Genomic DNA, 56,764 nt, shown 5'->3' on the forward strand with positions numbered 1-56,764 from the left:
GTCGTCGGACCAGGCGGGAAGGAGCCGGCTCATAAGCCACGCAGCCTACCGAGACGTCGCGGGCGCGGCCGACGGCACCGTCCCGGCGGCGTTCCGCGGCGGTGTCCCCGGTGGGGCCGCCGGTGCCGAGGCACCCTGGCCGCGCGTAGAGTGACCGCTTCCTGCCACGCCGGCCCGTCCCCAGGGCGTTCCCCGGCCCACGCGGAACCTGCCAGGATGGGGACGTGATACGTCCGCGACTCGCCGACGAGTGCCCGGCGCGCGGAAGGTCTTACACCTGAGGGGAGGAACTGACGGATGCATCTGCCCGAACGCCTGGGGGACCAGGTGCGGATCGGCGTCGCGCTGCAGATCCCGGAGCCCTACGCGACCGTGATCCAGTCCACGCGTGCCAAGCTCGGGGACCCGCTCGCCCGGGCGATCCCGCCGCACGTCACGCTGATCCCCCCGACGGTGGTCGAGCCCGAGCAGCTCACCGACGTCATGGAGCACGTGGGGGAGGTCGCCGCCACCCAGGCCCCGTTCGTGGTGACCCTGCGCGGCACGGGCACGTTCCGCCCCGTCAGCCCGGTCGTGTTCGTGGTGGTGGAGGAGGGGGTCGCGCAGTTCGAGTCGCTGCAGCGAGCGGTTCGCACCGGCGTGCTGGCCCAGGACCTTCGGTTCCCGTACCACCCGCACGTGACGATCGCCCACGAGGTCGACGACGCCACGCTCGACCTCGCCGAGAAGTCGCTCGCCGACTTCGAGGCGACCTACGCGGCCGGCAGCATGCGCCTGTACGAGCACGGCGACGACGGCGTGTGGCGGACGATCTCGAGAGTGCCGCTCACGGGTACCGCGGTCACCCACCGGGTCAGCTAGAGCGCCCGTACGAGCGAGGGCGACTGACCACCGCGCGGGGGCAGACCACTGCCCGGGCGGCTGACCACCCCCCCGGAGTGCGCGCGGAGCCGGCGCCGCTAAGGTGAGGTCGTATGGCAGTCGGCGCGGGCGGCCGCGTCAAGCGCGCGGTCGCGCGCGTGCGGGAGAGCAGGGCCGGGCGCACGCTCGCCCGGTACGGCATCGCCCGCGGCAGGTGGCTCGCCGGCGGCATCGCGTACTCCGCGCTCTTCTCGATCTTCGCCGCGCTCGCCATCTCCTTCACCCTCTTCACGGCGGCGCTCGGCCGCAACGAGGAGCTGCGGCAGACGGTGATCGGATCACTCAACGACGCCCTGCCCGGCATCATCGACGACGGGTCCGGCGGCCTGCTGAAGCCGGACGACCTGGTCGTCAAGGCCGCGCTGAACCCGGCCAGCATCCTCGCTGGGGTCGTGCTCCTGTGGACCGCGCTCAGCGTGATGGCCGCGATGAAGAGCTCGATCCGCGCCATGTTCGGCATCGTCGCACCCCCCGAGAATGCCGTCGCAGCCAAGGCCCGGGACCTCGCCGGCTTCCTCGCGCTGACCCTCGGGGTCCTCGTCACCGCCGTCCTCAGCCTCGTCGCAGGCACGCTCGGCACGGTCGTGCTCGACGCCCTGGGTGTGCGGGGGACCGTGGCCGGCTTCCTCCTGCGCGCCCTGGGGCTGGCCGTCGCGCTGCTGGTGGACTGGGCGGTTTTCCTCATGCTCTTCCGGGTGGCGGCCGGAGTCCGGCCGCTGCGCCGCGACCTGCTGGTGGGCACGCTGCTCGGTGCCGTCGCCGCCGGGGTGCTGCGCCTGCTCGGTACCACCGTGGTCGGCGCCGTGGACGATCCCTTGCTCGCCTCGTTCGCCGCGATCGTCACGCTGCTGCTGTGGGTCAACCTGCTGGCCCGGGTGACCCTGATCGTCGCGTCATGGACGGCGAACCCGCCCGCGCCGGCGAAGCCGGAGACGGCCGAGGAGGTCCACCTCGACGACCGGCCCAACTACGTCACCGAGTCCGCGCCGGCCACCCTGGAGTGGGACCACCAGCCGGTCACGGGCACCGTCCTCCCGGACGAGACGCTCCGGCCCGGCTACGAGCCGGAGCAGGAGCCGCGCTGGCCGGGCCTCACCGGCCGGTTCCACCGCTGGCGGGTGGCCCGGCTGGACCGTCGGGCGGCCGAGGCGCGCGAGCGCTACCGGCGCGGCGCCCAGCGTGCGGCCGGTCACGTGCGCTGACCCCGCCGCTCGCGTGCGTCCTAGGGTGGGCCCTATGCCCGACGACGCCGCTTCCGCCCCGATGCTGCACGCCATCGTTCCCGCCGGGGGCGCCGGCACCCGCCTGTGGCCGCTGTCCCGGCGGGCCGCGCCGAAGTTCCTGCTGGACCTCACCGGCAGCGGCCGCACGCTCCTGCAGGAGACGTTCGACCGGCTCCAGCCGCTTGCGGGCGGCGCGGTCACGGTGGTCACCGGGACCGCGCACGCCGAGGCGGTCCGCGCCCAGCTGCCAGACCTCGGCGCCGAGGACGTGCTCGCCGAACCTAGCCCCCGCGACTCGATGGCGGCCATCGGCCTCGCCGCCGCGGTGCTCGCCCGCCGGCACGGGGACGTCGTGGTCGGCTCCTTCGCCGCCGACCACGTGGTGCGCGACGGCGCCGCCTTCGAGAAGGCGGTGCGCGAGGCCGTGACGGTGGCCCACGCCGGCTACGTCGTCACCATCGGCATCGAGCCCGACCACCCGTCGTCGGCCTTCGGCTACATCCACGCCGGCGAGCCGATCGAGGAGCTGCCCGACGGTGCGGCCCCGACCGCGCGCGCCGTCCGCGGCTTCACGGAGAAGCCCGACGCCACCACTGCCGCGGCGTACCTGGCCACCGGGGAGTACCGGTGGAACGCCGGGATGTTCGTCGTGCGCGCCCGCGTCCTGCTCGACCACCTCGCCGTCGAGCGTCCCGCCATGCACGCCGGGCTCACCGAGATCGCCGACGCGTGGGACAGCCCCGCCCGCGACGAGGTGCTCCGCCGGGTGTGGCCGGAGCTGGAGAAGGTCGCGATCGACCACGCGATCGCAGAGCCGGTCGCCGCCCGCGGTGGAGTCGCCGTCGTCCCTGCCACGATGGGGTGGGACGACGTCGGCGACTTCGCGAGCCTCGCGGGGCTCGTCCCCGAGACCGGCCACGTGCGGGTGCTCGGCGACGCCGCCGATGTGCTGACGCTCGGCGCCGACGGCACCCTGGTGATCCCGGCCGGCGGCCGCACGGTGGCCGTGCTCGGCATCCGTGACGCCGTCGTCGTGGACACCCCCGACGCCCTGCTGGTGACCACCCGGGCGCACGCCCAGCAGGTCAAGCAGGTCGTGGAGAACCTGGGTGACCGGGACGACCTGCGCTGACCACGGCCACATAGGGGACGCCCCGGGTCCTGCCGTCCGGCACCTGTTGACATGTCGCGGAGGAGTTGACGTCTCGCGCGCATGGGTGGCGGGGACGCGGGTGCCCGGGCGTCGGTGCAGGTCTAGGGTCGGCCATGTGCCCACCACGACCATCCCGGCCACCACGGACTCGGCGATCGCCCGCCGCATCAACGCGGTGGTGGCCGCCCTCGAGCCCGAGCTGATCGAGGTCCGCCGGTACATCCACGCCCACCCTGAGCCGGCCCGCATGGAGCACGGCACCACGCGTTACCTCGCCGACCGGCTGCGGGCCGCCGGGCTCGCGCCGCGGCTCCTGGAGGGCACCGGGCTCGCCGTCAACATCGGCGCCGACCCCCGCGAACGGGGCCGCCGGCGGATCGGGCTGCGCGGCGACCTGGACGCGCTGCCGGTCCGAGAGACCACGGGGCTGCCCTTCGCCTCCACGCGCGAGGGCTTCGCCCACGCCTGCGGACACGACATCCACACCACCGCCCTCTACGGCGCCGCCCTGACCCTCAAGGCCCTCGACGACGCCGGCGAGCTGCCCGTGGGAGTGCGCTGCATCTTCCAGCCCGCCGAGGAGGTACAGCCCGGCGGCGCCGAGGCCGCGATCGACCAGGGAGTGCTCGACGGCGTCGAGCAGATCTACGCCCTGCACTGCGAGCCCAAGGTGGACGTGGGCAAGGTCGGCTCGCGCATCGGGGCGATCACCGCCGCGTCCGACACCCTCACGATCACGGTGACCTCCGACGGTGGGCACACCTCCCGGCCCCACCTGACCGGCGACGTCGTCTTCTCACTCGGCCAGCTCATCACCCAGCTGCCGGCCGTCCTCGGCCGGCGCCTGGACCCCCGCGCCGGCGTCAACCTCACCTGGGGTGCCGTCCACGCCGGGCGGGCCCCCAACGCGATCCCCGCCAGCGGGTCGGTCTCGGGGACGCTGCGGTGCCTGGACGGCCGGGCCTGGCAGCGCGCCGCGAAGGTCATCCAGGAGTCGGCCGTCCAGGTGGTCGCGCCCTACGGCGTCGACATCGAGCTGAACTACGTGCGCGGCATCCCGCCGGTGGTCAACGAGGAGCGGGCGGTGCGCACCTTCGACGCCGCCGCGAAGGACGTCATCGGCCCCGACGCGGTGGTGCTGACCGAGCAGTCCCTGGGCGGCGAGGACTTCGCCTGGTACCTCACCCGCATCCCCGGCGCGCTGGTGCGCCTGGGCACCCGCACGCCCGGCGGGCCCTCCTACGACCTGCACCGCGGCGACATCGTCTTCGACGAGCGCGCCATCGCCGTCGGCGCCCGGCTCCTCGCCCGGACGGCCGTGCTGGCCGGCGACGGCGCCGCCGAGCACGCGCGGGTCGGGTAGTGACCGCGCGGCGAAGCTCGCACGCGTCGGGTAGCAACGGCGCCGCCCCGCCGAGACGCGCACTGTCGGCCGAAACCCGCCATCGTGGCACCTCTAGGGAAACGTTTCGGTAACTCTTTTCCCGATGGTCTCAGCATGTGGCTAGATTGGGGCGCCCGGCCCATTAGGGTCGGTCCTGATATCCGCCGAACGGATCAGCCCAGTCGGCGCTCTCCCTGCAGAGCGACCCTCCGCCCGGGACGGTCCCCGGCCACACACATGCAGGAGACACGCGTGAAGAAGAGCATCTACGCGACGGCGCTCGTGGCGTCCGCCGCCCTGGCGCTCGCGGCCTGTGGCGCCGCGCCGGAGGAAGAGGAGACTCCCGCCGCTGGTGAGGAGACCACCGCCGAGGAGACCGAGGGCGGTGCCTCCGACTTCCTGGCCTGCGTCGTCTCCGACCAGGGCGGGTGGGACGACCAGTCCTTCAACCAGTCCGCCTACGAGGGCCTCCTCAAGGCGGTCGACGAGCTGGGTGTCCAGGAGGCCGACGCGGAGTCGCAGTCCGACGCCGACTACGGGCCCAACATCGACTCCATGGTCCAGCAGGGCTGCAACCTCACCATCGGCGTCGGCTTCCTCCTCGAGGACCCGATCCAGAGCGCCGCCGAGGCGAACCCCGACGTGAACTTCGGCCTCATCGACTCCACCTTCTCCGACGCGGACTTCAACCCGGTCGAGCTCGACAACGCCAAGCCGATCGTGTTCAACACCGCCGAGGCCGCCTACCTCGGTGGCTACGTCGCGGCCGGCATGACCAAGACCGGCACCGTCGCCACCTTCGGCGGCATGCAGATCCCCTCCGTGACGATCTTCATGGACGGCTTCGCCGACGGCGTCGCGAAGTACAACGAGGACAACGGCACCGACGTCACGCTCCTCGGCTGGGACAAGGAGGGCCAGAAGGGCTCCTTCTCCGGCGACTTCGACAACCGCGCGCAGGGCCAGACGCTGACGGAGCAGTTCATCGCCCAGGGCGCCGACATCATCATGCCGGTGGCCGGCCCCGTCGGCCTGGGTGCGGCGGCCGCGGCCGACGCCGCGGGCGACGTCTGGGTCATCGGCGTGGACTCCGACTGGTACGAGTCGACGGAGTTCGGCTCCATCGTCCTGACCTCTGTGATCAAGCAGATCGGCCAGGCCGTGTTCGACACCATCTCCGAGTCGGCCGACGGCAACTTCAGCGCCGACCCGTACATCGGCACCCTGGAGAACGAGGGCGTGGGTCTGGCCCCGTTCCACGACTTCGATGCCGAGGTCCCGCAGGAGCTCAAGGACGCGGTCACCGCGCTCCAGGAGCAGATCATCGCCGGCGAGATCACCGTCGAGTCGGTCAACGCGCCTCAGTGATGCGGACCCGCTGAGCGCAGCAGCTCCCTGACGGCCCGGCCCTCGTGGCCGGGCCGTCCGGCTCTCCGCTCGACTAGTGTCGTGCCGTCCGGCACAGCAGCCACTCGCGCACCAGGTGCGCCCGATCCAGGGAGCTCACGCAACGTGAAGCTGGAGCTGAAGGGGATCACCAAGGTCTTCGGGTCGCTCGTCGCCAACGACCACATCGACCTCGTGGTCGAGCCCGGCGAGATCCACGCTCTGCTCGGGGAGAACGGGGCCGGCAAGAGCACCTTGATGAATGTCCTCTACGGCCTGTACGACCCCGACGACGGTCAGATCCTCCTCGACGACAAGCCGGTGAACTTCACCGGCCCCGGTGACGCCGTCGCCGCGGGCATCGGCATGGTTCACCAGCACTTCATGCTCGTCCCCGTCTTCACGGTGGCCGAGTCGGTGGTGCTCGGCTACGAGCCCACCGGCGCCGCGGGCCTGATCAACCTGCGCGAGGCCCGCAAGCGGGTCAAGGACATCTCCGACCGGTTCGGCTTCCACGTGGACCCGGACGCCTACATCGAGGACCTGCCGGTCGGCGTGCAACAGCGGGTCGAGATCATCAAGGCGCTCTCCCGCGACGCCCGCGTGCTCATCCTGGACGAGCCCACCGCTGTGCTCACCCCGCAGGAGACCGACGACCTGATCGAGATCATGCGTCAGCTCAAGGCCAACGGCACCTCGATCGTGTTCATCACCCACAAGCTCCGCGAGGTCCGCGCGGTGGCCGACAAGATCACCGTGATCCGCCGCGGCAAGGTCGTCGGCGAGGCCAGCCCTACCTCCACCGAGACCGAGCTCGCGTCCATGATGGTCGGGCGCACGGTGAGCATGACCGTGGACAAGGCGCCCGCCGAGCCCGGCGAGGACGCCTTCCAGGTCACCGACCTGACCGTGCTCGACGCCGACGGCAAGACGATGGTGGACAACCTCAGCTTCTCCGTGCGCCGCGGCGAGATCCTTGCCGTCGCCGGCGTGCAGGGCAACGGTCAGACCGAGCTGACCGAGACCATCCTCGGGCTCACCGCTCCCGTCACCGGTTCCCTCACCCTCGACGGCACCGAGCTGGTCGGGCGCGGGGTGAAGGACCGGCTGCGCGCCGGACTTGGCTTCGTGCCCGAGGACCGCTCCACCGACGGGATCATCGCCAGCTTCTCCGTGGCGGAGAACCTCGTGCTCGACCTCTACGACACCGAGCCCTTCGCCTCCGGCATGGCCATGAGCCCCGCGGTGGTGCGGCGCAGCGCCGAGCAGCGGGTGTCCGAGTTCGACATCCGGCTCACGTCGGTCGAGGACCCGATCTCGACACTCTCGGGCGGCAACCAGCAGAAGGTGGTCATCGCGCGGGAGATGTCCCGCCCGCTGCGCCTCCTGGTGGCCTCGCAGCCCACCCGCGGACTGGACGTCGGCTCCATCGAGTTCATGCACAAGCGGATCGTGTCGGAGCGGGACAACGGCACCCCTGTACTGATCGTCTCGACGGAGCTCGACGAGGTGCTCGCGCTGGCCGACCGCATCGCCGTGATGTACCGCGGCCGGATGGTCGGCATCGTCGAGGCCGGAACCCACCGGGACGTCCTGGGTCTCATGATGGCGGGCGTACCGCTGGAGGAGGCCCAGGCCCAGGCGGCTGAGCACCGCACCATGATGGCCGCCGCGGACGTCGTGGCCGAGCAGGAGGGACGGCAGTGAGCGACCCCGTCAACGAGACCCCCCAGGTCGCCGCACAGCCGGGCGACCTGACCGCCCGCGGGGACGCCGTCGCGGGCCCTGGCGGCGTGCCGCGAGAGACGCCCCCCGCGGCAGAGACGAGGACGTCCCAGTTCTTCCGCGACCTGCTCTCCGGGAGCTGGCTGGTCTCGGTGCTGGCCATCTTGGTCGCCCTGGTGATCGGCGCGGTGCTCATCGCCCTGGCCGACGCCGGCGTGCAGGAGGCCTCCGCCTACGTCTTCGCCCGGCCCTCGGACTTCTTCGCCGCGTCCTGGGACGCCGTGAACAGCGCCTACGTGGCCCTGTTCCGCGGTGCCATCTTCGACTTCCAGGCCGAGACCTTCGCCCGCTCGATCCGCCCGTTCACTGAGACCCTGGTGTTCTCCGTGCCGCTGATCCTCGCCGGCCTCGGCGTCGCCGTGGGCTTCCGTGCGGGCCTGTTCAACATCGGTGGCCAGGGCCAGATCATCCTCGGCGGCATCTTCGGTGCCTTCATCGGCTTCACCTTCGACCTGCCGCCGGTGCTGCACGTGACTCTCGCCGCCATCGGCGCCGCGCTGGGCGGTGCCATCTGGGCGGGCATCGCCGGTGTGCTCAAGGCCCGCACTGGCGCCAACGAGGTGATCGTCACGATCATGCTCAACAACATCGCGGTGTACCTCGTCGCGTACCTGCTCACCACCCAGGCGTTCAAGCTGCCGGGGTCGCCGTTCCCGAAGTCGCCGAACATCCCCACGGACTCCGGCACCTTCCCGCTCCTGCTGGGCCCGAGCTTCCGGCTCCACGCCGGGTTCCTCGTGGCCATCGCGGTGACCGTGTTCGTGTGGTGGCTGCTCGAGCGCTCCACGCTCGGCTTCGAGCTGCGCGCCTCGGGCGCCAACCCCTCGGCCGCCCGCACCGCCGGCATCTCGGTGCCCCGGGTCACGGTCTTCACCATGCTGATCGCCGGCGCGCTGTGTGGTCTCGCCGGCGCGGCGCAGGTGCTGGGGACCGAGAAGGCCCTCACCGCCGGCGTCGCGGCCAGCTACGGCTTCGACGCCATCACCGTCGCCCTGCTCGGCCGGTCCCGCCCGTTCGGCACCTTCTTGTCGGGCCTGCTCTTCGGCGCGCTCAAGGCCGGCGGTTTCCTCATGCAGTCCACGACGAACACCCCGATCGACATCATCCTCGTGGTGCAGTCGATCATCGTGCTGCTCATCGCGGCCCCGCCGCTGGTGCGTGCCATCTTCCGACTCCCCACCCCCGGCGCCGCACCGCGTCGCCGGACCGCCACCCCGGCCGTCAAGGAGGCTGCGGCATGACCGCCACCACCACCGCCGCGCCCCGGGAGGAGACCAGCCCCACCGTGCTCGTGCCGGTGAGCTGGCGCTGGCCGGTCATCTACGGCGTCCTCACCGCCGTGACCCTCGTGCTGTTCACCCTGCTGCCCGAGCGGGGCCAGGAGACCACCTTCCAGCTCTCCCGCGCCACCGACCTCATCGCCATCCCCAACTTCGCCGTCCCCAGCGTCCTGACGAACTGGGTGCTCACCGCGATCATGGTGGCGCTGACCCTCTTCGTCACCCGGCTGGCCCTCGCCCGGCGGAAGGTGCCCGTCTGGGCGCCGGTCGTCTTCGGCACCGCGTTCGTCCTCTCCTTCCTCGTGTGGGTGGGAGCCGGCCGGGCCACGGTCATCCCGCTCACCACGCTGCTGCAGGGCGCGCTCGCCCTGTCCGTGCCGCTCGTCTTCGGTGCCCTGTGCGGCGTGCTGTGCGAGCGGTCCGGCATCGTCAACATCGCCATCGAGGGCCAGCTCCTCGGCGGCGCGTTCCTCGCCGCGGTGATCGGCTCGCTGACCTCCAGCGCGTACCTGGGAATGATCGCCGCACCCATCGCCGGCGCCCTCGTCGGCGTGCTGCTGTCCTTCTTCGCGGTGCGGTACTGGGTGGACCAGATCATCGTCGGCGTGGTCCTCAACGTCCTGGTCATCGGCCTGACGAGCTTCCTGTTCTCCACCGTCCTGACCGAGAACGCCGAGCAGTTCAACGCCCGGCAGCGCCTGCCGAACCTGCCGATCCCGCTGCTCTCGGAGATTCCCGTCATCGGGCCGGTGCTGTTCAACCAGAACCTGCTCGTCTACCTCATGTACGTCGCGGTGATCGTGCTGCAGATCTTCCTGTTCCGCAGCCGATGGGGCCTGCGGGTGCGGTCCGTGGGTGAGCACCCCAAGGCGGCCGACACCGTCGGCATCAAGGTCAACCGCACCCGCGTGCGCAACACGATCCTCGGCGGCGCGGTCGCCGGCCTGGGCGGGGCCTTCTTCACGGTCGGCTCCGGGCTGGCCTTCGGCAAGGAGATGTCGGCCGGGCAGGGCTACATCGCCCTCGCCGCGATGATCCTGGGCAAGTGGAACCCGACCGGCGCCCTGGCTGCCGCCCTGCTGTTCGGGTTCTCCAAGAACCTGGGCAACGTGCTCTCCACGATCGGCTCACCCGTGCCCAGTGAGTTCCTGCTCATGCTGCCCTACGTCGTGACGATCTTCGCCGTCGCCGGGTTCGTGGGTCGGGTGCGGGCCCCCGCAGCGGAGAACATCCCGTACATCAAGTGACCACGCTGCGCCGGCCCGCCGCGCGCGCACGAGCCGCACTGGAGGCCTCATGACGATCTCCGAAGGGACCTGGACCGCCTTGCGGGCCCTGGCGTACGAGGCGATGGAACGGGCGTACGTGCCCTACTCGGACTTCCCCGTGGGGGCCGCTGCGCTCGTCGACGACGGGCGCACCGTCTCGGGCTGCAACGTGGAGAACGCCGGGTACGGCGTCACCCTGTGCGCCGAGTGCGGGCTGATCTCGGACCTGATCCGCGGCGGCGGCGGCCGCCTCGTGGCCTTCACCTGCGTGGGCCGCCGCGGGCAGCTCCTCGTACCGTGCGGGCGGTGCCGCCAGCTGCTCTGGGAGCACGGCGGCCCCGACCTGCTCGTGGAGATGCCCGGCGGCGTCCGCCCGATGAGCGAAGTCCTGCCCGACGCGTTCGGGCCCGAGTACCTCACCCGGGAGGCCACCGCATGACCGAGTCCTTCGACGCCGTCGACGTCATCCGCACCAAACGCGACGGCGGGGTCCTCAACGCTGCCCAGATCGACTGGGTCATCGACGCCTACACCCGTGGCGTCGTCGCCGAGGAGCAGATGAGCGCCCTCGCCATGGCGATCTTCCTCAACGGGATGGAGCGCGCGGAGATCGTCCGGTGGACCCAGGCGATGATCCGCTCCGGCGAGCGCATGGACTTCTCGCGGCTCTCGCGACCCACCGCCGACAAGCACTCCACCGGCGGCGTGGGGGACAAGATCACGCTGCCCCTGGCCCCGCTCGTCGCCGTCTTCGACGTCGCCGTACCCCAGCTGTCGGGCCGCGGGCTCGGCCACACCGGCGGCACCCTGGACAAGCTCGAGTCCATCCCCGGCTGGCAGGCGTCGCTGAGCAACGCCCAGATCCTGACGCAGCTCGAGGACGTCGGCGCGGTCATCTGCGCGGCCGGCGCCGGGCTGGCACCAGCGGACAAGAAGCTGTACGCCCTGCGCGACACCACGGCCACCGTCGAGGCGATCCCGCTGATCGCCAGCTCCATCATGAGCAAGAAGATCGCCGAGGGCACCGACTCACTGGTGCTGGACGTCAAGGTCGGGTCCGGGGCGTTCATGAAGGACGCTGAGCGGGCCCGTGAGCTCGCGCGCACCATGGTCGAGCTCGGCACGGACGCCGGGGTGCGCACGGTCGCCCTGCTCACCGACATGTCCACCCCGCTGGGCCTGACGGCCGGCAACGCGCTCGAGGTGCGCGAGTCCGTCGAGGTGCTCGCCGGCGGCGGCCCCGCAGACGTCGTCGAGCTGACCGTGGCGCTGGCGCGGGAGATGCTCGACGCCGCGGGCCGCCCGGACGCCGACCCGGCGGCGGCGCTGCAGGACGGCCGGGCCATGGACGTGTGGCGCCGGATGATCGCCGCCCAGGGCGGCGACCCCGACGCGCCGCTCCCGGTCGCCCGGCACACCGAGCAGGTGCTCGCCGACGCCGACGGCGTGCTCACCGGCCTCGACGCCTACGCCGTCGGGGTGGCCGCGTGGCGGCTAGGGGCCGGGCGGGCCCGCAAGGAGGACCCGGTCCAGGCGGTCGCCGGCGTGGAGCTGCACGCCAAGCCCGGCGACCCGGTCCGCAAGGGCCAGCCGCTCCTGACGCTCCACACCGACACCTCGGAGCGGTTCGACCGGGCCCGGGAGGCCCTCGACGGCGGCGTGGTCATCTCCGCGGGGCGGCCGCCCGCGGGGCAGTCGGCCGGGCAGACGCCGGTCCGCCAGGCGTCCGACACCGGGCGCACGGTCGTGCTCGACCGGGTCGCCGGCTGAGCGGTCCTCCGGCACGCTGGGCGCCATGGTTACGTGGTCCCGGTTGTCCCTGACTTTCCTTCTCGCACCGTGGACCCGGCCGGTCCGAGGCCCGTCGCCGGCCCCGAGCCGGGCGGGCGGGGCGGCGGAGCTGCGCCTGGCCGCCCACGGCCCGCGGGGCTACGGCCCGGTGGCGTCCGCTCCCCATCCCCGTGAGATGTCATCTTCTCCCCGAGATGTCACCTCGGCGGCGTCGTCCACCCCGCCACCGGCCACCCGGCCTGCTCCAGCCCCGCCCACGCCGGGCGCCAGAGCCGGGCTGCCCGTCACTCTTGGCGGCGCCCCCGCCCGGCAGAGCGACCAGACCACGTGCGGGTCCACGGCCCTGCTCATGCTCGCCGCCACCGGGGACCGCGTGCTCGCCGACTGGCTCGAGCACGGCACCTTGCCGCCGGAGCTGCTCCCACATCGGGTGCCACCGGAGATCCCGCCCGCCGCGCTCGGCGGTACCGCCCAGCCGGGGCCCGCGGGCGTGACCGCCCGGCTCACGGCCGCCCAGCGGCACGTCAGGACCCGGACCTCCGCCGCCGCGCTCGGCCCGGCGCCCTGGCCGGGGTCGCTCGGTACCCCGCCCTGGACGGCGGCCCGCGAGGCCCGGTTCCCCGGGGTGCGCTACCGCTCGGTCCCGCTGGCCGACACGACCGCCCGGGCCCGCACACTCCTCACCAGCGTCCACGGCGCCACCCTTGCCGGCGTACCCGTCCCGCTCTACACAGGCGGCGACCTCGGCCGCGGGCTGACCACCGCCGTACCACGGCACGTGGTGCTCGCCGTGCCGCCGCCGGCGGCCGCCGCCCACCGCGGCCACGACGACGCCGGCAGACCGGTGCTCCACCTTTACGATCCCGCGAGCGGGCGGGTCTACCCCGTCCTCCTCGACGAGCTGCTCGACCGGGAGGGCCCCCACCCGGCCCTGGGCGGGTGGTCGCACGTGGTCTGGGTCGTGCTCCCCGAGCCCGTCCACGCCGACGCCGCCTGACCCGCTCACTGCCTTGCGCCGCCCTACCCGCCGGGGCACGCTGGCCTCGAAACCCCGCCCACCCCTGGAGGAGCCATGAGCATCCCGCGACCGGACCGCATCGCCGAGCCCGCCGTCGAGCTCGACCCCGAGGTGCTCGGCGAGGAGCACGTGGCCGAGGACGACGTCGCCGCGTCCCCCGAGGAGTACGAACCCGAGGTCGTGGTGGACGAGCCCACCCGGGAGGCCAGCCCAGAGGACGTGGCCGAGCAGCTCGCCGAGGTGCCCGACGAGGACGACGAAGGCCCGGAGGCCGACGAGGGGCCCTGACCCGCCGGCGCGGTCGAGGGCCCCGGCGGTCGCCCCGGAACCGTCCTCCCGCGGGGCCCGCGGCCGTGCGCAGGAGCGCACCCGCGCCTGCCACGCCCCCCGACCACCCCGCGATGGGTAACGTTGCTCCTGAAGGGTGCGCGTCCGTCGTCGCTGACGGCACGCGTCCCGGCACCTGGCAGACGGCCGGCGGCGCACCGGCACCGGCGGAACGGGGAGCGAGCATGACACTGCAGACAGGGGCGAGGGCGCTGGCGCCCGCCGAGCGGGCCGCCGCGCTCCTGGGCGGCGACCTCACCGAGAAGAGCCTGCGGCTGCACCTGGAGGGCCTGCCCGGCGTGGACGCCGTCGGCCTCGAGCAGCGCGCCGCCGGTCTGGGCACCCGCTCGATCAAGACCTCGTCCAAGGCGTGGGCGATCGACACGGTCATCCGCCTCATCGACCTGACCACCCTGGAGGGTGCGGACACCCCCGGGAAGGTCCGCTCCCTGGTCGCCAAGGCGATCACCCCGGACCCCATGGACCTCAGCGCGCCCCGGCCGGCCGCCGTCTGTGTGTACGGCGACATGGTGCCGGTGGCCGTCGAGGCTCTCGGGGCCCGCCAGGGGCTGGACTCGGGTGGCATCAACATCGCCGCCGTCGCCACCGCGTTCCCCAGCGGCCGGGCCTCCCGCGCCGTCAAGCTCGCCGACACCGCCGAGGCCGTCGCCGCCGGCGCGGACGAGATCGACATGGTCATCGACCGCGGCGCCTTCCTCGCCGGCCGCTACGGCCAGGTCTTCGACGAGATCGTCGCCGTCAAGGAGGTCTGCCGCCGCACCGACGGCAGCTACGCCCACCTCAAGGTCATCCTCGAGACCGGCGAGCTGACCACCTACGACAACGTCCGCCGCGCCTCCTGGCTCGCGATCCTCGCGGGCGGCGACTTCATCAAGACCTCCACCGGGAAGGTCCAGCCCGCCGCGACCCTGCCCGTCACCTTGCTCATGCTGCAGGTCGTGGGCCAGTGGTACCGCCTGACCGGGGAGCGGATCGGCGTGAAGCCCGCCGGCGGCATCCGCACCTCCAAGGACGCCATCAAGTACCTCGTCACGGTGGCCGAGACCGTCGGGGAGGACTGGCTCGACCCTCACCTGTTCCGGTTCGGCGCCTCCAGCCTGCTCAACGACGTGCTGCTGCAGCGCCAGCGCATGACCACCGGTCGGTACAGCGGCCCCGACTACGTCACCATCGATTGAGGACCGACATGACCTTCCTCGACTACGCCCCGGCGCCCGAGTCGACGGCGCTGCTGCACCTGCGAGACAGCTACGGGCTGTTCATCGACGGTGAGTTCGTCGACGGCCGCGGCGACGGCTTCGTGACCATCTCCCCGGCAACCGAGAAACCCATCGCCGAGATCGCGAACGCGAACGCCGCCGACGTCGACGCCGCCGTCGCCGCCGCCCGCCGCGCCTACGAGCGCACCTGGTCCAGGCTGAGCGGCACCGACCGGGGCAAGTACCTCTTCCGCATCGCCCGCCTCGTGCAGGAACGTGCCCGCGAGCTCGCCGTCGCCGAGAGCCTCGACAACGGCAAGCCCATCAAGGAGAGCCGCGACGTCGACATCCCGCTCGTGGCCGCCTGGTTCTTCTACTACGCCGGCTGGGCGGACAAGCTCGACCACGCCGGCCTGGGCCCGGACCCGCGCTCGCTCGGCGTGGCCGCGCAGGTCATCCCGTGGAACTTCCCGCTGATGATGCTGGCGTGGAAGATCGCCCCCGCGCTCGCGGCGGGGAACACCGTGGTGCTCAAGCCGGCCGAGACCACCTCGCTGACCGCGCTGCTGTTCGCCGAGCTCCTCCAGCAGGCGGACCTGCCACCCGGCGTCGTCAACATCATCACCGGCGCCGGGGACACCGGGGAGGCCCTGGTCAACCACGACGGCGTCGACAAGGTGGCGTTCACCGGGTCCACCGCCGTGGGCCGGGCCATCGCCCGGTCGGTCGCCGGCACCGGGAAGAAGGTCACCCTCGAGCTGGGCGGGAAGGCCGCGAACATCGTCTTCGACGACGCACCCATCGACCAGGCCATCGAGGGCATCGTCAACGGCATCTTCTTCAACCAGGGCCACGTGTGCTGCGCCGGGTCGCGCCTGCTCGTGCAGGAGAACGTCCACGACGAGGTCATCGATCGGCTCAAGGCCCGGATGATGACGCTGCGGCTGGGCGACCCGCTGGACAAGAACACCGACATCGGCGCCATCAACTCCGCCGAGCAGCTCGAGCGCATCCGTGAGCTCTCAGAGATCGGGGAGCGCGAGGGTGCCGAGCGCTGGTCCGCCCCGTGCGTCATCCCCGAGAACGGGTTCTGGTACGCGCCGACCATCTTCACCGGCGTCGCCACCTCGCACCGCATCGCCCGCGACGAGATCTTCGGGCCGGTGCTGTCGGTGCTGACCTTCCGCACCCCGGCGGAGGCGGTGGCCAAGGCGAACAACACCCCGTACGGCCTCTCCGCCGGCGTCTGGACGGAGAAGGGCAGCCGAATCCTCGCCGTCGCCGACAAGCTCCGCGCCGGCGTGGTGTGGGCGAACACCTTCAACAAGTTCGACCCGTCCTCCCCGTTCGGCGGGTACAAGGAGTCCGGCTACGGCCGGGAGGGGGGCCGCCACGGCCTGGCCGCCTACCTCGAGCCCGCGGCGGCCCAGGTCCCCGCGCGCCGGAGCCAGCCGGCCGGCCGTCTCACGGCCACCCGTGAGGAGCCCGCACCGGCTGAGGAGCCCGCACCGGCCGACGCCGAGCCCACCAGCACGTCCGCCCGGAAGGATGCCAAGTGACACGCCTCGCCGTGCCCAAGACCTACAAGCTCTACATCGGCGGGAAGTTCCCCCGCAGCGAGAGCGGGCGGAGCTACGAGGTCCGCTCCACCGGTGGGGAGTTCCTCGCCAACGCCGCCAAGGCCAGCCGCAAGGACGCGCGCGACGCCGTCCGCGCGGCTCGCGCGGCCGTGTCCGGCTGGGCCGGGGCGACGGCGTACAACCGCGGGCAGGTCCTCTACCGCATCGCCGAGCTGCTGGAAGGTCGCCGCGGGCAGTTCGTGGACGAGGTCGCCGCCAGCGAGGGCCTGACCGTCGAGGCGGCGGCGGCACAGGTCGACGCCGCCATCGACGTGTGGGTCTGGTACGCCGGCTGGGCCGACAAGTACGCCCAGGTGGCCGGCAACGCCAACCCCGTGGCCGGCCCGTACTTCAACCTCTCCGCCCCCGAGCCCACCGGGGTCGTGGCGATGGTCGCGCCGCAGCAGTCCTCGCTGCTGGGACTGGTGTCCGTCGTCGCGCCGGCGCTGGTGGCCGGCAACACCGTTGTCGTCGTCGCGAGCGAGCCGGCACCCCTCAGCGCGATCACGCTGAGTGAGGTGCTGGCCACCTCCGACGTGCCCGGCGGGGTGGTCAACGTCCTGACCGGGTCGCCCGCCGAGATCGCCCCGTGGCTCGCCGCGCACGCCGACGTCGACGCCCTCGACCTCGCCGGCGCCGGGGACCTGGACTGGGTCGACCTGCAGGTGGCGGCCGCGGAGACGCTCAAGCGGGTCGTGGAGCCGGTGGCCGGGGTGCCGACGCCCACACTGGGCCGCATCACGGCGTTCACCGAGACCAAGACCGTCTGGCACCCCAAGGGCATGCTCTGACCCAGCCCTCACCCCGGGTCGCGAGATGTCATCTCTTCCGTGAGATGTCATCTCCGCTGCCGCACGTCACCCTCTGTGTCAGCCTGGCCGGGTCAACCTGTCACGGCGCGAGCCATGACATGTCGCGGAGAAGATGACATCTCGCGGGCAGTGGGAATCGGAGGGGCGGGTCAGAGGCCGACGGCGGCCGCCACGTCGGCGCGCAGCCGCTCCAGCCGGGCGGCGGCCACCCGCCGGGTGGCCGTGACGTCACCGGTGTCGGGGACCGGGACGATGACCTCCAGGTAGCACTTGAGCTTCGGCTCGGTGCCGGAGGGCCGGATGATCACCCGGTCCTCGGCGGCGGTGAGGTACATCAGCCCGTCGGTGGGCGGCAGGTCCGGTGAGCCCTCGGCGAGGTCCGTGGTGGCGACCACCGGCGAGCCGGTCAACGTGGTGGGTCCCGCGGCCCGCAGCCGCGCCATGGCGGCGGGGATCAGGGACAGGTCCTCCACCCGCACCGAGAGCTGGCTGGTCGCGTGGAGCCCGTGCCGGCGCGCCAGGTCGTCGAGCGACGCCGTGAACGTCGAGCCGGCGTTGACGAGCTGGGCGGTGAGATAGGCCAGGCGCAGCGCCGCGGAGATGCCGTCCTTGTCGCGCACCGCCGCGGGGTCCACGCAGTAGCCGATCGCCTCCTCGTAGCCGAACACGAGCCCCTCGGTGCGCGCGATCCACTTGAACCCGGTCAAGGTGGTGCGGTGCTCGAGGCCGTGCGACCTGGCGACCTTCTCCAGCAGCCGGGACGACACCACCGAGCTGGCCATCACCCCACGACCGGTGAGGGCCATGGCCTGCCCGGTCTGCGCGCCGAGCAGGGCGCCGATCTCGTCTCCTGTGAGCTGGCGCCAGCCGCCCGGGACGGCGCGGTCCGGGATGGCCATCGAGCACCGGTCCGCGTCGGGGTCGTTGGCCAGCACCACGTCGGCGTCGACCGCGCGGGCCAGGTCGAGGGCGAGGTTCAGGGCCCCGGGCTCCTCCGGGTTGGGGAACGCGATCGTGGGAAAGTCGGGATCGGGGTCGGCCTGCTGGGCCACCACGTGCACGTCGGTGAACCCGGCCCGCCGCAGCACCTCGACCGCCGTCGCCCCGCCCACCCCGTGCATCGGGGTGTACACGATCCGCACGTCACGGGTGTGCCGGGCGGGGATGAGGGAGGCGGCCCGGCGCAGGTAGGCCTCGCGGACGTCGGCGCCGAGGACCGTCCAGCCGGCCTCGGTGCGGGGCACCAGGTTCGCGGGGCCGGCGGCGGCGATCCGCCCGGCGATCTCCGCGTCGTACGGCGGCACGATCTGGGCGCCCTGCCCGGCGTCGGTGACCACCCGGCCGCCCAGGTACACCTTGTACCCGTTGTCCTGGGGCGGGTTGTGCGAGGCGGTCACCATGACGCCGGCGTCGGTGCCGAGATGACGCACCGCGAAGGCGAGGACCGGGGTGGGCAGCGGGCCGGGCAGCAGCATCGCCTGCCCCCCGGCGGCGGTGACGACGGCGGCGGTGTCCTGGGCGAAGCGGGCCGACCCGTAGCGTGCGTCGTAGCCGATGACGACGGTGAACCCCACGCCCACCCGCGAGGTCAGGTACGCCGACAGGCCGGCGGCCGCCTTGATGACCACCGCCCGGTTCATCCGGTTCGGGCCGGCGCCGAGCGCCCCGCGCAGCCCCGCGGTGCCGAACTCCAGCGTCCCGGCGAACCGGTTGTCCAGGTCCGCGCGGGCGGTCTCCGCCGCGCCGTCGCCGGGTTCGCCCGCGGCCTGCGCCAGCAGCTCGGTGAGCTCCGCCCGGGCGGTGGGGTCGGGGTCGGCGTCGATCCAGGCGCGGACCTCCTCGGTCGTGGTGTTCATGTGACTGGCTCCTTGGCGCCGGGTGGGCGAATGTGCGGTGGTCCGATCCGCCTGCGTCAGAGCCGGCGGACGATCTCGGCGAGCAGGCGGGAGATGCGCGGTCCGGCGGCGCGGCCCGCCTCGAGCACCTCCTCGTGGGCTAGGGGGGTGGGAGAGATCCCCGCGGCGGGGTTGGTGACCAGCGACAGGCCGAGGATCTCCAGCCCGGCGTGCCGGGCCGCGATGGCCTCCAGCGCGGTGGACATGCCGACGAGGTGGCCGCCGATGCGGCGGGCCATCTGCACCTCGGCGGGCGTCTCGTAGTGCGGGCCGGGGAATTGCACGTACACGCCCTCGGGCAGCGCGGGGTCGACCTCCCGGGCCAGAGCCCGCAGCCGCGCGGAGTACAGGTCGGTCAGGTCCACGAACGTGGCGCCCTCCAGCGGTGAGGCACCGGTGAGGTTGATGTGGTCGCTGATGAGCACGGGTGTGCCTGGCGCCCACTCGGGCTCGAGCCCGCCGCAGCCGTTGGTCAGCACGACGGTGCGGGCGCCCGCCGCGGCGGCCACCCGCATCCCGTGCGCGACCCGGCGCACGTCGCGCCCCTCGTAGAAGTGCGTGCGCGCCCCGATCACCAGGGCGTGGCGGTCGGTGCCGGCGATCCGCACAGACGTGAGCCGGCCGACGTGCCCGGCGACCGTGGACGCGGAGAAGCCGGGCACGTCGGTGGCAGGGACCTCGGCGACGGTGTCGCCGAGCAGCTCGGTGGCACCACCCCACCCGGAGCCCAGGACCAGCGCGACGTCGTGGCGGTCCACTCCGGTGCGCTCGGCCAGCAGCCGGGCGGCCGCGCTGGCGACGTCGGAGGGGTTGGTGGCCGGGTCGTCGAGGCTGACCAGGGGCCGGGCGTCGTCGGGCATGGGACGACGCTATCGCGAACCGCGCGCCGGTCCGGTCCCACCGCAGGTGGTCGCGTCACCCGAGCGTCGTACCGGTTGTCGCACGAGGACGCTGCCAGCTCGCACCGATCGCCGCGCCCGTAACCTGTGCGACCCGCCCGGGCACCCCGGCGGGCGGCGGCGCGGCGCCGGGCCCGGCACAATGACCAGGCGTGAGCACCTCATCCGGTCCTGTGCCCCCACCCGCCACCGAGCAGGCCGGCGCCGCCGCGCCCGCCGTCCGCCCCGAGGCAGGTGCGCGCCCCGAGCAGCGGCGCGCCGCCGAGCCCGGCGCCGGGGCGTCCCCGGTGCGTGAGGGCTCCCGCGTGGTGATCGTCGGCGGCGGCCCGGGCGGGTACGAGGCCGCGCTGGTGGCCCGCCAGCTGGGCGCCGAGGTGCAGGTGGTCGAGCGGCAGGGGATGGGCGGCTCCGCGGTGCTCACCGACGTCGTGCCCTCCAAGACCCTGATCGCCACCGCCGAGTGGATGACCCTGACCGAGCAGGCCGGCGAGCTGGGCATCGGCGCCGACGGCGGCGCGGACGGCGAGGCGGGGGCCCTGCGTGCGGACATGGACGTCGTCGACCAGCGGGTGGTGCGGCTGGCGCAGAAGCAGTCCAAGGACATCCGCACCCGAATGGAGCGCGACGGCATCGAGATCCTCGCCGGCACGGGCCGGATCGGCGCCGACATCAGCCCGTCCGGCACCCGCGAGGTCCAGGTGAGCCTGACCGACGGCGGTGAGCGGACCCTCGAGGCGGAAATCCTCCTCGTGGCCACCGGTGCGACGCCGCGGGTGCTGCCCACCGCCCAGCCCGACGGTGAGCGCATCCTCACCTGGGCGCAGATGTACAACCTCACCGACATCCCCGAGCACCTCATCGTCGTCGGCTCCGGCGTCACCGGTGCGGAGTTCGCCAGCGCGTACAACGCCCTCGGCGCCGAGGTCACCCTGATCTCCAGCCGGGACCACGTGCTGCCGGGGGAGGACGCGCACGCCGCCGAGCTCATCGAGGGCGTCTTCCTGCGCCGGCGCATGCACGTGCTCGCCCGCGCCCGGGCCGCCGGCGCCCGGCGCGTGGGGGACGAGGTGCACGTCGAGCTCACCGACGGTCGCGTGGTCACCGGCTCGCACTGCCTCATGGCCGTGGGCGGGGTGCCCAGCACCGCCGGCATGGGCCTCGAGGAGGCCGGGGTGCGGCTGTCGGCCTCCGGCCACATCGAGGTCGACCGGGTCTCGCGCACCCGCGCACCGCGCGTGTACGCCGCCGGGGACTGCACCGGCGTGCTGCCACTCGCGTCCGTGGCCGCGATGCAGGGCCGGATCGCCATGTGGCACGCCCTCGGCGACGCCGTCGCCCCCCTCGACCTGAGCTCGGTGGCCGCGAACATCTTCACCGCCCCCGAGATCGCCACCATCGGCGTCACCCAGAAGGCCATCGAGGCCGGCGAGGTCGACGGCGCCATCACCCGGCTTCCGCTGCAGCGCAACCCGCGCGCGAAGATGCTGGGCATCAAGGAGGGCTTCATCAAGCTCTTCTCCGACCGCTCCACCGGCACCGTCATCGGCGGGGTGGTCGTGGCGCCGCGGGCCAGCGAGCTGATCTACCCGATCACGATCGCCGTCTCGCAACGGCTGACCGTGGACCAGCTGGCCAACGTCTTCACCATCTACCCGTCACTGACCGGCTCGATCGCCGAGGCGGCCCGCACCCTGCACCGGGCATGAGCCCTACGCTCCCACCATGGCCACCCTGCCGGACCTGGCGAGCACCGACGTCGCCGAGCTGACCGCCGCCGTGTGCGACGTCGCGTCCGTCTCCGGTGAGGAGGGGACGCTGGCCGATGCCATCGAGGCCGCGCTCGCCGCGCACGGGCACCTGGAGGTGCTGCGCGACGGCGACGCCGTGGTGGCCCGCACACGGCTGGGCCGGGACCGGCGCGTGGTGGTCGCCGGCCACATCGACACCGTGCCGGTGAAGGACAACCTGCCGACCTGGCGGCGCACCACCGCCGACGGCACCGAGGAGCTGTGGGGCAGGGGCACCGTGGACATGAAGGGCGGGGTCGCCGTCGCCCTGCACCTGGCCGCCGCCCTGACCGCCCCACGCTGGGACGTCACCTGGGTGTTCTACGACCACGAGGAGGTCGAGGCCGACCTCAACGGGCTCGGACGCCTCGTCCGGGTCCACCCCGACTGGGTGCGGGGCGACCTCGCGGTCCTCGGCGAGCCCACCGCCGGCGGCATCGAGGGCGGCTGCAACGGCACCCTGCGCGCGGAGGTCCGCACCACCGGCCGCACCGCCCACTCCGCCCGGGCATGGCGCGGGGAGAACGCCATTCACAAGGCTGCCGAGGTGCTCGCCCGGCTGAGCGCCTACGAGGCACGCGACGTGGAGGTCGACGGTCTGGTCTACCGGGAGAGCCTGGGCGCCGTCGCCGTGCGCGGCGGGATCGCCATGAACATGATCCCCGACGAGTGCGTGGTCACCGTCAACTACCGCTTCGCCCCGTCCCGGTCCACCGCCGGGGCCGAGGCCCACGTGCGGGAGGTCTTCGCCGGCTTCGACGTGACGGTCACCGACCTTGCGGGTGGCGCCCGCCCCGGCCTGGACGACCCGCTCGTGGCCGGTTTCGTCACCGCGGTCACCGCGGTGACCGGCGGGGCGCCCGGGCCCAAGTACGGCTGGACCGACGTCGCCCGGTTCGCCGAGCTCGGGGTCCCGGCGGTCAACTTCGGCCCCGGGGACCCCATGCTCGCCCACGCCGCCGACGAGCGGGTCCCCCTGGACCAGGTGCGCACCTGCGCGGCCGCGCTGCGCGCCTGGCTCGCCGGTGAGGCCCCGGAGCGGGGACACTGAGGGCATGACACGCGAGGTCCACCCCCATCCGCACCCCGACCGCAACGGCTACCGCAAGGGCCCGGTCCTCCTGCGCGGCGCCCAGGTGCCGGAGGAGACCACCGACGCACGCCTGCTCAAGCCCGAGCAGGACACCAGCTGGCTGCACCAGGACCCCTGGCGGGTGATGCGCATCCAGGCGGAGTTCGTCGAGGGCTTCGGCGCCCTGGCCGAGGTCGGCCCCGCCATCTCCGTGTTCGGCTCGGCCCGGGTGCGCGCCGGGGAGGCGGAGTACGCCCTGGCGGAGGAGCTGGGGCGGCGGCTCGTCGAGGCCGGCTACGCCGTCGTCACCGGCGGCGGCCCCGGCGTCATGGAGGCCGCCAACAAGGGCGCCTGCGAGGCCGACGGGCTCTCGGTGGGGCTGGGCATCGAGCTGCCGTTCGAGCAGGGCATGAACCAGTGGGTCGACCTTGGCGTGAACTTCCGGTACTTCTTCGCCCGCAAGACCATGTTCGTGAAGTACTCCCAGGGGTTCATCGTGCTCCCGGGCGGGTTCGGCACCATGGACGAGCTCTTCGAGGCCCTCACCCTCGTGCAGACGCAGAAGGTCTCCTCCTTCCCCATCGTGCTGGTCGGGAGGGAGTACTGGCGCGGGCTGGTCGACTGGCTGCGCGACACGATGGTCGCCCGCGGCACGATCAACCGGGCGGACATGGACCTGCTGCCACTGGTGGACACCGCGGAGGAGGCCGTCGCGGCCGTCATGGCCGGCGTGGAGGTGCTCCACAACGAGCGCGAGGCGCAGGAAGCCGCGGCCGTCGAGGCCGGCGGCGCGCCCGAGTGATCTAGACTTACGAACAGTGACTGTCCGAACGGCGCCGGGGCACCGGACCGCCCGGGCGGTCGACGAACCAGGAGAAGAGGGGTGCAGCACATGGCCGCGATGAAGCCGAGGACCGGAGACGGGCCGCTCGAGGTGACCAAGGAGGGCCGGGGCATCGTCATGCGTGTCCCGCTCGAAGGGGGCGGCCGCCTGGTCGTCGAGCTCACTCCGGGCGAGGCCGGCGAGCTGAGCGAGGCGCTCAGCGCCGTGGCGAGCTGAACTGACACCCACGAACGTGACGCACGGCCGGCCGGCCTCGCCGGCCGGCCGTCGCCGTCCCACCGACTCCGCAAGGGACCCCATGCCGATCGCCCCCGCCCTGCCCGAGATCGTCCAGCTGACCGAGGGGCTCGACGGCGGCACCTGGCCGACGTACGAGCCCACGGTCGTCGCCGTGCCGGTGGCCCCCGCGCCGCCGGGGGAGGAGGAGGTGCAGCCGCGCGGAGGGGTGGCCGACGTCGCGGCTCTGTACGGCATCGACCTGCTGCACGAGGCCGAGCGGCAGGACGTCACCGGGGCCGCCGGTCAGGCCGCCACGGTCTATCTGCCCCGGGTGCTGCCCGGGGTCGCCGCCGTCCCGTGGGCCGAGCTGCCGCCCACCGTGGTCCTCCTCGGCGTGGGCGACGGCGGGGCCGCCGCGCTGCGCAAGGCCGGCCTGGCGCTGGGCCGGGCGGCTGCCGGCGGGGCGACGGCGGTCACCACCGTGGGCGCGGGCCTGGCGCCCGAGCCGCTGCGGGCCTTCGTCGAGGGCTTCCTCCTCGCCGCCTACCGCATGCCCCGCACCGGCCGGTCGGCGTCGCCGGGCAAGCTGCCCGCGGAGCGGCTGGTGCTGCTCGGCACCGGCGGGCCCGCCACCGAGGCGGCCGTCACCGCCGCCCGGGCCGGGGTGCGGGCCACCCTGCTCGCCCGGGTGCTCGGGGCGACGCCGTCGAACACCAAGAACCCCGCGTGGATGGCCGAGCAGGCCACCGAGCTGGTCACGGCGGCTCCCCGCAGCGAGGGGCAGCTCGACGTCGCGGTGCACGACGAGTCGTGGCTGCGCCGCCACGACATGGGCGGCATCCTCGCGGTCGGCTCCGGCTCGGCCACCCCGCCCCGGCTCGTGACGGTCTCGTGGACGCCGGCGCGCACCACCGCCGCCACCCGCACCGTGGTCCTCGTCGGCAAGGGGATCACGTTCGACACCGGCGGCATCTCGCTCAAGCCGCGCGAGGCCATGGTCTCGATGAAGACCGACATGGCCGGCTCCGCCGCCGTCCTCGCCGCCGTGCTCGCGGCCGCGGAGCTTGGTCTGCCGCACCGGGTGACCGCCGTCCTCGCGCTCGCGGAGAACGCCATGGGCGGGGCGTCCTACCGGCCGGGCGACGTCGTGCGGATCACCGACGGCACCACCGTCGAGGTGTCCAACACCGACGCCGAGGGGCGCATGGTGCTCGCTGACGGTCTCGCCTGGGCGGCGAACTCCCTCACGCCCGACGTCCTCATCGACGTCGCCACCCTCACGGGTGCGGCGAAGCAGGGTCTCGGGCTGCGTCACGCAGCCCTCTACGCCACCGACGACGCGCTGGCGGCCCGCCTGCTCGCCGCCGCGGACGCGGCGGACGAGCCCGCCTGGCGGATGCCCCTAATGGAGGACTACCAGCCCACGCTCGACTCCGACGTGGCCGACATCGCTCACGCCGCCACGGACCCGCACGTCAAGGCCGGGTCGGTCACGGCGGCCCTGTTCCTGCGGCACTTCGCCGGCCAGGTGCCGTGGGCGCACCTGGACATCGCCGGCCCGGGCCGGACCGGCAGCAAGCAGGGCGAGCTGCCGGCCCAGGCGGCGACCGGCTACGGCGCCCGCCTGCTCGTGCGCTACCTCGAGGCGCTGGGCTCCTGACCGACCGCCGGGCCGCGTCAGCGGCGCACGCCCACCAGGAGCCCGTCGCCGGAGGGCAGCAGCGCGCTGACCAGCCGCTCGTCGGTGCGCACCCGCCGGCCGAGCTCGCGCACGGCGACGGTGGTGTCGTCACGCCGGGCGGGGTCCGCCACCCGGTCGCGCCACAGCGCCGCGTTGACGGCGAGGATCCCGCCCGGGCGCAGCAGCCGGACGGCCTGGTCGACGTCGTCGGCCGCCTCGGTCGGGTCGCCGTCGACGAGGACCAGGTCGTAGGCGCGGTCCGCGAGCCGGGGCAGGACGTCCAGGGCGCGGCCGGCGATGAGCCGGGTGCGGGCCGGCTTGATGCCGGCCGCGGTGAACGCCTGGCGGGCGGCCCGCTGGTGCTCGGACTCGACGTCGATCGTGGTGAGCACACCGTCCGGGGTCATCCCGCCGAGCAGCCACAACGCGCTGACGCCCGTGCCGGTCCCGACCTCCGCCACGGAGTGCGCCCGGCTCGCCGCGGCGAGCACCCGCAGGGCCGCCCCCGTGCCGGCGGGCACCGGGACGACGCCAAGCTCCTCCGCGCGCAGCCGCGCCTCGGCGGTGGGGTCGTCCTCGGGGACGAACTCTTCGGTGTAGGCCCAGGACAGGGCCTTGTCGGCAACGATGGTGGGCCTCCGGCAGGTGTGAGCGGCGGGCGGCGGTGACGCCGCAGGTGGTTGGGGTGACCGCACGATGCGGACCAAGGACTGATGCTACCGAGAAGTCAACGGTGGGGCCGGAATCTCCCAGGCGACGCTCAGGTTCTCTCCGTACGATGGTCCGATCGACGCCACAGAAGGAACCCCCATGCCTGACGACGACCGGCCCTCCGGACCGAGCGCCCCGGGCACCCCAGACGGTGCCTGGGCGCCGCCGTCGTGGGAGCAGATCGTCACGGAGCACTCCCCGCGCGTGTACCGGCTGGCCTACCGGCTGACGGGGAACAAGGCAGACGCGGAGGACCTCACCCAGGAGACGTTCGTCCGGGTATTCCGCTCGCTGCAATCCTACAAGCCCGGCAACTTCGACGGGTGGCTGCACCGGATCACCACCAACTTGTTCCTCGACCAGGCCCGACGGCGCTCGCGGGTGCGGCTGGACCCCATCGGTGAGGCCACCGACCGCCTGCCCAGCGCCCACGACGCCGAGGAGCCCGAGCGTGGGTTCGAGCACGCCCACCTCGACCTCGACGTCCAGGCCGCCCTCGACGCGCTGCCGCCGCGCTACCGCGCCGCCGTGGTGCTGTGCGACATCGAGGGCCTCTCCTACGAGGAGATCGCCGCAACCCTCGACATCAAGATGGGCACGGTCCGCTCCCGCATCCACCGGGCCCGCGCCATGCTCCGCGACCAGCTCGCGCACCGTCGGCCGGCCGGCGCGCCCGCCCCTGGACCCGCCGCCGCGCCGGTCCCCGAACCCGCCCCCGCGCCGGCTTTCGGGGGCGCCGGATGAGCCATCTCGGCGAGGACGTCACCGCGCTGGTGGACGGGCAGCTGCCACCCGGGCGGGCGGAGGAGCTGCTGGCCCACGTGGTCGGGTGCGAGGAGTGTGCCGCCGCGATCGCCACCGAGCGGGACGCCCGGCTGCGGCTGGCCGCGGCCCGTGACATGACCCCGAGCGTCGAGCTCACCAGCCGGCTGATCGCCATGGCCGCGGAGCCACCGCAGGACAACCGCGGCGCGCGGGCGCTGGTGGACGTGGCCCTGCGCCCGCTCACCAGCGGGCGCACGCGGCGCCGTCTCGTCGCACGCAGCGGCTTCGTCCTCGCCGGGGCGGCGGGGGTCGCCGGGGTGCTCGTGATCGTCGGGACGCTCGTGGAACAGACCGGGGATCCGTCGGCGATGGTCGCCCAGCTCACCGGCGCCGCGCCCGGCCGGTCCCAGCTCGTGGTGTCCCCGGACACCGTGGGCCTCACGGCCGAGAAGTCCGCGCCCGACACCACCCGGGCGGCGTTGAGCTGGCTGCAGGAGCACGGCTGGAGCGCTCCCGCCGCCCTGCCGGACGGGTTGCGCGTGAGCCACGTGGACACCGTCCACGGCCCGGAGGGGGACCAGCTCCTGCAGATGGAGCTGGTGGGACAGGGCCGGCAGGTGATGATCCTGGAGCAGTACGGCGTGCTCGACCCCGTCTCGGTCGCGGACCTGCCCGTGATCGACCTCGGGAAGCACGACGCCTACGAGCTTCCGGTGCCGGGCACCGCCCTCGTGCTGCAGGCCGGTGACATCACCGTGCTCGTCGCCGCGTCCACCGAGGACGGGACGGTCGCCGAAGTCGCGGCCGCCTTCCCGGCCACCGCTCCGGGTTCGGACATGTCCGACCGTCTGGACCGCGGCTGGCAGACTCTCGTCGGGTGGACCGACCTGATCGCCGAGACCCGGTGACCGCTCGTCGACGGGAGGACGGAAGATGACGCCGGAGCACAACCCCGAGCCTTCTGCTCCTGAGCCTTCAGCTCCCCAGCCCCCCGCGCGCCCGGAGGGTGGCTCAACGGAGCAGCTGCGCCCGGCCTCGTCGCGCGTGACCGGCGCACCGAGCCCGTACGAGTACGCGCCCACGCCGGCGCCTGGCCCGGCTCCCTACCACTACGTGGGGCGTCCCACCGGCGGCTTCGCGCCACCCGACGGGTCCGGTCCGGGGACGGCCGCCGCCGGGGGACACGCCGGCGGCCTTGACGCTCACCGCACATCAGGCGCACGCACCACTCCCGGTGCGCCGTTGCCGCGGCCCGGCCTGGGTGCGTCCTTCGACGTGGCCCACGAGGGCGCGCCGGCCGACGGCGCAGCCCCGGGGCCGCGCCGCCCCCGCCTTTTCGCCCGCCTCCGGCGTCGCACGGCCTCCCCGGCGTCCCGGGAGCCCTCCGCTCGCGAGGTCGGCCGGCCCACACCCGGGGACGAGAGGGGAATCGGCTCGGCCGGTGCGCCGCTCCCGACGGCGACCCCTCCCGCCGTCGGCACGGCGCCACCTGCTTTCGCCGATCCGTCTGCCGCTGGTGCGGCTCACGGGTTCGCCCAGCCGTCCGGGGAGACCCACGGGTTCGCCCAGCCGTCCGGGGAGACCCACGGGTTCCGTTCGCCCGTCATGCACGGCGCGGTCGACCCGTTCGCACCCCACAGCTCCGGCGGGCGGCACCCCTATGCCGCGCCGGCCACGACGGGCGGCGTCGCCGACCTGTTCCCCCGCCCGCAACGACCCGACCCCCACCGTCGCGGCGTCGCCGCCGGCGTCGTCGTGCTGCTGGTCCTCGTCGCCCTGCTCGCGGGGCTTCTCCTGGGCGGCCTGGGCGCCCGGGCGATCTTCGGCGTCGGGCGGGCGGCCGCCCCGTCGACGCTGCCGGTCTCCTCGGCGGCGGACGTGAACCGGGCGCCCGACTCCGTCGCGGGCATCGCGGCGGCCGTCCTGCCGTCCACCGTCTACGTCCAGGCCACCGACGGCACCCAGGGCAGCTCGGGCACCGGCATGGTGCTGCGCGAGGACGGCTACGTCGTCACCAACAACCACGTCATCGAGCTCGCCGCCGAGAACGGGCAGGTCGTGGTGATCTTCTCCGACGGCGGCGAGGAGGAGGCGAAGATCGTCGGCCGCACCGCCGACTACGACCTCGCCGTGCTCAAGGTCGACCGGACCGGCCTCCAGCCCCTGGTGCTCGCCGACTCCGACGCCGTCGCGGTGGGGGACCCGGTGATCGCCGTCGGCGCCCCGCTCGGCCTCGAGGGCACCGTGACCACCGGCATCATCAGCGCGCTCAACCGGCCGGTGCGCGCCGGCGGCGGTGCGGCGTCGACGTTCATCAACGCCATCCAGACCGACGCCGCGATCAACCCGGGGAACTCCGGCGGCCCGCTCGTCGACGCCGCCGGCCAGGTGGTGGGCATCAACACCGCCATCGCGCAGGCCTCCGGCACCCCGCAGGCCACCGGCAGCATCGGGCTCGGCTTCGCGATCCCGTCGGACCAGGTGCGGCGCACCGCCGAGCAGCTCATCGCCGACGGTCGGGCAACGTTCCCCGTCATCGGGGTCGCCCTCGACACCCGGTACAACGGGGAGGGCGTACAGGTGCTCACCGACGACCAGGCCGGCCAGGCCGCGGTCACCCCGGGCGGGCCAGGCGACGATGCCGGTATCCGGCCCGGCGACGTCATCCTCAGCATCGACGGCCGTCCGGTGACCGACCCGGACGAGCTCATTGTCGCGATCCGGTCGCGTGCCCCGGGCGACCAGGTGGACCTCGAGGTGCGCCGGGACGGTGACGAGCGCCACGTGACGGTCGTGCTCGGTGAGGAGACCAGCTGACCGGCTAGGACCTTCGCGTGGCAGGGGCGGCGGGTCGCGCGGCTTATCCTTGGCAGGTGATGGGGATCTCCGGTGGCGAGCTGGTCGTGCTGCTCGTCCTCGCCTTCCTGCTCATCGGGCCCGAACGGCTCCCCAATCTCGCGCAGCAGCTGGGGCGGCTCACCCGCGAGCTCAAGAAGCTCGCGACCGGCGCCAAGGACAAGGTCCGCGACGAGCTCGGTCCCGAGTTCGACGAGCTGGCGAAGTTCGACCCCCGCCAGTATGACCCCCGGCGCATCGTCCGCGAGGCGCTGATGGAGGAGGACGAGCCGCCGCGCGCCACGCCCCGGCCACCCGCCGCCCGGCGCCGGCCCGCCGCAGCGGCCGCCGCGGGAGCTGCGGCCGCAGCCGCCACGGGCGCGCCCTCGGCGCACGCATCCGCAACCGCTGCACCGGGGTCGGCAGCACCTGCGGCGGGCCCGGCAGCCGGGGCCGGCGTCGTGCCACCGGCGCCGGCAACGGTCGGGCCGGCCGCCGCGACGCCGGGCGAGCAGGTCCCGATCAGCCCCGCCGAGATCGTCGCCCGGACGTACGGCCCGTCGGGCTCGACCGCGGCCGCGGCCGGTGACGGGCACACCCAGGTGGAGACCTACGTGGTGCCCTTCGACGACGAGGCCACCTGAGGCGGCCAGTCCTGGACGTGACGAGGCCCGGCGCCGCACGGCGCCGGGCCTCGTCGTCGGACGTGGTGTCGGTCAGCGACCCACGGGGCTGATGCCCAGGGACCGGCCGGCCAGGCCACGCGCGCGGTGGGAGAGCGCGCGGGCGACGCCGCGCAGGGCCTGCCCGGCGCCGCCGTCGTCCTCGTGCAGGACCAGCGGCACCCCGCTGTCACCCGCCTCGCGCAGCGACTGCTGGAGCGGGATCTGGGCGAGCAGCGGCACCTCGTAGCCGAGCGCGGTGCTGAGCTCGGCGGCGACCCGCTCGCCGCCCCCGGTGCCGAAGATCTCCACGCGGGAGCCGTCCGGCTGCTCCAGCCAGGACATGTTCTCGATGACGCCGACCACGTGCTGGTGGGTCTGCTCGGCGATGATGCCGGCGCGCTGGGCCACCTCGGCGGCCGCCACCTGCGGGGTGGTGACCACGAGCACCTCGGAGTTGGGCAGCATCTGCGCCACCGAGATGGCGACGTCGCCGGTGCCGGGCGGCAGGTCCAGCAGGAGCACGTCGAGGTCACCCCAGAAGACGTCGGCGAGGAACTGCTGCAGCGCGCGGTGCAGCATCGGGCCGCGCCACACCACCGGCCGCCCGTTCGGGGTGAACATGCCGATGGAGATGACCTTCACGTCCTTGGCCACCGGGGGCAGGATCATGTCGTCGACCTTGGTCGGCGGGTGCTCCACGCCCAGCATGCGGGGGATGGAGAAGCCGTAGATGTCGGCGTCGACCACGCCGACCTTGAGCCCGTCGGCGGCCATCGCGGCGGCGAGGTTCGCCGTCACCGAGGACTTGCCGACCCCACCCTTGCCGGACGTGATCGCGTACACGCGGGTCAGCGAGCCGGGCTGGGCGAAGGGGATCACCGGCTCGGCGACGCCGCCGCGCAGCATGGTGCGCAGGTCCTTGCGCTGCTCGTCGGTCATGACGCCCAGGTCGACCCGGACCTCGGCGACGCCGTCCATGGCGCCGACGACGCGGGTGACGTCGCGCGTGATGGTGTCCTTGAGCGGGCACCCGGCGGTGGTCAGGTCCACCCCGACGACGACCTGCCCGCCCGTGCCGACGTCCACCGACCGCACCATGTTCAGCTCGGTGATCGGACGGCGGATCTCGGGGTCCATGACATTGCCGAGCTCGGCCCGGACGGCCTCGACGGTGGGTGCGCTCATGCCTCCATGGTAGGCGGCGGTCCTACGGCCCCTGACCGTGGTCTTGCTCACGCGCCCGGTCCTCCTGCATGCCGGCGAGGTCACGCTCGAGGTCGCGGATGCGTTCTTCACGCTCCTCGACGATGTCCTCCAGCAGCCCGCGCAGCTCGGACCGGACGAAGTCGCGGGTGGCGACGTCGTTCAGGGCCAGGCGCAGGGCGGCCAGCTCGCGGGCGACGTACTCGGTGTCGGCCAGGTTCCGCTCGGCCCGCTGGCGGTCCTGCTCGGCGGAGACCCGGTCACGGTTCACCTGCCGGTTCTGCGCGAGCAGGATCAGCGGGGAGGAGTAGGACGCCTGCAGCGAGAGCATGAGCGTCAGCGCCGTGAAGCCCAGCGCCGCCGAGTCGAACCGCAGCGGCACCGGAGCCAGGGTGTTCCACAGCATCCACACCGCGCAGAAGATCGTCAGGTAGATGAGGAAGCGCGGCGTGCCGAGAAAGCGGGCCACGCCCTCCGAGAGACGGCCGAACCGGTCCGGGTCCTTGGAGCGGCGGTGGAACCAGCGGCGCCTGGCCTCCAGCGGGGTGTCGAGGCGCTCAGCCATGGGCGCTCCTGGTCATCGCCTCATCGGTGACGTCCTCGTCGGCGTCGCGCCAGTCGTCGGGCAGGAGGTGGTCGAGGACGTCGTCGACCGAGACGGCGCCGAGCAGGCGGCCGCCCTCGTCCACCACCGGCAGGGCGGTGAGGTTGTAGGTCGCCAGCAGGCGGGTCACCTTGCCGATCTTGTCCTCGGGCGCCAGCGCCTCGACATCCTTGTCCATCAGCGAGCCGATGAGCTGGTGCGGGGGCTCGCGCAGCGCGTGCTGCAGGTGGACCACGCCCAGCAGCTTCCCGGTCGGGGTCTCCAACGGCGGGCGCACCACGAACACCATCGCCGCGAGCGCCGGCGTGACGTCCTCGCGGCGGGCGTGCGCGAGCGCCGTCGCCACGGTGGCCTCGGGCGGCAAGATCAGAGGCTCGGTGGTCATCAGGCCGCCGGCGGTGTGCTCGTCGTAGGCGAGCAGGCGGCGCACGTCCTCGGCCTCGTCCGGCTCCATGCGCTCCAGCAGCAGGCTGGCGGTCTGGCTGGGCAGCTCAGAGATGAGGTCCGCGGCGTCGTCGGGCTGCATGGCGTCAAGCACGTCGGCCGCCCGCTCCAGGTCCAGGCCGGAGACGATCGAGACCCGGTCCTCGTCGCCGAGCTCCTCGAGCACGTCCGCGAGGCGCTCGTCGTCGAGCGCGGCGGCCACCTCCAGCCGGCGGGCGTCAGGCAGATCGCGCAGCACGTCGGCGATGTCCGCTGGCTTGAAGTCCTCGAGGGTGGCCAGCAGGGCGGTCGCCCCCTGCTGGGCGGGAGAGAGTCCCAGCCCGGTGATGTCCTCGATGTCGACCACGCGTGCCTCGCCGCGCCGCAGGCCGAGGCCGGTGCGGCCACTCGCGCGGCGCACGAACAGCTTGGTGACGTGCCAGTCGCGGTTGCGCTGCTGCTCGATGGCGAGGTCCTCCACGACGGCTGCGGTGCCGCCGTCGCGCAGCGTGACCTGCCGGTCCAGCAGCTCGGCCACCACGAGGGTCTCGGTCGCCCGCCGCTGGAAGCGGCGGATGTTGACGAGGCCGGTGGTGATCACGGCGCCGCCGTCGATGCTGGTCACCCGGGTGAGGGGGAGGAAGACGCGGCGCTTGCCCGGCACCTCGACGACCAGCCCGACGGCGCGGGGGGTGCCCTTGGGCCGGATGAGGACGACGACGTCGTGCACCCGGCCCACCTGGTCGCCCAGGGGGTCGAAGACGGCGGTGCCCACCAGACGCGCGACGTAGACGCGGCTGGGCGGGGCGCTGCTCCGGGTGGTGGTGCTCACGGGCGTCAGCCTAAGGCCCCCCGTGCGGCAGCCCGGTGCGGCGCCCGGGGAGCCGCCTTGGCGCCCGGAGGCCCGGGAGAGGAAGATCGGGGCATGGCCATGATGCGCAGACAGGGCGACGCCCGGGTCCCGACGATGCCCACCGGGGTGGAGATCGCCTCCTACTCGACCTACCTGGAGGCCCAGCAGGCGGTGGACCACCTCTCGGACCAGGCGTTCGAGGTGCGGCAGGTGACGATCGTCGGCACCGACCTGCGCCTTGTCGAGCGCATCACGGGCCGGCTGACCTACGCCCGGGTGGCCGGGGCCGGCGCGATGAGCGGTGCGTGGTTCGGGCTGATGATCACGGTCGTGTACTGGCTGTTCATGCCCGACGGCTCGACCTTCCCGCTGCTGGCCGGCCTCCTCATCGGCGCCGCCTTCGGCATCCTGTTCGCCGTGGTCTCCTACTCGCTGACCGGCGGCAAGCGCGACTTCACGTCCGCGAGCCAGGTGGTCGCCTCGCGCTACTCCCTCGTGTGCGCGCCCGAGCACGCCGGCGAGGCCCGCCAGCTCCTGACGGCCGCCGGCCGCGGCGGGCGGCACCGGACCACCCCGCCCACCGGTCAGCAGGTCCCGCCCGTCCGGCTGCCGGACAACCCCTACGCGGCGCCTGGCGCGGCTGGTGCGCCCTCGGGAGAACCGCGGACCGTGCCGGCACCGGCCGGAGAGCGGCCCGCTGATCGGCCCGGTGTGCCGGGCGCGAGCGCGGCGGCGCCGGCCGACGGGCGGCCCCGGTACGGTCTGCGGCTGGAGGACCTCGAGGACCCGGCCCCGCCGCCCGCCGGTGGGGGCGACGACGACCGCCCGGCCAGGGCGGGCGAGGACGCGGACCGCTGAGCGTGACGATCCCGGTCGGGCTGTCGACCTCCTCGGTGTACCCCGGCGGCGTCGAGGAGACGTTCGCCCTCGCGCAGGACCTCGGCTACGACGGTGTCGAGGTGATGGTGCTGCGGGACCCGGACAGTCAGGACGCCATCCGCCTGCGGCACCTGCGCGAGGAGTTCGGCCTGCCGGTGCTGGCCATCCACGCGCCCACGCTCCTGCTCACCCAGGGGGTGTGGGGCAAGGACCCCTGGGACAAGATCGACCGGTCCACCGAGCTGGCCCACGCCGTCGGCGCCGACGTGGTGGTCGTGCACCCGCCGTTCCGGTGGCAACGGGGCTATGCCGAACACTTCGTCGGCGCCATCGCCGAGCGCGAACGCCTCGACGGCATGCGGCTGGCAGTGGAGAACATGTTCCCGTGGCGGGCCCGGACCTCCAAGCGTGAGCGCACCATGCAGGCCTACCTGCCGGGCTGGGACCCGCTCGAGCAGGACTACCGCTCGGTGACCCTGGACCTCTCGCACACCGCCACTGCCGGACTGGACCGCGACGCCGCGCTGGCCATGGCGGACGAGCTCTTCCCGCGCCTGGCCCACCTGCACCTGGCGGACGGCACGAACACGTTCATGGACGACCACATGGTGCCCGGCCGGGGCGACCAGCCGTGCGCGGAGGTGCTGCAGATGCTCGCGGCGCAGCGGTTCACCGGCTCGGTGGTGGTCGAGGTCAACACCCGCAAGATGTCCGGCGTCGGGCGGCGGACCGCGCTGGCGGAATCCCTCGCCTTCGCCCGCACGCACCTCGACGGCGCCACCTCCGCGCCGGCCCGTGAGCTGGACGTGCCCGAGGACTCCTGACCCGCGGGCCTCCGCCTCCCGTGAGACCGCCCGTCATCTTCTCCGCGACATGTCACGACATGTCGCGGAGAAGATGACATCTCGCTGCAGGGCGGGTGCGGGGAGTGCGGGTGCGGGGCGGTCAGCCCCGCAGGCCGGCCATCCACGCCTCGATCTCGTCCGGCCGGCGCGGCAGCGCGGCCGAGAGGTTCTCCACCGAGCCGTCCTCGTGGACCAGGATGTCGTCCTCGATCCGCACCGCCATCCCGCGCAGCTCCTCGGGCACCTTCAGATCGTCCTCGCGGAAGTACAGGCCCGGCTCGATCGTGAAGATCATCCCCGGGGTCAGCTCGCCGTCGAGGTACATCTCCCGGCGGGCCTGGGCACAGTCGTGCACGTCGAGGCCCAGGTGGTGGCTGGTGCCGTGCACCATCCAGCGGCGGTGGTACTGGCCCTCGGGGTCGAGGGACTCCTCCGCCGTGCCCGGCAGCATGCCCCACTCGGCCAGCCGGGTGGCCAGCACCTCCATCGCGGCGGCATGCAGGTCGCGGAAGATCACGCCCGGCCGCCCGGCGCGCGCGAACGACGCGTCGGCCGCCTCGAGGACCGCCTCGTAGACCTTGCGCTGGGCGGCGGTGAAGACACCGTCGACCGGGATGGTCCGGGTGACGTCCGCCGTGTACAGGCTGTCCACCTCCACCCCGGCGTCGATGAGCACCAGCTGGCCCGGGCGGACCGGCCCGTCGTTGATGATCCAGTGCAGCGTGTTCGCGTGGTTCCCGGCGGCGGCGATGGTCTCGTAGCCCACGCCGTTGCCCTCCTCGCGGGCCCGGGCGCCGAACACCCCCTCGATCACCCGCTCCCCGCGCGGGTGCTCGACGGCGCGCGGCAGGTTGCGCACGATGTCCTCGAAGCCGCGGGCGGTGGCGGCGACCGCCTCGCGCATCTGCGCGATCTCGTAGGGGTCCTTGCGCAGCCGCAGCTCGGAGAGCGCCTCGGCCAGGGCGGTGTCCGCCTCGTCCGCGCCGGCGCTCAGGCCGCTCTGCTCGCGAACGGCCGTCACCCGAGCCTCCACGGCGGCGTCGGCGGAGCGCACCACCCGCAGCTGGATCTGCCCGGCGTCCTTCGCGAGGGCGTCGGTGAGGGAGTCGATGTGCTCGGTGCGCAGCCCGGTCTGGGCGGCGACCTCGGCCAGGGAGGGCCGCACGCCCACCCACAGCTCGCCGTAGCGCGAGTCGGCGTAGAACTCCTCGGTGTCCCGGCCGGCGCGCGGCCGGAAGTACAGCACAGCCTCGTGGGTGGGGACGTCCGGGCCGCCGGCCTGGGCGTCCAGCGGGTGCAGGACGAGCACGGCGTCGGGCTCCTCGTCGGTGCCCATGCCCGTGAGGTGCGCGAAGGCGGAGTGCGGGCGGAACCGGTAGTCGTTGTCGTTGTTGCGGGTGACGAGCTGCCCGGCGGGGACGACCAGCCGGTCCGTGGGGAACTGGGCACCGATCGCGGCGCGCCGCTCCGCCGCGTGGTCCGCAGCCGGGGAACGTTCGGGCAACCCGTCCGGCCGCGGGCCCCACCCGTCCGCGATGAAGGCCCGGAACGCCTGGCTGGTGGGGCGCTGGGAGCGGTTGCTGCCACGCTCGGTGAGGGCCTGCTCGGAAGTATCGTTCTGCGCTTCACTCATGCGTCCATGCTCTCACCGCGCCCTGACACCGGGCCCGGGCGCCGAGCGTCGTGTGTACGGGCCGAGCGTCCCCAGGCCGTACGCTGGCCCGGTGTCAGCAGGTGAGACGGTGCGCATCGACCCCCATGTGCATTCCGCCACCTCCGACGGCACGGACACCCCGGCCGAGGTGATGCGGGCCGCCGCGGCCGCGGGTCTCGACGTCGTCGCGCTGACCGACCACGACACGGTGGGTGGCTGGGCCGAGGCGGCGGACGCCGTCGCCGAGACCGGAGTGGCCCTGGTGCGCGGCGCGGAGCTGTCCTGCCAGTGGCGCGGGATCACCGTGCACCTGCTCAGCTACCTGCACGACCCCGCCGACGCGGCCGTCACCGCGGAGATGCGGCGGGCGCGCAGCTCCCGGCAGGACCGTGCCCGGGTCATGGTCGAGCGCATCGCCCGGGACTACCCGATCAGCTGGGCGCAGGTCGAGGAGCAGCTGGCCGACGGCGCCACCGTTGGCCGCCCGCACATCGCCGACGCGCTGGTCGCCGCCGGGGTCATGCCGGACCGCAGCACGTGCTTCGAGACGATCCTGTCCGTCCGGGGCCCCTACTACGTGCCGTACCACGCGCCCGACGTCGTCCACGCGGTCGGGCTCGTCCGGGCGGCGGGCGGGGTGCCCGTCATGGCCCATCCCCGCGCGGCCGTGCGCGGCCGGGTGGTACCCGACTCCGTCGTCGCGAAGATGGCCGACGCCGGGCTGGCCGGCCTCGAGATCGACCACCGCGACCACACCGCCGGCGCGATCAGCGAGCTCGAGGCTCTGGCCGCGCGCCTGGGCCTGGCGCGGACCGGGTCCAGCGACTACCACGGGGCCGGCAAGCCGAACCGCCTCGGGGAGCACACCACCAGCCCGGAGGTGCTGGAGATGATCGATAACGAGGGCTTCCTGCCCGTGGTCCGCCCGTGACCGACCTGATCGACCTGACCCTGCTGGCGACCACTTTCACCACGCTGTTCGTCATCATGGACCCGCCCGGCACGGTGCCGGTGTTCCTCGCGCTGACCTCGACGATGACGGCGCGACAGCGGCGCACGGCCGCGCGCCAGGCCACCGTCGTCGCCTTCGGGGTGATCCTCGCCTTCACCCTCTTCGGTCAGTACATCCTCGACTTCCTGCACATCTCCGTGCCCGCCCTGCAGCTGGCCGGCGGGCTCCTGCTCCTGCTCGTCGCCATGGAGCTGCTCACCGGCAAGGCCGAGGAGCCCCAGCCCTCCGGCAGCGGGGTCAACGTGGCGCTGGTGCCGCTGGGCACCCCGCTGCTGGCCGGGCCCGGCGCGATCGTCGCCGCCATGCTCGCCGTCCAGGAGGGCGGGGACTCCGTGGCCGGCTGGGCGGCCATCGGGCTCGCCCTGGTCGGGATCCACCTGGTGTTGTGGGCGTCGATGCGTTTCGCCGGTGTGATCCACCGGGTCCTCGGCGACGGCGGGACCACCCTGGTCACTCGCATCGCCGGCCTGCTGCTGGCGGCCATCGCCATGCAGCTCATGGTCGACGCGGTGTTCGCGTTCATCGACCTGGAGTTCTGACCAGATCGGGCCCGGCAGCAGGTGCTGCCGGGCCCGTTCGGTGAGCAGTGGTCGTACGCGAGGAACGCGTCAGGTGCGGGTCAGGCTTGCGCGGTGCCCTCCGCGGACTTGCCGCCGCGGGTGCGCCGCCGGCGCCGGTTGCGGGGCGGCCGCTCGGCGTCCTCGACGTGCTCGTGTCCCTCGCGGGCGCCTGCGCGACCCCGGCCCCCCTCGTGGGTGCGGGCCGTCTCGCGGCCGGCGCGGCCGTGGCCGCCGGCGGTCCGGGCGCCGCCGTCGCGGGCGCCCCCGTGTCGCTTGCCGGTCTCGCCGAGGTCCTCGAGCTCCTCGGCGTCCAGCCCGGCGCGCGTGCGCGCGCCACGGGGGAGGCGGCCGGTGGTGCCCTCCGGGATGTTCAGGTCCGCATACAGGTGCGCGGAGGTGTGGTACGTCTCCACCGGGTCGTCGGCGCCGAGGTTCAGCTGCCTGTTGATCAGCGACCAGCGCGGCATGTCGTCCCAGTCGACGAACGTCACGGCGGTGCCGGTGTTGCCCGCGCGGCCGGTGCGGCCGATGCGGTGGAGGTAGATCTTCTCGTCCTCGGGGCACTGGTAGTTGACCACATGCGTGACGTCGTCGACATCGATGCCGCGCGCGGCGACGTCGGTGGCGACCAGCACGTCGACCTTGCCCGAGCGGAAGGCGCGCAGCGCCTGCTCACGCGCGCCCTGACCGAGGTCGCCGTGGATGGCGGCGGAGGCGAAGCCGCGCTCGGCGAGGTCCTCGGCCACCCGGGCGGCGGTGCGCTTGGTGCGGGTGAAGACGATGGTCAGGCCGCGGCCCTCCGCCTGGAGGATGCGGGCGAGCATCTCGACCTTGTTCAGGGCGTGGGCGCGGTAGACCACCTGCCGGGTGTTCTTCACCGTCGCGCCCTGGTCGTCGGGGTCCTGGGCGCGGATGTGCGTGGGGCGGGACATGTAGCGGCGTGCCATCGCGACGACGGCGCCGGGCATGGTGGCCGAGAACAGCATGGTGTGGCGGCTGGCCGGCGTGCCCGCGAGCAGCGTCTCGACGTCGGGCAGGAAGCCCAGGTCGAGCATCTCGTCCGCCTCGTCGAGGACGACCGTGCGGACGTGGGAGAGGTCGAGGATGCGCTGCTTGAGCAGGTCGATCATGCGGCCGGGCGTGCCGACGACGACCTCGGCGCCCCTGGAGAGCGCCTCGATCTGCGGCTCGTACGCGCGGCCGCCGTAGACCTGGACCACCCGGACGGCGCGACGGCGTGAGGCGGCGGCGAGGTCCTCGGCCACCTGCTTGGCCAGCTCGCGGGTGGGCACGATGACGAGGGCCTGCGGCTTGCCGGGGGAGGCGAGCTCGTCGTAGCCGTCCTCGCCGGGGGCGACGAGGTGCTGGAGGAGCGGGATGCCGAAGCCGAGTGTCTTGCCCGTGCCGGTCTTGGCCTGGCCGATGATGTCCTGACGGCGCAGGGCCACCGGCAGCGTGAGCGCCTGGATCGCGAACGGGTGGGTGATGCCGACGTCACGGAGTGCGTCGACGATCTCGGCGGAGACGCCGTAGTCCGCGAAGGACATCTCCTCGAGGTTGGCGGTGGCGCCGTCGTCGGTGATGTCGGGGGTGGCCTCGTCCACGACGGGCAGGGTGAGGTGCTCGACGTCCTCGAGCACACCGGTGTTGAGATCGGTCATGTGCAGCTGTGCCTTGTCGTTCGTGGCGGCACGGGCGCCTCCCGGCCGTCGAACAGCCGGGGCGCAGGGGCCGTGCCACCTGCTCGTGGCAGCCGATCGTGATCATGTCGTGCCGCTGTGTGCGGCTCAGGCTCAGGTTTCTACGAGACGACCGGGCAACCGTGTACCGGTCCAGGGTAGCGTGTTGGGCAAGAAATATGGGGGCGGGACGGCGTGGAAACGCTCACGCGGCACATTCCCGCGTAGATGTGTCGTGATCCCCGTACATCCGCGCCGTGTCGGCGACTCCACGGTGCGTCGTCGCGAGCGACGGTCGCCGACGACCACGGGCAAGGTGCCCGGACCGCGGACCGGCGTATTCCCCGTCTAACCTGGCCCCATGTCCGAGCCCAGCCATGCCGCCGCCGTCGCCGACCTGCTCGGCCTGTACTCCTCGATCCAGCTGGCGGCGTTCACGCGGCTCGCCAAGGACGCCGAGCACGCCCCGGACCTGCCCGGCCAGGTGACGATCTCCCGGATGGCCGCCGGTGAGCTCGCCCACCTGGACGAGCTCGAGCGCCTGGCTCGCGAGCTGGGCGCGGACTTCTATGACACCACCGCACGGTTCGCGGACCTCCTGGGCGACCTGGACCGCCGCACGGCGCCCGGCGACTGGTGGGAGCGGCTCATGAAGACGTACGTGGCGTACGGCATGCTCGCGGACCTGCAGCGCGCGCTCTCCGCCGACCTGGACAAGACGCTGCGGGCGGTGGTCGAGGAGATCCTCGCCGACAACGGGTACGCCGACTACGTGGTGGCGACGGTGGGCCCGGTGGCCGCCGCGGACCCCCAGCTCAAGGCGCGCCTGGCGCTGTGGGGACGGCGGGTGGTCGGTGAGGCGCTCGGCATCGTCCAGCGCGCGCTCGAGGAGCACCCCGGGCTGCTCGGCGCCCTCCCCGAGGGTGGCGAGGCGGACGCCGCCGGCCGGGTGCGCAACCAGCTCACTTCTGGGCACGCCCGGCGGATGGACCGGCTAGGCCTGACGGCCTGAGCTCAGAGCAGACCGAAGCCCACCCGACGCTGCTCGGAGGGGCCGACCTCCACGTACCCGAGCGCTGCCGCGGGGACCACCACGTGCCGGCCCTTCTCGTCCTGCAGCACCAGGTTGGAGTTGTCCGAGAGCGCCTTGTCGACGGCGGCGAGCACCTCGTCCGCGCTCTGGGTGGACTCCAGGGTGATCTCGCGCGAGACGTTCCGGACGCCGATGGTGATCTCCACAGGTTTCTCCTTCTGGACGGTGGGCCGCGTCGACTCCTGGGCTGACATGCTCGGTCGGTGACGGCTGTGCTGCGCCCATCGTAGGTCGTCGGACCCGGACGGCGCGGCGCGGCACACCCGCACACCGCCCAGGGTGACGGCTCACCCCCGGCCTCGACCCGCGGTGTCCGGCGCTGGGGCCCGCGCGTGAAAAGATGGGTGCCGTGCCTCCTCTTCGTGCCATTTTCGGCGTGCTCGCGATCGGGGCGCTCACCGTCGGCGTCGCCGTACCGGCGAGCGCCGCGCCGGAGGCGGTAGCGAGCTCCGTGGCGGCGATGAGTGCGACACCGTCCGGGACCGACGCCACGTCCCGCACCGACGCCGCGTCCGGGACCGACGCCGCGTCCGGGACCGGGACCGGGGCCGCCCGCGCAAAGCTGGCGCTGCCGTGGCTGCGCACGAGCGTGGAGCAGGTGCTGCGCGCCGAGCGGGCCCGGGCTGGGCTGACCGGGACGGACATTCCCGACACCGCGTCCGGCCGGCTCGTCGTCGTCGCGGGCTCCGTCGACGCGCCTCGCCCGGCCGCCCGGGTGATGAGTGTGCGCGTGGAGGTCGAGGACGGACTTCCGGTCGATGGCGTCGCCTTCGCGGATTTCGCGCTGGCCGTCCTGAACGACGAGCGGGGCTGGGGCCACGACGGGTCCGTCTCCTTCGCCCGCACCGGCGGCGCGGCGGACCTGCGGGTGGTGCTCGCCTCCGGCGCTCTCACCGACGCGCTGTGCTACCCGCTGCGCACCCTCGGCGAGGTCTCGTGCGGGACCGCCGGGCGCGCGGTGCTCAACGCGGAACGCTGGTCGCAGGGCGCCGAGGCCTTCCTGACGGCCGGCGGCACCCTCACCGCCTACCGCCAGTACCTCGTGAACCATGAGGTCGGTCACCTGCTCGGCCGCCCGCACCAGGCCTGCCCGGCCGCCGGGGCTTCGGCCCCGGTGATGGTCCAGCAAACCCTCGACCTGCAAGGATGCATGCCGAACGGCTGGCCTGCCCGGTGATGTCAGTGCTGTGTGATGACATCGGCACATGGACACCCGGGCGCACGCGAGAACCGCTTTGCGGCTGAGCCTGCCCGGGTCGCTGCCGCCCCCGCCGTCGCTTGACCCCGTGCAACAGCGGGCCGTGGACTGGCCGAACCGTGCGGGGAACGTGCTCGTCGTGGGGGCGCCGGGCACCGGGAAGACGACGACGGCGGTCGCGGCCTTGCTGCACCGCGCCCGTGACCTGCCGGCCACCGCGCCGGCGCGGGCCGCCGGCGGGAACCAGGGCGTGCTCATGCTGGTGCCCACGCGCCGCGGCGCCGGACGGGTGCGCGACGCGGTCACGGCCCGGCTGGGCCGGACCACCACCCAGGTGCTCGTGCGCACCCCGGCGTCCTTCGCCTACTCGGTGCTGCGGCTGCGGGCCGTGCTGCTGGGACAGCCCGCACCCACTCTCATCACCGGTCCGGACCAGGACCAGGTGCTCGCCGAGCTGCTCGCAGGACACCGGGCCGGGCTGGGCGCCCCCGTGCGCTGGCCCGCTGCCATCGGGACCGAGACCCTGGCGCTCGGCGCGTTCCGCGACGAGCTGCGTGACCTGTTCATGCGTGCCGCGGAGCTCGGGCTGGGACCGGAGGAGCTCGCCGAGCGCGGCCAGCGGTACGACCGGCCCGAGTGGGTGGCCGCGGCGGTGCTGCTGCGCGAGTACCAGGAGGTCACCGCCCTGGGCGAGATGACCCCGGATCGCGGTGCCCGGCTCGATGCCGCCCGGATCGTCGACGAGGCGACTGCCGCACTGCGGGCCTGGGAGCAGGAGGTGCCTGGCCACCCGCGGCCCCGGTGGTCCGCGGTCGTGGTCGACGACCACCAGGACTCCACCCTCGCCACGGCCCGCCTGCTGCGGGTGCTCGCCGACGACGGCGCCCAGCTCCTCCTGCACGGCGACCCCGACGCTGGCGTCCAGGGCTTCCGCGGCGGCAGCCCCGCTCTTGTCGGGCTCGCCGAGTCGGCCGATCCGCTGGGCGGGTTCGCGGCCACCCGGCTGGTGCTGCCCACCGTCCACCGCGGCGACGCCGAGCTACGTCGCGCTGCCACCACGGTCACCGGAGCGATCTCGACGGTGGGCACGGCCGCGCACCGGCGCGCCGGTGTGCCGAGCCCGGACCCGGCCGAGGACGGCGGATCCACGGCCCCGGCCACGGACTCCCCAGCGTCCGTCGCGGCCGCTGCGGCCCCGGCGCCCCGCGGCGTCCAGAACGTCGTGCTGCGTTCGCGTGCGCAGGAGGGCGCCTACCTCGCGCGCACCCTGCGTGAGGAGCACCTCCACCACGGCACACCCTGGTCACGGATGGCCGTGATCGTGCGGTCCTCCGGGGACCTGACCGGCTTCCAGCGCATGCTCCGCAGCTGGGGGGTCCCCGTCGGCGCCGCCACGGCCGCCGGCGTGCTGCGGGAGGAGCCCGCGGCGCGGCCACTGCTGACGGCGTTGCGCGCATGCCTCACGGGCCGCACGGACGCCGAGCAGGCCGTCGAGCTGCTCACCTCCCCGCTCGGCGCCCTCGATGCGGTGGCGCTGCGTGGGCTGCGGCGCGCGCTGCGGGGAGCGGAGCGCGCCGCCGGGGGGACCCGGCCGGTCGACGAGCTCCTCGTCGAGGCAGTCGAGGACCCGGCCGTCGCCGCGGCCCTGCCCCCGCACGTCCGGCGTGGTCCGGCCAGGGTGGCCGCCGTGCTGGCTGCCGGCCGCACGGCGCTCGAGGACGCCGGTGCGACGGCCGAGACCGTGCTGTGGGCCCTGTGGAGCACGAGCGGGCTCGCGGAGCCCTGGCGGGACCGGGCCCTGGCGGGCGGTCCGGGTGCCGAGCGTGCCGACGCCGACCTCGACGCGGTGATGGCGCTGTTCAAGGCGGCCGAGTGGTACACCGACCGCACCCTCGGTGGCGGACCGGCGGGCTTCCTCGACCACGTCAGCGCCCAGGACCTGCCCGCCGACTCCCTGGCCGCCCGCGGTGTGCGCACCGAGTCCGTCCAGGTCCTCACCCCCGCCGCGGCGGCGGGGGAGGAGTGGGAGGTCGTCGTCGTCGCCGGCCTTCAGGAGGACGTGTGGCCGGACCTGCGGCTGCGGGACTCCCTGCTCGGTGCCGGCGCACTGGCCGACGTCGAGGCAGGCCGTTCGCCCGACGGGCGCCGCGCGTTCGGGCCCGCCCGCCGCCAAGTCCTCGACGACGAGCTGCGCATGCTCGCGGTCGCCGTGACCCGGCCGACGCGCCGCCTCCTGATCACCGCGGTGCTGGACGAGGACGCCCGCCCGTCGTCCTTCTTCGACCTGCTCGCCCCGGACGGCACCGAGACCACCGACCTCGTGCGCACCGCACCGCCTGCGTTGGACCTGCGTGGCCTCGTCGCCGAGCTGCGGTGCGCGCTGGAACCCGTCTCTGCCGGCGCCCCTGACCGGCGCCGTGACATCGCCGCCGCCCTCCTGGCTCATCTCGCCGGCCAGGACGTGGCCGGTGCCGACCCGGAGGGCTGGGCCGGCCTCGCCGACCTGAGCACCGACGTCCCGCTACGACCACCGGGCGCCCCCGTGCCGGTGAGCCCGTCCAGCGTGGAGCAGGCGACCGGCTGTGGCCTGCGCTGGGCACTGGAGCAGGCCGGCGGCCGTGGCGAGCGCAGCATGGACCAGTCCGTGGGCTCGCTCGTCCACGAGATCGCCGCCGAGCACCCGCACGGCACCGCCGAGCAGCTGCACGCCGCCCTCGACGCCCGCTGGTCCGAGCTCGGCCTCGGCGACGCCTGGACGGGCCGGCGTCAGCGACAGCTTGCCGGCGCCATGGTGGACCGGCTCGCGGCGTACCTCGCCGGCGTGCCCGGCCAGGTCGACGTCGAGCGCGAGTTCACCGCTGATGTCGGCCGCGCCCACCTCACGGGTCGGATGGACCGGGTCGAGCACCTCGACGACGGTCTGGTCCGGGTGGTCGACCTGAAGACCTCCGCGAGCCCGGTGTCGGCCGAGAAGGCCGCCGCCCACCCGCAGCTGGGCGCCTACCAGGCGGCGGTGGACGCCGGCGCCTTCGGGGAGCCCGCCGCTTCGGCCGGCGGGCGTCTGGTCTACCTGGGCACGGGCAAGAGCGCCACCGAGCGGGCCCAGCCTGCCCTGGCCACGGCGGAGGACCCTGCCTGGGCGGCGCGGCTGGTGACCGAGGCGGCCGAGACGATGGCCGGTACCACCTTCGTGGCCCGGCTGGGCGAGGCCTGCCAGCACTGCCCTGTGCGCGCCTCGTGCCCGCTGCAGGACAACGGAGGACGGGTGACCACCAGATGAGCCAGACCAGGACCACCACCACCACCACCACGCCCACCCCTGCGGTGCGCCACACGGCCACCGTGATCGCCGAGGCTCTCGGCCAGCACCCACCCACGGACGAGCAGCGCGCCATGATCGAGGCGCCGCTCGAGCCGCTCCTCGTGGTCGCCGGCGCGGGTTCCGGCAAGACCGAGACCATGGCCGGCCGGGTCGTCTACCTGGTGGCGAACGGCCTCGTGGCACCCGAGCAGGTCCTGGGCCTCACGTTCACCCGCAAGGCCGCCGCCGAGCTGGCCCAACGGGTGCGACTGCGGCTGCGCCGGCTGCACGCCGTCGGCCTCGTCACCCCCGCCGACGGTGAGGAGGCAGCGGCCGCCACCGCCGCCGACCTGACGGCATCGACCGGCCCCGATCGTCCGGTCACCGCCGGGGGGACCGGCCTGGACGTGGACCGCCCGCACATCGCCACCTACAACTCCTTCGCCGGTGGCATCGCCCGGGACCATGCCCTGCGCGTCGGCGCCGACCCGGATGCCCGCCTGATCACCGAGGCCGCCGCCTGGCAGCTGGTCGACGACCTCGTACAGGGCTGGGTCGAGGACCTGCCCACGGACCGCTCACCCGCCACCATCACCAACGCGGTGCTGGCCCTGGCGGGCGCGCTCAACGAGCACCTCCTCGACCCCCGCGAGGCCCGTGAGCTGCTTGAGGACCTCTGCCGGGACCTCGTCGAGCGTCAGCCCGAGGGCAACAAGAAGGACCCGTACGCCGAGGTTGCCAAGGCGGCCCGCAGCGTGCAGGAACGGATGGCGCTCATGGACCTCGTCGCCGCCTACGCGGCACGCAAGCGCGATCGCGGCCTCATGGACTTCGGCGACCAGGTCGCACTGGCCGCACGCATCGCCACCGACGTGCCGGCGGTCGGCGGGCAGCTGCGTGACCAGTACCGCGTCGTGCTGCTCGACGAGTATCAGGACACCTCCGTGGCGCAGCTGCGCCTGCTCTCCTCGCTCTTCGGTGCCGGGCACCCGGTCACCGCCGTCGGTGACCCCAACCAGGCCATCTACGGCTGGCGCGGCGCCTCCGCGGCGTCCCTGGCCACCTTCCCCGAGACGTTCCGCCGCGGCGACGGCACGCCGGCCATGACCCTGGCGCTGAGCACCTCCTGGCGAAACGACCGCGCGATCCTCGACGCCGCGAACACCGTGGCCGCGCCGCTGCGCACCGCCCGCACCGACGGGCCCGCCGTGACGGTGCCCGTGCTGCGGGCTCGGCCCGGCGCCGGGCCCGGGGAGGTGCTCGGGGGCTACCTGCTCGGACAGGCCGACGAGGCCGCCCAGGTCGCCGCCTTTCTTGCCGCCCGCTGGACGCCGAGCTCACCGGAGACCGCGGCGGTCCTGTGCCGCAAGCGCTCACAGTTCCCCGACGTCGTCCAGGCCCTGCGCGCGGCCGGCCTGCCGGCCCGGGTCCTCGGCCTCGGCGGCCTGCTGGCCACCCCGGAGGTCGTGGACCTGCGGGCCACGCTGCAGGCCGCCCACGACGCCGGCCGCGGCGACGCCCTGATGCGGCTGCTGACCAACCTCCGGCTGGGCGCCGCCGACCTCCACGCCCTGCAGGACTGGGCGCGTGAGCTCGCCCGCACCGCCGCCGCCGAGCTCACCGACGACGACGCGCGGCGCCTGGACCCGCGCGAGGAGTCCAGCCTGGCGGAGGCGGTGGACCGGCCGCCTGCGGCCGGTTGGACGAGTCGGCGCGGGCACACCATGTCCGCGGCCGGCGCCGCCCGGGTTCGCCGCCTGGGAGGCACGCTGCGACAGGTCCGAGCCATGACCTACCTGCCGCTGCCCGAGCTGGTGACCGCCACCGAACAGCTGCTCGGCCTCGACATCGAGGTCGCCGCACGCGCGGGCACCGGCGGCGGCACGGCGCGGACCGGCCTGGACGCCTTCACCGAGGTGGCCGCCAGCTTCGCCGCCGACGCCGACCAGCCCACCCTCGGCGCGTTCCTCGCCTGGCTCGACGCCGCCGAGGAACGCGAGCGGGGCCTGGACGCCGCCGAACCCGCCGCCGACGAGCCGGACTCCTCCGTGGTCCAGGTGCTCACCGTGCACGCCGCGAAGGGCCTGGAGTGGGACATCGTCGCCGTCCCGGGCCTGGTCGAGAGCCACTTCCCGGGGTACGACGGCCGCCCCTCCGCCGACGGCACCGTCACGGACGGCGGATGGCTGACCGACGTGCGCGAGCTGCCCTACCCCCTACGCGGCGACGCCGACTCCCTCCCCGAGCTGGACCTGCTCGGTGCGGTGACCCACAAGGACGTCGAAGAGGCCCGCAAGCAGTTCCGCGCCGAGGCCGGTGCGCACCAGGTGGCGGAGGAACGGCGGCTCGCCTACGTCGCCCTCACCCGTGCCCGCAGCACCCTTCTGCTGACCGGCTCATGGTTCCGCACCGGCAAGACACCCCTGCCGCCGTCGCGCTTCCTCACCGAGCCGTACAGCCTCGGTCAGGTCGCCGACATGCCCGTGCCCGACGACGCAACCACGGCCTCCGGCGCAACCACGGCCCCCGGCGCATCCACGGTCGCCAACGCCGCACCCCACCCACCCACGGCGTGGGAACCGCGCCCCGCGGACGAGGTCGAGAACCCCGCCCTGACCCAGGAGGTCACCGCGCAGTGGCCGACCGACCCACTCGGCGCACGTCGGGCCGGGCTCGAGAACGCCGCCGCGGCCGTCCGGCAGGCCGCCGCCCAGCACGAGCACCCGCTGCTCGATGACGGCGAGGGCGGTGCCGCTGACCCGGTGACGGCGCGGTGGCTGCAGGACGCGCGGCTGCTGCTGGCCGAGCGCGACGTCACCCGGACGGGCGCCCATGAGGTCCCGCTCGCCGGGCACCTGTCCGCCTCCGCCGTGGTGGGCCTGGTCGCCAACCCGCACGAGTTCGCCCGTGACCGGCGCCGGCCGGTGCCCACGGAGCCCACGGTCGTCTCCCGCCGCGGCACCCGCTTTCACGAGTGGGTCGAGCACTTCTACGGGCAGGGCGCGCTGCTCGACATCGAGGAGGTGCCCGGCAGCGGGGAGGACCTCACCGACACACCGCTGAGCGACGACGAGCTCACGCGGCTGCAACGCACCTTCGCCGCCTCGGTCTGGGCCGAGCGCGTCCCGCTCGCAGTGGAGGTGGACCTCGAGACCCCGGTGGCGGGGACCATCGTGCGGTGCCGGATCGACGCCGTCTTCGACGGACCTGATGGCGTGGAAGTGGTCGACTGGAAGACCGGCCGACCGCCGCGCACGCCCAGCGAGCTGGCCGAGCGCGAGATGCAGCTGGCGCTGTACCGGCTGGCCTGGTCCCGCGCGACGGGTACGCCCCTGGAGCGTGTGCGAGCCGCCTTCTACTACGCCGGCGCGGACGCGACGGTCCGGGCGGGTGCGCTCAGCGAGGATGAGATCGTCGCCCGCATCACCGCAGCCATCGCAGCCGGGTAACGCGTGGGACTCCCGTCCCCCCAGCCGGGGGCTGGGGCGCGAGGTTCGCGGACGGTACCGTGACGTCGCCGACGAGGCGTGCCGCGCCTGGCCGGGCCGCACGACGTGGGGAGACGCCGATGCAGGAGTCGCTCGTCCAGGTCCACACCGTCGCGGCTGTCGTGTTCGTCGCCTTCCACGCCGTCTCGGCCGTGACCCTCCTCAGGGTCCGCGGTCAGCGCGACCCCGTCACGGTGCGCAAGATGCTCCGGGTGTCCCGGGTGGCGACCGTGCCGGCCGACCTCGCCCTGCTCACCGTCCTGGTCGCCGGAACCTGGGCGGGCATCATCACGGGCGCCTTCACCGGCGGGCACCTCTGGCTGTGGGCCGCCGTGGCGGTGCTGGTCGTCGTGCTGGTCGCGATGTTGACCCTGGTCAGCCCGAACGCGGAGAAGTGGCGACGCCTGGTGGACGAGAAGGCCGACCCGCCGTCGCCCGACGAGCTCGCGACCGCCCTGTCGGCACGGGCACCGCTCGCGGGCGGCGCGGTCGGGCTGGTCGGGCTTGTCGCGATCGTGTGGCTGATGGTGACGCAACCGTTCTGAACCGGCCCAGCGCACGACGCCGGAAGCAGGGCCCCGCAGCCGTCATCTGGCGCTGGGCTCGTCCGCCTCTGTTGTGACCTCCGCACCGTCGGGCGCAGCATCGCCGTCGGCCGCACCATCGGCTGCGCGCGCGCCGCCGTTGTCGTCACGCTCGTCGTCGCGCTCGGTGGAACGCACTCGGCCGGCCGAATCGGACCGGTCGTCCTCTGTGGGCTGGAGGAAGTCGGGCAGGTTGCCCAGGTGGAGGGGCTCGGTGACGGCCGTATCAGTGAGGTCGCTGTCCAAGCCGGTTGCGTAGATGCGTCCGGCCGGCGCATCGGTGGCTTCCGAGGCGTCGGAGTGCTCCACCTGATCCGCGGGTGCGTCGTCTTCGCCGGGCTCCCAGGTCTGCGTGGCCGGGTCGGCGTCAGGCCAGGCGACGGCGTAGTCCTGGACCACCACGGGCTCACGTGCCCCGATGGGCGGTGCGTCCTCGACGTCGGCGGCCAGGGTGCGGAGCATGGCGGCGGCGTCGTCGACGACCGCCTGCTCGCCGCTGCGCACCCCGTGCAGCAGCCACCGAGCAAGTGCGAGCTCGGAGACCAGCAGGGCCCGGTCGAGCAGGTGGGCGTCGGTGCCTTCGGTGCGGGCGAGGGAGTACGCCTCCACGATCGCGTCGACGGAGTCCTCCGGCGCGGCCGCCGTGAGCCAGGCCAGGTCCTCGGCCGGGTCACCGACGTGGACGTCGGCGAGGCTGAGCATTGCGCTGACCTGTCCGTCGTGGACCAGCACGTGATCGGGCGCGAGGTCGCCGTGGACCGGGGTGGCGCTGAAGCGCCAGAGCGCCACGTCCTCGAGGGTGTGCTCCCACCGGTTGAGCAGCACCGACGGCACGTGCCCGGTGCGGGCGGCCTCGTCCACCTCGGCCAGGCACCGCTTGCGGTAGGCCTCGGCGTCGTACACCGGCAGACCGGAGTCCGCCACCACCGCCGGGTCGAGCTCGTGAAAGGCGGCGATCGCCCGGCCGAGCTCCGCCGAGAGCCCGGGCCCGCTGGTGAGGCGGCCGAGGTCGACCGGCCGGCCGACCAGCTCGCGGTAGACCATGGCGCGGCCACCCTCGGGCAGGGCCGCAAAGCCCGCGGGCCGGGGCACGTCGAAAGGCAGGCCACCGTCGTCGACGACGTGGGCGAGGTTGGCCAGCAGCGCCACCTCACCCTCGAGCGCGGCGCCGGCCGCGGGGTGCAGCGGAACACGGACCACCCAGTGGCGGCCACCGCCGTCGAGCAGGCCGGTGGTCTGGAAGTCGGTGGTCGCCCGCTGCGGTGGGCGGGTGGCCACCACGTCCAGGCCGGGCACGGCCGAAGTGGCGAGGGCGGCGAGGGCGAGAGCTGAGCGGACCACACCGCAACGGTAGGCGGCTGGACCGCGACGTGGGTGGCGTACGCGCCGGGGCGTCCGGGGGAGCGCGGAGCCGTTCGGTGGCCACAAGAACCCCAACCCGCCCGATCGAGCGTGCGTGGGAGGTGGAGACCGCGAACCGGACGAGGCACCGCCCGACCCATGGGTGGGGCTGATGAGGCAGGGCTGGCTGGTGAGGTCCATCGGGCCGGGAATCACAGGTCCGCGCATGCACAGGCCTTGATATCGCTTCCCCGCCCCACGCACCTCCAATAGGTTCGCCCCATGTAAATCGGGCAGGACCGGGCTCCAAAGGGGTGATGGTCGGTGGACGAGGGTGTGTCGTTGCTCGAGTCCGAGGTGCGCGAGCTCGTCCGGCGCCGCGGCGTCGACCCGGTGCGCGACGCGGCGAGCGTGCGCTCCTTGGTGGCGGCTGCACTGGCCGACTACGACGACCGCTCCCTCGCCGGGCTGGTCCCGCCGCTGGCCGATCCGGGCGCCGCCGCGAAGGAAGTAGTGGACGCCGTCGCAGGCCTGGGGCCGCTCCAGCAGTACCTCGACGACCCGGAGGTCGAGGAGCTGTGGATCAACGAGCCGGGCAAGGTCTTCGTCGCGCGGGCCGGCCGGCCGGAACTCACCACGACGATCCTCGACGAGGCGCAGGTGCGCGAGCTGGTCGAGCGCATGCTGCGCGTGTCTGGTCGCCGCCTCGATCTGTCCACCCCGTTCGTCGACGCGTCCCTGGCGACCGGCGAGCGTGTCCACGCTGGCTGCAACTAACGGCACATCACGGTCGGAGCCCTACAACGGGCTGAGTTACATGGCTGAGTTACATCCCGGACACCTCGGGGTGGAGGCGCATCACGGAAGCGTCGACGCATGAGACGCTACGGACGTGCGGACCTTCGAATACGCGGTAGTGACTCTCGTTCGTGAACCGGCGCCGGTGCCGCCTTGGGCGCACGAGTGGTCAATCGTGAAGCCACCAGGTAAGACGCAGGTGCGGAGGGACCCGAAAGGGCAGGCAGCGCTGTCACAGACGATCATCTTCAATGAATTGGGTAGCGAGGGATGGGAACTCGTCGAGTCCGGCGTCTTGGAAGCCGGCCGCTTTACAGCCCAATCTGGAGGGCCGATCCAGCGAAGTTGGACATTCATGCGTGAACGTCCGGCGGACTAGCGTCCTGCCGCGTCATCTGGGGTCGCGAGTGGGCGGTGCGGCTCCACGCTGAGTGGTCCTAAACGCACATCAGACACGCGGGTTCTCTGAGTGTCAGCCATAGTCATGCATCACGGCGAACAACTCCCGCAGCGCTCGCACGAGGCAGAACCGCGCGTCCGCGAGGGCGTCATGCGCCTTCCGTTTCTGCGTGTGGTGCCATTCAGCCGGGACACTCAAGAGTTCGTACTGGCGTTCGGTCCTCGGTCCAGAGTCCTTTGTCCACATGTACTCGCCGATTGCGCTGTTGTAGGCGCGGTTGGCGTCCTCTACGGCGTCGAATTTGGTCTTGAGTGCAACCGTCTTGATCTCGCGGCTGTCCCGATCCCAGCGCCGCCAGCGGTCCTCGATCTGGCGTGAGAGGTTAACGGGGAATCGGTTGTGGTCGACGTCCTCGACCAGGGTTTCGAAGAACTCACTGTCGACCGTCCACCCGTCGAGCAGTTCGGTGATGAGGTGGACGTCCTTGCGGGCCTGCTGCCGGTCCCTCTCAACTTGTTCCCGTGCCCTGGCCAACTGCTGCTCGTTCAACCGCGCCTTGACGGTGGCGACGGTGAGTAGCGGCGCGAGGATCAGCAGACCTAGCACGGTGACCCAGCCGGCGATCCCGTGCTGGTCCATCCACGCGGGGACATCCGGGATGAACATCGCGAGCAGTCCTGCAACACCACCGATGCCTGCGATCCAGTTCACGGAGGTAGTTACGGACTTGGCGGCGTTCGGCATGGCCGGAGCCTACGACGAAGGAGCGCGCTCCTCGTCGCGGCGGATCACAGAAGCCGCAGTAGGAGCTCCGGTGCCTCTCCAACGCTAACGGCGACAACGGCACGTCACCTCGCTGGGATGCGTGAGGGCGACGAAGTAGGTTGCTTCCATGCCTGCGGGTGCAGCCCCGGACGCTCCGACGCCGGAGAAGCGCCGGGCGATGCAGCTCCAACGCACGAAGGACACCGGGCCGGAAGTTGCCTTGCGTCGTGCCCTTCACCGGCGGGGTCTGAGGTTCCGTCTTCACCGCCAAGTGGTTGACGGTCTCCGTCGTACCGTCGACATCGTCTTCCCGACCGAGAGGGTTGCAGTCGACGTTCGTGGTTGCTTCTGGCATGGCTGCGAGGAGCACTGCCGCCGGGGCACGCGGAATGTGTCTTGGTGGGAGTCGAAGTTGGCGGCGAACGTTGCTCGGGACCGGGACACCGAGTACCGGCTACGTGCGGCGGGGTGGGAGGTGCTCGTCGTGTGGGAGCACGAAGCGCCGGAGGTGGCGGCTGCTCGGGTGGAGCTGTCGGTCCGGGAGAGGCGCGAGATCAGACCTGAAGCCGCTGGCGGAGGTACTCCTCAACGTCGCGAGTGATGTCCTCGGCTGTCTCCCTCCGAACGGCCAGGTTCGCAGCGTGTGCGCGTCCAGGGTGGAGCGTGTCCCAGCGGGAACGCTGCCCCGCGAACCTCCCGCTTCCGGCGGCGTTGCTTCCGAAACCATCGACTACTTGGTTCCAGACCGGGGCGAAGCGGTTGATGAGGATGCTCTCGCCAAGCGGGATCCAGATTGACTCGACAACGAGCCACCGGCAGTGGAAGTCGGCGACGTCGAGGTTCTCCGCCGCAAGGATGCTCTTGCGATGGCTACGAAGCCGCGAGGAGAGAGACTTGGTGGCGTCGCTGCTAGTGACAACGAGCCCCTTGCGGCCTCCCTCCGGGATTGCCTTGCCGACGTAGATCGGTTGCCTGAACTGGCCTTCGCGGTTCCGGTCGGCGATGAGGGAGTAGATGGGGAGATCGCCGGTGTAGTAGATCGCGTAGACGCCCGCTCCGTTGAAAGAAGCGATGTCGGTCATCGGCGTTGGAGTGGAGGACAGGATGCGCCGCTCGATGCTCTCGCCGAGGTGCTCGATCTCCAACGGGTTGTAGGGCCTCTCGCTCATGCCGTCGCTTCGTCTTCAACCGCGCTCAGCCCCGCAGCGCGGAGTTCCGCCGATGCCGCGCGGAAGTCTGCGAGCGCGATGTGTTCGGCCACGCTTCCGGCGACCTTCTGAGCGAGCAGGACGGGCACGGCGTTGCCGAGTTGACGCATCGCTTCGCCCCAGCTGCCGTGAAGCTCGTACCGGTCAGGGAACGTCTGCAACCGCGCGGACTCGCGAACAGTGAAGTAACGCACGCTGCCATCCGGCCGTCGGAGCATGTTCTCTCCGCCGGGGACGCCGTGAACACCAGCCTTCAACGCCTTCGCGGGCAGGTCGATGTGACTTCCGGTGTGTCCCGGGTACGACCGCGCCCCCGGCTGGAGTACGTGATTCAGATGCTTGCGGCTGCCGTTCGTGGTCGGCTCCGGAAGATCGGCGATGGCATCCCGAACGGTGCGCCAGGGGCGATCCAGGTCCTCGGCGGGAACGTCTCGTAGTGCCGTGACCCGCGATGCGAGTCGCGCGGGGATCTCCTTGGGTCGGCTGCGCTTCGCGATGCGGTGCCGCTCCCAGTAGTCGCCGGTCACCCACTGGTTGTGTAGGAGGGCGTCCTGCGAGTGGGTGGGTGAAGGGAATGACCACTCCGCGTCGATGTCTGCACGGAAGCCGACGAAGAAGATGCGGTGTCGCTGCTGCGGGACGCCGTAGTCCGCCGCGTTCACGACCGTAGGAACGACCTTGTACGTGAGGTCTTCCTGCGTCGCGCCGGTGTGCTCACTCTGGAGTCTCTGGAGGTGGTCTAGCCAGGTCTCGTTCTCTCGGCTAGTGATTTCTGGGTGCTCCAGGCGCAGGAGGACGTACTGGTAGTAGTTCGCGAATGCAGCACGTGTGAGGCCGCGAACGTTCTCGATCAGGAACGCCTTTGGGCGCAACGCGCGGATGACTTCAATGGCGGCAGGGAACATGTCCCGCTTGTCGTCAGCCGCGCGCGCCTTGCCACCGGTGCTGAACGGCTGGCAGGGAGGTCCTCCCGCCACAAGGTCAACCGCCGGCGTTCGGAGTGCGTCCCACTCGACTGAGCGGACATCTCCCTCGATCACGTCCCAAGAGGCCACGAGCGGGTAGCCAGCGGCCTTGTTCTCGCGGATCGTGTCGCAAGCCCACCGGTCCCACTCGACGACGGCGGCGGGCTCGAAACCGGCCAGTTCACAACCGAGTGCCAGTCCACCGGCACCTGCGAAGAGTTCTACGGAGCGCACGTGGCGAGGGTATCGGCCCCGACTGACGTGCTCTGTCACCGACACCCATGGTGGACACTGCGGCGCACCGTACAGGTGCCCCTGACACAAGAACACGTGCGGGCCTGCGTGCTGCGGGCGTTGGGGGGTACGCCGCAACAACAGAAGGCCCCCGCCCGGAACGTGTGAACGCTCCAGACGGGGGCTCGGCGTGCGCGCCGATCAGAGACGGCGACGTGCGGCGTACCGGGCTCGGGTGGTGAGGTCGGAGATGCTGCGCTCATCGTTGACCATGGCACCGCGCGCTGTGCGCTCGCGCCTGAGCTGCGCGAGGGGAGTGTCGGGCGAGGGGGTCTCGCCGTCGATCTCGGCCAGGTCGGCCAGGGTGTCGACGTAGCGCCGGGCGAGTGCCGCCAAGTCACGTCCGGAGCGAGTCTCGTCCAGGGCGGATGCGAGCCGGTCCCGGAGAGCGACCAGCGCGTCCCGCCGGGTGCCGGTACGGGATGCGGTCAAGATGGGGCCATCGGTGGCCATCGGGCCTCCTCTCGGAGGTAGTCGGGGGGATGTGGAAACAGCGTGCAGAGGTCGATTTAACCAAAGTTGAGCCTGTGCGGGCGAGCCGGGAGGGAGGGGGTCCTACCACCCCGGGGGCCGCGAGTCAACCGCGACATCGTCGCAGGTCAGCGGGCTCGGCGGGCTCGGGCGGGAGCCGGTCCCGTCGTGGGTCCGGCTCCCGCTCGCGGTCACGCCTCGGTCAGACCTCGGTGCCGGACGGGCGCGGGCTCGACGGCGGAGCGAAGTAGCCACCACCAGAGTCCCGGTTGAGGGAGTAGGAGACCCCTCCGCCGCTGGCGTGAGGGATCACGTTGCCGAGCGTCGGCACGTCGTCGTCGTCGCCGTCGTCGTCCGGGATGAGTCCAGCCTCGGCGGCTGTCGTCGGGTCGGAGAAGTCCAGGAAGCGCCGACCCTTGCGGAAGTGCGCCAGGATGGTCGGCCCGTCCAGGCGGGCGAGCGTCGCGCCAGAGAACCACGGCAACGCATCGTCGCCGCGCTCGTAGCCGAGAAGCACGAAGCGGAGCGCGTCGGCCCGGCGCAGGGTGTCCAGGTGGGCGGGGTCCAGGGCACGGGCCAGGGCGGC

The 56,764-nt window shown here is 73.2% G+C and carries 50 protein-coding genes and 1 pseudogene (2 of these 51 cut by a window edge); 35 read left to right on the top strand and 16 right to left on the bottom strand.

What is annotated here, in order from left to right; all coding sequences use genetic code 11:
- Nucleotides 1–33, bottom strand: the beginning of a protein-coding gene (galK, locus tag FE374_RS04860) for a galactokinase (RefSeq protein WP_139927492.1). It extends 1,227 nt beyond the left edge of the window; the window shows 33 of its 1,260 coding nt (coding positions 1–33); its start codon is at nt 31–33; its stop codon lies off the left edge, out of view.
- A 264-nt stretch (nt 34–297) separates the two neighbouring features.
- On the opposite strand from galK, the gene FE374_RS04865 reads away from it, so the two are divergent.
- The 15 genes from FE374_RS04865 to FE374_RS04935 all read left to right on the top strand — a co-directional run bounded on the left by FE374_RS04865 (nt 298) and on the right by FE374_RS04935 (nt 17,166).
- Nucleotides 298–861: a 2'-5' RNA ligase family protein gene (locus FE374_RS04865; protein ID WP_139927493.1), complete on the top strand. Its 564-nt coding sequence runs from the start codon at nt 298–300 to the stop codon at nt 859–861.
- 113 nt (nt 862–974) lie between these two features.
- A complete protein-coding gene (locus FE374_RS04870) occupies nt 975–2,123 on the top strand; it encodes a YihY/virulence factor BrkB family protein (protein WP_139927494.1) in 1,149 nt (382 codons plus the stop codon).
- 34 nt (nt 2,124–2,157) lie between these two features.
- On the top strand, nt 2,158–3,276 hold the full coding sequence (locus tag FE374_RS04875; protein WP_139927495.1) for a mannose-1-phosphate guanylyltransferase: 1,119 nt from the start codon (nt 2,158–2,160) through the stop codon (nt 3,274–3,276).
- A gap of 136 nt (nt 3,277–3,412) precedes the next feature.
- Nucleotides 3,413–4,660 carry an amidohydrolase gene (locus FE374_RS04880; protein ID WP_230978458.1) on the top strand — a complete coding sequence of 416 codons (1,248 nt, stop codon included), beginning with the start codon at nt 3,413–3,415 and terminating at the stop codon, nt 4,658–4,660.
- A gap of 273 nt (nt 4,661–4,933) precedes the next feature.
- Nucleotides 4,934–6,049: a BMP family lipoprotein gene (locus FE374_RS04885; protein WP_230978459.1), complete on the top strand. Its 1,116-nt coding sequence runs from the start codon at nt 4,934–4,936 to the stop codon at nt 6,047–6,049.
- Nucleotides 6,050–6,193: 144 nt separating this feature from the next.
- Nucleotides 6,194–7,774 (top strand): ABC transporter ATP-binding protein, encoded by a 1,581-nt coding sequence (locus FE374_RS04890; RefSeq protein WP_139927497.1) that lies wholly within the window; start codon nt 6,194–6,196, stop codon nt 7,772–7,774.
- Nucleotides 7,771–9,093 carry an ABC transporter permease gene (locus tag FE374_RS04895; protein WP_388042921.1) on the top strand — a complete coding sequence of 441 codons (1,323 nt, stop codon included), beginning with the start codon at nt 7,771–7,773 and terminating at the stop codon, nt 9,091–9,093. The genes FE374_RS04890 and FE374_RS04895 overlap by 4 nt, the downstream gene beginning before the upstream one ends.
- Nucleotides 9,090–10,379, top strand: coding sequence for an ABC transporter permease (locus FE374_RS04900; RefSeq protein ID WP_139927498.1), 1,290 nt, complete (start codon nt 9,090–9,092; stop codon nt 10,377–10,379). The genes FE374_RS04895 and FE374_RS04900 overlap by 4 nt, the downstream gene beginning before the upstream one ends.
- Before the next feature lie 49 nt (nt 10,380–10,428).
- Nucleotides 10,429–10,839 carry a cytidine deaminase gene (locus FE374_RS04905; RefSeq protein ID WP_139927499.1) on the top strand — a complete coding sequence of 137 codons (411 nt, stop codon included), beginning with the start codon at nt 10,429–10,431 and terminating at the stop codon, nt 10,837–10,839.
- Complete coding sequence (locus FE374_RS04910; protein ID WP_139927500.1) at nt 10,836–12,170, top strand: thymidine phosphorylase; 1,335 nt, start codon at nt 10,836–10,838, stop codon at nt 12,168–12,170. Before FE374_RS04905 ends, FE374_RS04910 begins: the two co-directional genes overlap by 4 nt.
- A gap of 25 nt (nt 12,171–12,195) precedes the next feature.
- On the top strand, nt 12,196–13,188 hold the full coding sequence (locus FE374_RS04915) for a hypothetical protein (protein WP_139927501.1): 993 nt from the start codon (nt 12,196–12,198) through the stop codon (nt 13,186–13,188).
- A 75-nt stretch (nt 13,189–13,263) separates the two neighbouring features.
- Nucleotides 13,264–13,497, top strand: coding sequence for a hypothetical protein (locus FE374_RS04920; RefSeq protein ID WP_139927502.1), 234 nt, complete (start codon nt 13,264–13,266; stop codon nt 13,495–13,497).
- Between the two features lie 224 nt (nt 13,498–13,721).
- Nucleotides 13,722–14,735, top strand: coding sequence for a deoxyribose-phosphate aldolase (gene deoC / locus FE374_RS04925; protein WP_139927503.1), 1,014 nt, complete (start codon nt 13,722–13,724; stop codon nt 14,733–14,735).
- Between the two features lie 8 nt (nt 14,736–14,743).
- Nucleotides 14,744–16,315: an aldehyde dehydrogenase family protein gene (locus FE374_RS04930; RefSeq protein WP_139927504.1), complete on the top strand. Its 1,572-nt coding sequence runs from the start codon at nt 14,744–14,746 to the stop codon at nt 16,313–16,315.
- On the top strand, nt 16,312–17,166 hold the full coding sequence (locus FE374_RS04935) for an aldehyde dehydrogenase family protein (protein ID WP_139927505.1): 855 nt from the start codon (nt 16,312–16,314) through the stop codon (nt 17,164–17,166). The genes FE374_RS04930 and FE374_RS04935 overlap by 4 nt, the downstream gene beginning before the upstream one ends.
- Nucleotides 17,167–17,336: 170 nt before the next feature.
- Here the strand turns inward: FE374_RS04935 and FE374_RS04940 are convergent, their stop codons facing one another.
- Nucleotides 17,337–19,043, bottom strand: coding sequence for a phospho-sugar mutase (locus FE374_RS04940; RefSeq protein WP_139927506.1), 1,707 nt, complete (start codon nt 19,041–19,043; stop codon nt 17,337–17,339).
- 56 nt (nt 19,044–19,099) lie between these two features.
- The gene (locus FE374_RS04945; RefSeq protein WP_139927507.1) at nt 19,100–19,942 is read right to left on the bottom strand and encodes a purine-nucleoside phosphorylase; all 843 of its coding nucleotides are present in this window, start codon (nt 19,940–19,942) and stop codon (nt 19,100–19,102) included.
- 326 nt (nt 19,943–20,268) lie between these two features.
- Between FE374_RS04945 and FE374_RS04950 the strand changes: the two genes are divergently transcribed.
- The 5 genes from FE374_RS04950 to FE374_RS04970 all read left to right on the top strand — a co-directional run bounded on the left by FE374_RS04950 (nt 20,269) and on the right by FE374_RS04970 (nt 25,563).
- Complete coding sequence (locus tag FE374_RS04950) at nt 20,269–21,687, top strand: NAD(P)H-quinone dehydrogenase (RefSeq protein WP_139931361.1); 1,419 nt, start codon at nt 20,269–20,271, stop codon at nt 21,685–21,687.
- A 16-nt stretch (nt 21,688–21,703) separates the two neighbouring features.
- Complete coding sequence (gene dapE, locus FE374_RS04955) at nt 21,704–22,819, top strand: succinyl-diaminopimelate desuccinylase (protein ID WP_139927508.1); 1,116 nt, start codon at nt 21,704–21,706, stop codon at nt 22,817–22,819.
- A gap of 4 nt (nt 22,820–22,823) precedes the next feature.
- Nucleotides 22,824–23,642 carry an LOG family protein gene (locus tag FE374_RS04960; protein ID WP_139927509.1) on the top strand — a complete coding sequence of 273 codons (819 nt, stop codon included), beginning with the start codon at nt 22,824–22,826 and terminating at the stop codon, nt 23,640–23,642.
- A 90-nt stretch (nt 23,643–23,732) separates the two neighbouring features.
- Nucleotides 23,733–23,900, top strand: a complete 168-nt coding sequence (locus tag FE374_RS04965) for a DUF3117 domain-containing protein (protein ID WP_139927510.1) — start codon at nt 23,733–23,735, stop codon at nt 23,898–23,900.
- Nucleotides 23,901–23,982: 82 nt separating this feature from the next.
- Nucleotides 23,983–25,563, top strand: coding sequence for a leucyl aminopeptidase family protein (locus tag FE374_RS04970; RefSeq protein WP_139927511.1), 1,581 nt, complete (start codon nt 23,983–23,985; stop codon nt 25,561–25,563).
- A gap of 17 nt (nt 25,564–25,580) precedes the next feature.
- Here FE374_RS04970 and FE374_RS04975 read toward each other — a convergent pair whose 3' ends face one another.
- Nucleotides 25,581–26,213, bottom strand: a complete 633-nt coding sequence (locus FE374_RS04975; RefSeq protein WP_139931363.1) for an O-methyltransferase — start codon at nt 26,211–26,213, stop codon at nt 25,581–25,583.
- A 181-nt stretch (nt 26,214–26,394) separates the two neighbouring features.
- On the opposite strand from FE374_RS04975, the gene sigE reads away from it, so the two are divergent.
- From sigE to FE374_RS19495, 4 genes are all read left to right on the top strand, one after another.
- Nucleotides 26,395–27,039 (top strand): RNA polymerase sigma factor SigE, encoded by a 645-nt coding sequence (gene sigE / locus FE374_RS04980; RefSeq protein ID WP_139927512.1) that lies wholly within the window; start codon nt 26,395–26,397, stop codon nt 27,037–27,039.
- Entirely contained in the window at nt 27,036–27,968 is a 933-nt protein-coding gene (locus tag FE374_RS04985; RefSeq protein ID WP_139927513.1) for an anti-sigma factor family protein, read from the top strand. The genes sigE and FE374_RS04985 overlap by 4 nt, the downstream gene beginning before the upstream one ends.
- A gap of 697 nt (nt 27,969–28,665) precedes the next feature.
- On the top strand, nt 28,666–29,877 hold the full coding sequence (locus FE374_RS19490; RefSeq protein WP_223173647.1) for a S1C family serine protease: 1,212 nt from the start codon (nt 28,666–28,668) through the stop codon (nt 29,875–29,877).
- 59 nt (nt 29,878–29,936) lie between these two features.
- The gene (locus tag FE374_RS19495) at nt 29,937–30,539 is read left to right on the top strand and encodes a twin-arginine translocase TatA/TatE family subunit (RefSeq protein ID WP_230978543.1); all 603 of its coding nucleotides are present in this window, start codon (nt 29,937–29,939) and stop codon (nt 30,537–30,539) included.
- A 72-nt stretch (nt 30,540–30,611) separates the two neighbouring features.
- On the opposite strand, the gene FE374_RS05000 is transcribed toward FE374_RS19495, so the two are convergent.
- The 3 genes from FE374_RS05000 to FE374_RS05010 are packed head-to-tail and all read right to left on the bottom strand — an operon-like array spanning nt 30,612 to nt 33,622.
- Nucleotides 30,612–31,745 (bottom strand): Mrp/NBP35 family ATP-binding protein, encoded by a 1,134-nt coding sequence (locus FE374_RS05000; RefSeq protein ID WP_139927516.1) that lies wholly within the window; start codon nt 31,743–31,745, stop codon nt 30,612–30,614.
- A 22-nt stretch (nt 31,746–31,767) separates the two neighbouring features.
- Nucleotides 31,768–32,328 (bottom strand): DUF1003 domain-containing protein, encoded by a 561-nt coding sequence (locus FE374_RS05005; protein WP_139927517.1) that lies wholly within the window; start codon nt 32,326–32,328, stop codon nt 31,768–31,770.
- On the bottom strand, nt 32,321–33,622 hold the full coding sequence (locus FE374_RS05010; protein ID WP_223173648.1) for a magnesium transporter MgtE N-terminal domain-containing protein: 1,302 nt from the start codon (nt 33,620–33,622) through the stop codon (nt 32,321–32,323). Before FE374_RS05010 ends, FE374_RS05005 begins: the two co-directional genes overlap by 8 nt.
- Nucleotides 33,623–33,715: 93 nt before the next feature.
- Here FE374_RS05010 and FE374_RS05015 point away from each other — a divergent pair, with 93 nt between their 5' ends.
- Complete coding sequence (locus FE374_RS05015; RefSeq protein ID WP_230978460.1) at nt 33,716–34,501, top strand: general stress protein; 786 nt, start codon at nt 33,716–33,718, stop codon at nt 34,499–34,501.
- A 2-nt stretch (nt 34,502–34,503) separates the two neighbouring features.
- Nucleotides 34,504–35,346, top strand: a complete 843-nt coding sequence (locus tag FE374_RS05020; RefSeq protein ID WP_139927518.1) for a sugar phosphate isomerase/epimerase family protein — start codon at nt 34,504–34,506, stop codon at nt 35,344–35,346.
- A 121-nt stretch (nt 35,347–35,467) separates the two neighbouring features.
- Here FE374_RS05020 and FE374_RS05025 read toward each other — a convergent pair whose 3' ends face one another.
- A complete protein-coding gene (locus tag FE374_RS05025; RefSeq protein WP_139927519.1) occupies nt 35,468–37,000 on the bottom strand; it encodes an aminopeptidase P family protein in 1,533 nt (510 codons plus the stop codon).
- Between the two features lie 109 nt (nt 37,001–37,109).
- Here FE374_RS05025 and FE374_RS05030 point away from each other — a divergent pair, with 109 nt between their 5' ends.
- Nucleotides 37,110–37,952 carry a PHP domain-containing protein gene (locus tag FE374_RS05030; protein WP_139931371.1) on the top strand — a complete coding sequence of 281 codons (843 nt, stop codon included), beginning with the start codon at nt 37,110–37,112 and terminating at the stop codon, nt 37,950–37,952.
- Nucleotides 37,949–38,572: a MarC family protein gene (locus tag FE374_RS05035; RefSeq protein WP_139927520.1), complete on the top strand. Its 624-nt coding sequence runs from the start codon at nt 37,949–37,951 to the stop codon at nt 38,570–38,572. Before FE374_RS05030 ends, FE374_RS05035 begins: the two co-directional genes overlap by 4 nt.
- Nucleotides 38,573–38,652: 80 nt before the next feature.
- Here FE374_RS05035 and FE374_RS05040 read toward each other — a convergent pair whose 3' ends face one another.
- Entirely contained in the window at nt 38,653–40,254 is a 1,602-nt protein-coding gene (locus FE374_RS05040; RefSeq protein WP_139927521.1) for a DEAD/DEAH box helicase, read from the bottom strand.
- 379 nt (nt 40,255–40,633) lie between these two features.
- Here FE374_RS05040 and FE374_RS05045 point away from each other — a divergent pair, with 379 nt between their 5' ends.
- The gene (locus tag FE374_RS05045) at nt 40,634–41,284 is read left to right on the top strand and encodes a ferritin-like fold-containing protein (protein ID WP_139927522.1); all 651 of its coding nucleotides are present in this window, start codon (nt 40,634–40,636) and stop codon (nt 41,282–41,284) included.
- 2 nt (nt 41,285–41,286) lie between these two features.
- Here FE374_RS05045 and FE374_RS05050 read toward each other — a convergent pair whose 3' ends face one another.
- The gene (locus FE374_RS05050; protein WP_139927523.1) at nt 41,287–41,511 is read right to left on the bottom strand and encodes a DUF3107 domain-containing protein; all 225 of its coding nucleotides are present in this window, start codon (nt 41,509–41,511) and stop codon (nt 41,287–41,289) included.
- A gap of 203 nt (nt 41,512–41,714) precedes the next feature.
- Here FE374_RS05050 and FE374_RS05055 point away from each other — a divergent pair, with 203 nt between their 5' ends.
- The 4 genes from FE374_RS05055 to FE374_RS05070 all read left to right on the top strand — a co-directional run bounded on the left by FE374_RS05055 (nt 41,715) and on the right by FE374_RS05070 (nt 49,897).
- Nucleotides 41,715–42,542 (top strand): DUF3152 domain-containing protein, encoded by an 828-nt coding sequence (locus tag FE374_RS05055; RefSeq protein WP_230978461.1) that lies wholly within the window; start codon nt 41,715–41,717, stop codon nt 42,540–42,542.
- Between the two features lie 28 nt (nt 42,543–42,570).
- Nucleotides 42,571–45,843 carry an ATP-dependent helicase gene (locus FE374_RS05060; RefSeq protein ID WP_139927525.1) on the top strand — a complete coding sequence of 1,091 codons (3,273 nt, stop codon included), beginning with the start codon at nt 42,571–42,573 and terminating at the stop codon, nt 45,841–45,843.
- Nucleotides 45,840–49,313, top strand: coding sequence for an ATP-dependent helicase (locus tag FE374_RS05065; protein ID WP_139927526.1), 3,474 nt, complete (start codon nt 45,840–45,842; stop codon nt 49,311–49,313). Before FE374_RS05060 ends, FE374_RS05065 begins: the two co-directional genes overlap by 4 nt.
- A gap of 119 nt (nt 49,314–49,432) precedes the next feature.
- Nucleotides 49,433–49,897, top strand: a complete 465-nt coding sequence (locus tag FE374_RS05070) for a DUF2269 family protein (protein ID WP_139927527.1) — start codon at nt 49,433–49,435, stop codon at nt 49,895–49,897.
- A 42-nt stretch (nt 49,898–49,939) separates the two neighbouring features.
- Here the strand turns inward: FE374_RS05070 and FE374_RS05075 are convergent, their stop codons facing one another.
- Complete coding sequence (locus FE374_RS05075; protein WP_139927528.1) at nt 49,940–51,277, bottom strand: phosphotransferase; 1,338 nt, start codon at nt 51,275–51,277, stop codon at nt 49,940–49,942.
- Nucleotides 51,278–51,601: 324 nt separating this feature from the next.
- Between FE374_RS05075 and FE374_RS05080 the strand changes: the two are divergent.
- Nucleotides 51,602–52,039 (top strand): annotated as a pseudogene (locus FE374_RS05080) (CpaF family protein); the annotation flags it as partial.
- 508 nt (nt 52,040–52,547) lie between these two features.
- On the opposite strand, the gene FE374_RS05085 reads toward FE374_RS05080, so the two are convergent.
- Nucleotides 52,548–53,219, bottom strand: coding sequence for a hypothetical protein (locus FE374_RS05085; protein WP_139927530.1), 672 nt, complete (start codon nt 53,217–53,219; stop codon nt 52,548–52,550).
- Nucleotides 53,220–53,367: 148 nt separating this feature from the next.
- On the opposite strand from FE374_RS05085, the gene FE374_RS05090 reads away from it, so the two are divergent.
- Nucleotides 53,368–53,841, top strand: coding sequence for a very short patch repair endonuclease (locus FE374_RS05090; protein WP_139927531.1), 474 nt, complete (start codon nt 53,368–53,370; stop codon nt 53,839–53,841).
- On the opposite strand, the gene FE374_RS05095 is transcribed toward FE374_RS05090, so the two are convergent.
- From FE374_RS05095 to FE374_RS05110, 4 genes are all read right to left on the bottom strand, one after another.
- Nucleotides 53,795–54,409 (bottom strand): Eco29kI family restriction endonuclease, encoded by a 615-nt coding sequence (locus FE374_RS05095; RefSeq protein ID WP_139927532.1) that lies wholly within the window; start codon nt 54,407–54,409, stop codon nt 53,795–53,797. The genes FE374_RS05090 and FE374_RS05095 overlap by 47 nt on opposite strands.
- Entirely contained in the window at nt 54,406–55,647 is a 1,242-nt protein-coding gene (locus tag FE374_RS05100) for a DNA cytosine methyltransferase (RefSeq protein WP_139927533.1), read from the bottom strand. The genes FE374_RS05095 and FE374_RS05100 overlap by 4 nt, the downstream gene beginning before the upstream one ends.
- Before the next feature lie 201 nt (nt 55,648–55,848).
- Complete coding sequence (locus FE374_RS05105; RefSeq protein WP_139927534.1) at nt 55,849–56,160, bottom strand: hypothetical protein; 312 nt, start codon at nt 56,158–56,160, stop codon at nt 55,849–55,851.
- Nucleotides 56,161–56,380: 220 nt separating this feature from the next.
- Nucleotides 56,381–56,764, bottom strand: partial view of a hypothetical protein gene (locus tag FE374_RS05110; protein WP_139927535.1) — the end only. It continues 492 nt past the right edge of the window; the window shows 384 of its 876 coding nt (coding positions 493–876); its start codon lies off the right edge, out of view; it ends in the stop codon at nt 56,381–56,383.

Source organism: Georgenia yuyongxinii, assembly GCF_006352065.1.
GTDB lineage: Bacteria > Actinomycetota > Actinomycetes > Actinomycetales > Actinomycetaceae > Georgenia > Georgenia yuyongxinii.

What these genes read in the sequence shown, in the direction of transcription:
- FE374_RS04865 (WP_139927493.1), top strand. Translation starts at nt 298, where the DNA reads ATGCATCTGCCCGAACGCCTGGGGGACCAGGTGCGGATCGGCGTCGCG.
- FE374_RS04870 (WP_139927494.1), top strand. Translation starts at nt 975, where the DNA reads ATGGCAGTCGGCGCGGGCGGCCGCGTCAAGCGCGCGGTCGCGCGCGTG.
- FE374_RS04875 (WP_139927495.1), top strand. Translation starts at nt 2,158, where the DNA reads ATGCCCGACGACGCCGCTTCCGCCCCGATGCTGCACGCCATCGTTCCC.
- FE374_RS04900 (WP_139927498.1), top strand. Translation starts at nt 9,090, where the DNA reads ATGACCGCCACCACCACCGCCGCGCCCCGGGAGGAGACCAGCCCCACC.
- FE374_RS04905 (WP_139927499.1), top strand. Translation starts at nt 10,429, where the DNA reads ATGACGATCTCCGAAGGGACCTGGACCGCCTTGCGGGCCCTGGCGTAC.
- FE374_RS04910 (WP_139927500.1), top strand. Translation starts at nt 10,836, where the DNA reads ATGACCGAGTCCTTCGACGCCGTCGACGTCATCCGCACCAAACGCGAC.
- FE374_RS04915 (WP_139927501.1), top strand. Translation starts at nt 12,196, where the DNA reads ATGGTTACGTGGTCCCGGTTGTCCCTGACTTTCCTTCTCGCACCGTGG.
- FE374_RS04920 (WP_139927502.1), top strand. Translation starts at nt 13,264, where the DNA reads ATGAGCATCCCGCGACCGGACCGCATCGCCGAGCCCGCCGTCGAGCTC.
- deoC (WP_139927503.1), top strand. Translation starts at nt 13,722, where the DNA reads ATGACACTGCAGACAGGGGCGAGGGCGCTGGCGCCCGCCGAGCGGGCC.
- FE374_RS04930 (WP_139927504.1), top strand. Translation starts at nt 14,744, where the DNA reads ATGACCTTCCTCGACTACGCCCCGGCGCCCGAGTCGACGGCGCTGCTG.
- FE374_RS04940 (WP_139927506.1), bottom strand. Translation starts at nt 19,043, where the DNA reads ATGAACACCACGACCGAGGAGGTCCGCGCCTGGATCGACGCCGACCCC.
- FE374_RS04945 (WP_139927507.1), bottom strand. Translation starts at nt 19,942, where the DNA reads ATGCCCGACGACGCCCGGCCCCTGGTCAGCCTCGACGACCCGGCCACC.
- dapE (WP_139927508.1), top strand. Translation starts at nt 21,704, where the DNA reads ATGGCCACCCTGCCGGACCTGGCGAGCACCGACGTCGCCGAGCTGACC.
- FE374_RS04960 (WP_139927509.1), top strand. Translation starts at nt 22,824, where the DNA reads ATGACACGCGAGGTCCACCCCCATCCGCACCCCGACCGCAACGGCTAC.
- FE374_RS04965 (WP_139927510.1), top strand. Translation starts at nt 23,733, where the DNA reads ATGGCCGCGATGAAGCCGAGGACCGGAGACGGGCCGCTCGAGGTGACC.
- FE374_RS04970 (WP_139927511.1), top strand. Translation starts at nt 23,983, where the DNA reads ATGCCGATCGCCCCCGCCCTGCCCGAGATCGTCCAGCTGACCGAGGGG.
- sigE (WP_139927512.1), top strand. Translation starts at nt 26,395, where the DNA reads ATGCCTGACGACGACCGGCCCTCCGGACCGAGCGCCCCGGGCACCCCA.
- FE374_RS04985 (WP_139927513.1), top strand. Translation starts at nt 27,036, where the DNA reads ATGAGCCATCTCGGCGAGGACGTCACCGCGCTGGTGGACGGGCAGCTG.
- FE374_RS19490 (WP_223173647.1), top strand. Translation starts at nt 28,666, where the DNA reads ATGCACGGCGCGGTCGACCCGTTCGCACCCCACAGCTCCGGCGGGCGG.
- FE374_RS19495 (WP_230978543.1), top strand. Translation starts at nt 29,937, where the DNA reads ATGGGGATCTCCGGTGGCGAGCTGGTCGTGCTGCTCGTCCTCGCCTTC.
- FE374_RS05000 (WP_139927516.1), bottom strand. Translation starts at nt 31,745, where the DNA reads ATGAGCGCACCCACCGTCGAGGCCGTCCGGGCCGAGCTCGGCAATGTC.
- FE374_RS05005 (WP_139927517.1), bottom strand. Translation starts at nt 32,328, where the DNA reads ATGGCTGAGCGCCTCGACACCCCGCTGGAGGCCAGGCGCCGCTGGTTC.
- FE374_RS05015 (WP_230978460.1), top strand. Translation starts at nt 33,716, where the DNA reads ATGGCCATGATGCGCAGACAGGGCGACGCCCGGGTCCCGACGATGCCC.
- FE374_RS05025 (WP_139927519.1), bottom strand. Translation starts at nt 37,000, where the DNA reads ATGAGTGAAGCGCAGAACGATACTTCCGAGCAGGCCCTCACCGAGCGT.
- FE374_RS05040 (WP_139927521.1), bottom strand. Translation starts at nt 40,254, where the DNA reads ATGACCGATCTCAACACCGGTGTGCTCGAGGACGTCGAGCACCTCACC.
- FE374_RS05045 (WP_139927522.1), top strand. Translation starts at nt 40,634, where the DNA reads ATGTCCGAGCCCAGCCATGCCGCCGCCGTCGCCGACCTGCTCGGCCTG.
- FE374_RS05060 (WP_139927525.1), top strand. Translation starts at nt 42,571, where the DNA reads ATGGACACCCGGGCGCACGCGAGAACCGCTTTGCGGCTGAGCCTGCCC.
- FE374_RS05065 (WP_139927526.1), top strand. Translation starts at nt 45,840, where the DNA reads ATGAGCCAGACCAGGACCACCACCACCACCACCACGCCCACCCCTGCG.
- FE374_RS05070 (WP_139927527.1), top strand. Translation starts at nt 49,433, where the DNA reads ATGCAGGAGTCGCTCGTCCAGGTCCACACCGTCGCGGCTGTCGTGTTC.
- FE374_RS05085 (WP_139927530.1), bottom strand. Translation starts at nt 53,219, where the DNA reads ATGCCGAACGCCGCCAAGTCCGTAACTACCTCCGTGAACTGGATCGCA.
- FE374_RS05090 (WP_139927531.1), top strand. Translation starts at nt 53,368, where the DNA reads ATGCCTGCGGGTGCAGCCCCGGACGCTCCGACGCCGGAGAAGCGCCGG.
- FE374_RS05095 (WP_139927532.1), bottom strand. Translation starts at nt 54,409, where the DNA reads ATGAGCGAGAGGCCCTACAACCCGTTGGAGATCGAGCACCTCGGCGAG.
- FE374_RS05105 (WP_139927534.1), bottom strand. Translation starts at nt 56,160, where the DNA reads ATGGCCACCGATGGCCCCATCTTGACCGCATCCCGTACCGGCACCCGG.